At 45.5% G+C, this 57,671-nt stretch carries 47 protein-coding genes and 3 tRNA genes (1 of these 50 running past the window's edge); 36 read left to right on the forward strand and 14 right to left on the reverse strand.

The features are described 5' to 3' along the window. Positions 1-132: 132 nt before the first annotated feature. From JAO78_RS09880 to JAO78_RS09895, 4 genes are read left to right on the forward strand one after another with little or no spacing between them, the layout of a single operon-like run. Positions 133-522 (forward strand): response regulator, encoded by a 390-nt coding sequence (locus JAO78_RS09880; RefSeq protein ID WP_226751181.1) that lies wholly within the window; start codon positions 133-135, stop codon positions 520-522. 54 nt (positions 523-576) lie between these two features. Beyond that, positions 577-2,994 (forward strand): PAS domain-containing sensor histidine kinase, encoded by a 2,418-nt coding sequence (locus JAO78_RS09885; protein ID WP_226751182.1) that lies wholly within the window; start codon positions 577-579, stop codon positions 2,992-2,994. Between the two features lie 17 nt (positions 2,995-3,011). Then, positions 3,012-5,798: a PAS domain-containing protein gene (locus JAO78_RS09890; protein ID WP_226751183.1), complete on the forward strand. Its 2,787-nt coding sequence runs from the start codon at positions 3,012-3,014 to the stop codon at positions 5,796-5,798. Continuing rightward, positions 5,791-7,431: a diguanylate cyclase gene (locus JAO78_RS09895; RefSeq protein WP_226751184.1), complete on the forward strand. Its 1,641-nt coding sequence runs from the start codon at positions 5,791-5,793 to the stop codon at positions 7,429-7,431. The genes JAO78_RS09890 and JAO78_RS09895 overlap by 8 nt, the downstream gene beginning before the upstream one ends. Before the next feature lie 94 nt (positions 7,432-7,525). Here JAO78_RS09895 and luxS read toward each other — a convergent pair whose 3' ends face one another. After that, positions 7,526-8,035: an S-ribosylhomocysteine lyase gene (gene luxS, locus JAO78_RS09900; RefSeq protein WP_226751185.1), complete on the reverse strand. Its 510-nt coding sequence runs from the start codon at positions 8,033-8,035 to the stop codon at positions 7,526-7,528. 212 nt (positions 8,036-8,247) lie between these two features. Between luxS and dnaK the strand changes: the two genes are divergently transcribed. From dnaK to JAO78_RS09935, 7 genes are all read left to right on the forward strand, one after another. Beyond that, positions 8,248-10,155, forward strand: a complete 1,908-nt coding sequence (gene dnaK, locus JAO78_RS09905) for a molecular chaperone DnaK (RefSeq protein ID WP_226751186.1) — start codon at positions 8,248-8,250, stop codon at positions 10,153-10,155. Positions 10,156-10,219: 64 nt separating this feature from the next. Next, entirely contained in the window at positions 10,220-11,350 is a 1,131-nt protein-coding gene (dnaJ, locus tag JAO78_RS09910) for a molecular chaperone DnaJ (protein ID WP_226751187.1), read from the forward strand. 102 nt (positions 11,351-11,452) lie between these two features. Next, on the forward strand, positions 11,453-12,265 hold the full coding sequence (locus tag JAO78_RS09915) for a M48 family metallopeptidase (RefSeq protein ID WP_226751188.1): 813 nt from the start codon (positions 11,453-11,455) through the stop codon (positions 12,263-12,265). 166 nt (positions 12,266-12,431) lie between these two features. Continuing rightward, on the forward strand, positions 12,432-13,016 hold the full coding sequence (locus JAO78_RS09920) for a hypothetical protein (RefSeq protein ID WP_226751189.1): 585 nt from the start codon (positions 12,432-12,434) through the stop codon (positions 13,014-13,016). 15 nt (positions 13,017-13,031) lie between these two features. Next, a complete protein-coding gene (locus tag JAO78_RS09925; RefSeq protein ID WP_226751190.1) occupies positions 13,032-13,259 on the forward strand; it encodes a hypothetical protein in 228 nt (75 codons plus the stop codon). Further along, positions 13,256-14,113 carry an HprK-related kinase A gene (locus tag JAO78_RS09930; RefSeq protein ID WP_226751191.1) on the forward strand — a complete coding sequence of 286 codons (858 nt, stop codon included), beginning with the start codon at positions 13,256-13,258 and terminating at the stop codon, positions 14,111-14,113. The genes JAO78_RS09925 and JAO78_RS09930 overlap by 4 nt, the downstream gene beginning before the upstream one ends. A 1-nt stretch (position 14,114) precedes the next feature. Then, positions 14,115-15,218 carry a nucleotidyltransferase family protein gene (locus JAO78_RS09935; RefSeq protein WP_226751192.1) on the forward strand — a complete coding sequence of 368 codons (1,104 nt, stop codon included), beginning with the start codon at positions 14,115-14,117 and terminating at the stop codon, positions 15,216-15,218. Here the strand turns inward: JAO78_RS09935 and JAO78_RS09940 are convergent. Further along, positions 15,215-16,531, reverse strand: a complete 1,317-nt coding sequence (locus JAO78_RS09940) for a Na+/H+ antiporter NhaC family protein (protein WP_226751193.1) — start codon at positions 16,529-16,531, stop codon at positions 15,215-15,217. The two genes, JAO78_RS09935 and JAO78_RS09940, sit on opposite strands and share 4 nt — an antisense overlap. 212 nt (positions 16,532-16,743) lie before the next feature. On the opposite strand from JAO78_RS09940, the gene JAO78_RS09945 reads away from it, so the two are divergent. The 6 genes from JAO78_RS09945 (at position 16,744) to greA (ending at position 25,929) form a co-directional block, all read left to right on the forward strand. Beyond that, positions 16,744-18,615 carry an MFS transporter gene (locus tag JAO78_RS09945; protein ID WP_226751194.1) on the forward strand — a complete coding sequence of 624 codons (1,872 nt, stop codon included), beginning with the start codon at positions 16,744-16,746 and terminating at the stop codon, positions 18,613-18,615. Positions 18,616-18,747: 132 nt separating this feature from the next. After that, a complete protein-coding gene (locus JAO78_RS09950) occupies positions 18,748-19,902 on the forward strand; it encodes an iron-containing alcohol dehydrogenase (RefSeq protein ID WP_226751195.1) in 1,155 nt (384 codons plus the stop codon). A 111-nt stretch (positions 19,903-20,013) separates the two neighbouring features. Then, on the forward strand, positions 20,014-20,823 hold the full coding sequence (gene dapB / locus JAO78_RS09955; RefSeq protein ID WP_226751196.1) for a 4-hydroxy-tetrahydrodipicolinate reductase: 810 nt from the start codon (positions 20,014-20,016) through the stop codon (positions 20,821-20,823). Between the two features lie 250 nt (positions 20,824-21,073). Then, positions 21,074-22,204: a glutamine-hydrolyzing carbamoyl-phosphate synthase small subunit gene (gene carA, locus JAO78_RS09960; RefSeq protein ID WP_226751197.1), complete on the forward strand. Its 1,131-nt coding sequence runs from the start codon at positions 21,074-21,076 to the stop codon at positions 22,202-22,204. Between the two features lie 30 nt (positions 22,205-22,234). Next, positions 22,235-25,456 (forward strand): carbamoyl-phosphate synthase large subunit, encoded by a 3,222-nt coding sequence (gene carB, locus JAO78_RS09965; RefSeq protein ID WP_226751198.1) that lies wholly within the window; start codon positions 22,235-22,237, stop codon positions 25,454-25,456. Beyond that, positions 25,453-25,929: a transcription elongation factor GreA gene (gene greA / locus JAO78_RS09970; RefSeq protein WP_226751199.1), complete on the forward strand. Its 477-nt coding sequence runs from the start codon at positions 25,453-25,455 to the stop codon at positions 25,927-25,929. Before carB ends, greA begins: the two co-directional genes overlap by 4 nt. 101 nt (positions 25,930-26,030) lie before the next feature. On the opposite strand, the gene JAO78_RS09975 is transcribed toward greA, so the two are convergent. From JAO78_RS09975 to JAO78_RS09995, 5 genes are all read right to left on the reverse strand, one after another. Further along, a complete protein-coding gene (locus JAO78_RS09975; protein ID WP_226751200.1) occupies positions 26,031-27,185 on the reverse strand; it encodes an RNA polymerase sigma factor in 1,155 nt (384 codons plus the stop codon). Between the two features lie 4 nt (positions 27,186-27,189). Further along, a complete protein-coding gene (locus JAO78_RS09980; RefSeq protein WP_226751201.1) occupies positions 27,190-28,149 on the reverse strand; it encodes an alpha/beta fold hydrolase in 960 nt (319 codons plus the stop codon). A gap of 131 nt (positions 28,150-28,280) precedes the next feature. Further along, entirely contained in the window at positions 28,281-29,438 is a 1,158-nt protein-coding gene (locus JAO78_RS09985) for a metalloprotease (RefSeq protein WP_226751202.1), read from the reverse strand. A gap of 100 nt (positions 29,439-29,538) precedes the next feature. Beyond that, positions 29,539-29,612, reverse strand: a tRNA-Gly gene (locus JAO78_RS09990). Between the two features lie 184 nt (positions 29,613-29,796). Beyond that, positions 29,797-31,014 (reverse strand): FIST signal transduction protein, encoded by a 1,218-nt coding sequence (locus JAO78_RS09995; protein WP_226751203.1) that lies wholly within the window; start codon positions 31,012-31,014, stop codon positions 29,797-29,799. Between the two features lie 169 nt (positions 31,015-31,183). Between JAO78_RS09995 and JAO78_RS10000 the strand changes: the two genes are divergently transcribed. Continuing rightward, entirely contained in the window at positions 31,184-33,862 is a 2,679-nt protein-coding gene (locus JAO78_RS10000; protein WP_226751204.1) for a DUF2339 domain-containing protein, read from the forward strand. Between the two features lie 11 nt (positions 33,863-33,873). Here the strand turns inward: JAO78_RS10000 and radD are convergent, their stop codons facing one another. Next, positions 33,874-35,604 (reverse strand): DNA repair helicase RadD, encoded by a 1,731-nt coding sequence (radD, locus tag JAO78_RS10005; protein WP_226751205.1) that lies wholly within the window; start codon positions 35,602-35,604, stop codon positions 33,874-33,876. 99 nt (positions 35,605-35,703) lie between these two features. On the opposite strand from radD, the gene JAO78_RS10010 reads away from it, so the two are divergent. Continuing rightward, positions 35,704-36,099 carry a hypothetical protein gene (locus JAO78_RS10010; RefSeq protein ID WP_226751206.1) on the forward strand — a complete coding sequence of 132 codons (396 nt, stop codon included), beginning with the start codon at positions 35,704-35,706 and terminating at the stop codon, positions 36,097-36,099. Positions 36,100-36,102: 3 nt separating this feature from the next. Here the strand turns inward: JAO78_RS10010 and yhbY are convergent, their stop codons facing one another. Beyond that, a complete protein-coding gene (gene yhbY, locus JAO78_RS10015) occupies positions 36,103-36,399 on the reverse strand; it encodes a ribosome assembly RNA-binding protein YhbY (RefSeq protein ID WP_226751207.1) in 297 nt (98 codons plus the stop codon). 82 nt (positions 36,400-36,481) lie between these two features. Between yhbY and rlmE the strand changes: the two genes are divergently transcribed. The 17 genes from rlmE (at position 36,482) to JAO78_RS10100 (ending at position 53,952) form a co-directional block, all read left to right on the forward strand. Further along, complete coding sequence (gene rlmE, locus JAO78_RS10020) at positions 36,482-37,111, forward strand: 23S rRNA (uridine(2552)-2'-O)-methyltransferase RlmE (RefSeq protein ID WP_226751208.1); 630 nt, start codon at positions 36,482-36,484, stop codon at positions 37,109-37,111. 59 nt (positions 37,112-37,170) lie between these two features. Beyond that, entirely contained in the window at positions 37,171-39,087 is a 1,917-nt protein-coding gene (gene ftsH, locus JAO78_RS10025) for an ATP-dependent zinc metalloprotease FtsH (protein ID WP_226751209.1), read from the forward strand. An 80-nt stretch (positions 39,088-39,167) separates the two neighbouring features. After that, positions 39,168-40,004: a dihydropteroate synthase gene (gene folP / locus JAO78_RS10030; protein WP_226751210.1), complete on the forward strand. Its 837-nt coding sequence runs from the start codon at positions 39,168-39,170 to the stop codon at positions 40,002-40,004. Continuing rightward, on the forward strand, positions 40,001-41,338 hold the full coding sequence (gene glmM, locus JAO78_RS10035; protein WP_226751278.1) for a phosphoglucosamine mutase: 1,338 nt from the start codon (positions 40,001-40,003) through the stop codon (positions 41,336-41,338). The genes folP and glmM overlap by 4 nt, the downstream gene beginning before the upstream one ends. 104 nt (positions 41,339-41,442) lie before the next feature. Next, positions 41,443-42,180, forward strand: coding sequence for a triose-phosphate isomerase (tpiA, locus tag JAO78_RS10040; protein WP_226751211.1), 738 nt, complete (start codon positions 41,443-41,445; stop codon positions 42,178-42,180). A gap of 2 nt (positions 42,181-42,182) precedes the next feature. Continuing rightward, positions 42,183-42,518, forward strand: a complete 336-nt coding sequence (secG, locus tag JAO78_RS10045) for a preprotein translocase subunit SecG (RefSeq protein WP_226751212.1) — start codon at positions 42,183-42,185, stop codon at positions 42,516-42,518. A gap of 9 nt (positions 42,519-42,527) precedes the next feature. Beyond that, positions 42,528-42,612, forward strand: a tRNA-Leu gene (locus JAO78_RS10050). Positions 42,613-42,676: 64 nt separating this feature from the next. Then, positions 42,677-42,753 (forward strand) — tRNA-Met (locus JAO78_RS10055). 285 nt (positions 42,754-43,038) lie between these two features. After that, on the forward strand, positions 43,039-43,494 hold the full coding sequence (gene rimP / locus JAO78_RS10060) for a ribosome maturation factor RimP (RefSeq protein ID WP_226751213.1): 456 nt from the start codon (positions 43,039-43,041) through the stop codon (positions 43,492-43,494). 33 nt (positions 43,495-43,527) lie between these two features. Then, positions 43,528-45,024: a transcription termination factor NusA gene (gene nusA, locus JAO78_RS10065; protein WP_226751214.1), complete on the forward strand. Its 1,497-nt coding sequence runs from the start codon at positions 43,528-43,530 to the stop codon at positions 45,022-45,024. Between the two features lie 25 nt (positions 45,025-45,049). Next, positions 45,050-47,734 carry a translation initiation factor IF-2 gene (gene infB, locus JAO78_RS10070; RefSeq protein ID WP_226751215.1) on the forward strand — a complete coding sequence of 895 codons (2,685 nt, stop codon included), beginning with the start codon at positions 45,050-45,052 and terminating at the stop codon, positions 47,732-47,734. A gap of 106 nt (positions 47,735-47,840) precedes the next feature. Continuing rightward, entirely contained in the window at positions 47,841-48,275 is a 435-nt protein-coding gene (gene rbfA / locus JAO78_RS10075; protein WP_226751216.1) for a 30S ribosome-binding factor RbfA, read from the forward strand. Then, on the forward strand, positions 48,275-49,195 hold the full coding sequence (truB, locus tag JAO78_RS10080; protein ID WP_226751217.1) for a tRNA pseudouridine(55) synthase TruB: 921 nt from the start codon (positions 48,275-48,277) through the stop codon (positions 49,193-49,195). The genes rbfA and truB overlap by 1 nt, the downstream gene beginning before the upstream one ends. Positions 49,196-49,307: 112 nt before the next feature. Next, positions 49,308-49,577, forward strand: coding sequence for a 30S ribosomal protein S15 (gene rpsO, locus JAO78_RS10085; RefSeq protein WP_226751218.1), 270 nt, complete (start codon positions 49,308-49,310; stop codon positions 49,575-49,577). 173 nt (positions 49,578-49,750) lie between these two features. Continuing rightward, complete coding sequence (gene pnp, locus JAO78_RS10090; protein WP_226751219.1) at positions 49,751-51,871, forward strand: polyribonucleotide nucleotidyltransferase; 2,121 nt, start codon at positions 49,751-49,753, stop codon at positions 51,869-51,871. A gap of 1 nt (position 51,872) precedes the next feature. After that, entirely contained in the window at positions 51,873-52,769 is an 897-nt protein-coding gene (nlpI, locus tag JAO78_RS10095) for a lipoprotein NlpI (RefSeq protein WP_226751220.1), read from the forward strand. Continuing rightward, positions 52,747-53,952, forward strand: coding sequence for a hypothetical protein (locus JAO78_RS10100; RefSeq protein WP_226751221.1), 1,206 nt, complete (start codon positions 52,747-52,749; stop codon positions 53,950-53,952). The genes nlpI and JAO78_RS10100 overlap by 23 nt, the downstream gene beginning before the upstream one ends. Here the strand turns inward: JAO78_RS10100 and JAO78_RS10105 are convergent. The 5 genes from JAO78_RS10105 to JAO78_RS10125 all read right to left on the reverse strand — a co-directional run. Further along, positions 53,949-54,308, reverse strand: a complete 360-nt coding sequence (locus JAO78_RS10105; RefSeq protein WP_226751222.1) for a PilZ domain-containing protein — start codon at positions 54,306-54,308, stop codon at positions 53,949-53,951. The genes JAO78_RS10100 and JAO78_RS10105 overlap by 4 nt on opposite strands. Before the next feature lie 208 nt (positions 54,309-54,516). Then, entirely contained in the window at positions 54,517-55,494 is a 978-nt protein-coding gene (gene lipA, locus JAO78_RS10110) for a lipoyl synthase (RefSeq protein ID WP_226751223.1), read from the reverse strand. A gap of 1 nt (position 55,495) precedes the next feature. Further along, positions 55,496-56,149, reverse strand: coding sequence for a lipoyl(octanoyl) transferase LipB (lipB, locus tag JAO78_RS10115; RefSeq protein ID WP_226751224.1), 654 nt, complete (start codon positions 56,147-56,149; stop codon positions 55,496-55,498). A 77-nt stretch (positions 56,150-56,226) separates the two neighbouring features. After that, a complete protein-coding gene (gene ybeD / locus JAO78_RS10120; RefSeq protein WP_226751225.1) occupies positions 56,227-56,508 on the reverse strand; it encodes a DUF493 family protein YbeD in 282 nt (93 codons plus the stop codon). 84 nt (positions 56,509-56,592) lie between these two features. After that, positions 56,593-57,671, reverse strand: partial view of a serine hydrolase gene (locus JAO78_RS10125; protein WP_226751226.1) — the 3' portion only. Its footprint extends 85 nt past the window's final position; the window shows 1,079 of its 1,164 coding nt (coding positions 86-1,164); its start codon lies beyond the right edge, outside the window; the stop codon is at positions 56,593-56,595.

The raw sequence follows: 57,671 nt of genomic DNA on the forward strand, positions 1-57,671 counted from the left end.
CGAAATCATGCTGAGCACGGCAAGATCAAAAAGCGATATACAGGCGCTATTGTTAGAGTATGCTAGGATTGATTTGTATTTAATCTAATTACCAAACAAGTTAAATCGTCAGGTAAATTAAGTGAGGCTCTTATGGCATTAAAACGGATAATGCATGTAGAAGATGATGAGTCGATTCGAGCGGTAGCTGAAATCGCTTTGGTTGATGTTGCTGGTTTCGAACTGCTTAGTTGTGACAGCGGTGCAAGTGCAGTGGCTCAAGCAAGTGGTTTTAATCCAGAATTAATATTATTGGATGTCATGATGCCACAAATGGATGGCATGCAAACGCTAGCCGCACTGCGAGCCATACCAGAACTTGCTAGTGTGCCTGTGGTTTTTATGACAGCAAAAATTCAGCAAGCTGAGAAGCAGCATTATCTTGATGCAGGAGCTATTGCAGTGATAGACAAACCGTTTGAACCAATGGCTCTGGGCGACAGATTGCAGCAGTTGTTTGAGCAAGCACAGATCACTAACTAAGGTAATAAACACGTTGTTATGAAATTTGAACATCACGCCCGAGGGTGGTTGAGGTTGGCAACATTACCCCAATTGTTGCTGATACTGCTTTTATCGCTGTTGGGCTTTGGTTTTAATTTTTTACGATTGCCGCTTTTTTTTGACATAGACTTTATTTTTGGCTCTGTTTTTGCTGTTTTGGCACTGGTACTGCTTGGAACAAAAGCGGCTATTGTCGTCGGTATTATTGCTGCAAGTGCAACTGTGCTGATCTGGCAGCATCCCTTTGCTTGGTTTATTTTCAGTAGTGAAATACTCTGGTTAAATTTTCGCTATGGTAAAAATAATCAGACGAATTTAGTTCTGTTAGATTTGCAGTTTTGGCTATTAGCGTTGCCTGTAATAATAGGTTGTTATGCGCTTGTGCTTAACGCTCCCTCAAACACCGCTGTGCTGATTGCATTAAAGCAGATTAGTAATGGTATTTTTAATACTTTGGTTGTGGCTGTACTGGTTGCAATGATGCAACTAAACAAAACACTCAGTAAAAAACTTGCCTTACCCGCAATCAGTTTAGGGCAGTTGGTTTTTCTAACCCTGCTCAGTTCAACCCTGCTCGCTGGAAGTTTACCCGTCATTTTCGATGCTAAAAAATCAAAAGCGTTATACGAGCTAGCGGTGGTGGAACGCATGGCAGAGATCTCGGCCGTCATTGCATTGCAGCTAGAACATATACCAAAACCCAGCTCAACTTTGTTGCCGAGTGAGCTGCAACAACTTACCACGAGTTTACCTGTTGATCGAGGTTACGCGCTGGCACTCTTAGATAGTAAAAAGCAGCTTACTCAGTTGATGGGGCAAAACCAGACGATTACCGCCAATGCAGCGAACGCACTATCTACTGGTTTTCAACACTGGCAACCCAGTTCAGAACTCATCCCCATTCAAAACTGGCGCAAAAGTCGGTATGTTTTTACTTATCCTTTGCGTTGGCAGAACGAACAATTTTGGTTAGTGATAGAGCAGCCCGCAAAGAGTGTTGTTGCGCAATTAGAGCAAGACAGTGCGCAGCAGATGGTTCGTTTTGTGTTGTTTTTGGGACTAACAATAGGTATTAGTACCTTGCTAAGCAAAGCAATCAGCTTATCTTTGAAACGAATTGATGTGGCAAGTCAGCGCATACAGGCTGATATTACTCAGCAACAAAAAACCGTTATGCCGCAAAGTCGTGTGTTGGAGTACAGCAATTTGTCGCTAACCTTGGCACAGATGAGTGCTCATTTAAACGATGCCTTTCAACGCAGCCGTATAACGCAATGTGAGTTAGAGCAACAAGTAACTCAACGAACGGAGGCGTTACAACACAGTAATAGCCAGCAAAATGCTATTTTATCGGCAGCATCCGATTTTTCGATTATTGCAACTGATCCCAACGGTGTTATTCAGTTTTTCAGTGTTGGAGCAGAGAAAATGCTCGGCTACCAAGCTGAGGAATTAGTAGGAAAGCAAACGCCAGAAATTTTGCATCAATCTTCAGAAGTGATGAACCGCGTTAAAGAACTTAATGCAGAGCTGGCTGAACCGGTACAAGGTTTTCGTGCTTTTGTAATTAAAGCCGAACAAGAAGGAACGGAAACGCATGAATGGACTTATCTACACAAATCTGGCCGGCCTATCCCAGTATCACTAACCGTAACGGTGATCCGTGATCATTCAGGTAAGATTAGCGGCTATCTTGGCATTGCGCGTGATGTGTCAGAACGTCATCGGACAGAACGTTTGAAGAACGAGTTTATTGCTACGGTAAGTCATGAACTTCGCACCCCTTTAACCGCCATTTATGCTTCTTTGCGTTTGGTTAACTCTGGGAAAATTTGCGAATTAAATAGCAAAACCACAAAGCTGCTAACGGTAGCGGAGCAGAATTGCGAACGACTGACAATATTGATTGATGATTTGCTGGATATCGAGAAGTTAATCTCGGGTAAGTTTGTTATGCCATTACAGATACAGCTATTACAACCACTATTAGAGAAAGCAGTCGAAGGAGTGATGAGTTTTGCTAACGAATATCAAATTCGTTTTCGTATCGAGGTTCTGTCACCAGCGGTTTATGCTAATGTTAATGCAGAGCGGTTGATTCAAATTATTGTTAACCTGTTATCCAATGCTATTAAATTCTCACCGCACGGTGGTGAAATTAAATTAGTGTTGAGCGCTGAGCATAATCAAGCTCGGCTTGAAGTGATAGATCGTGGACAAGGTATTAAGGATGATTTTAAATCACGTATTTTTGAGAAGTTTGCCCAAGGCGATGCCTCGAGTAATCGAAATAAAGGTGGGACAGGTTTAGGGTTAGCCATCACAAAAGAACTCACAGAAAAGATGGGTGGGCAGGTGGGTTTTGATTCTCAATATGGTCTTGGTAGTACTTTCTGGTTGGCCTTTGCGCTGGCTAAGCCAGGATCCTGTTTAAATGATGAAACTAGCTAAGGCTGTAACGAGGCATTATGCAAAAACCAGAAATTCCTTTATCTGAAGAGCGTCGATTACAGATATTACAGCAAACACAGCTGCTAGATACCGATCCCGAGGCTAGGTTTGATCGCATTACGCGTTTAGTGCAGCAATGTTTCAATGTGAAAATTGTGCTCATTTCATTGGTTGATCGAGAACGTCAGTTTCTGAAATCACGCCAAGGTTTAAATGTGTGTGAAACACATCGGGATATTTCATTTTGTGGCCATGCCATCTTAGCTGATGATGTTTTCGAAGTGTACGATGCGCAGCAAGATGCACGGTTTGATGATAATCCGTTAGTGACAACGTCACCTTTTATTCGTTTTTATGCTGGCGCGCCATTAACCTTAGCGAATGAACGTATTGGCACCTTGTGTTTAATTGATGAGGTACCGCGTCGTTTATCAAAACGAGAGCGTCAAAGCCTCAAACAGTTTGCGGAGCTTATAGAACAAGAAATTAATGATCGACTGCAAGAGCATGCGCATGAACAGCTTGCGGCAAGAGAATTAATGTATCGTTCGGTATTAGAAGGTACGCGCATAGGGACTTGGCAGTGGAATGTTCAAACCGGCGAAACCACGTTTAACGAACGCTGGGCTGAAATGGCGGGATACACTTTAGCTGAGTTAGCGCCTATTTCCATTTCTACCTGGTTTGATCTTGCACACCCTGGGGATGTTGAACAGTCTAACAGACTGTTAGAACAGCATTTTCGCGGCGAGTCAGCCTTTTATGATTGTAAATGTCGAATTCGACACCGAACCGGCGATTGGATTTGGGTGCATGACCGTGGTCGGGTAATCTCTTGGACTGATGATGGCAAGCCATTAATGATGTATGGTACCCATGCTGATATTACTGCCCAAAAACAGGCAGAATTAGAAATAAAAGCCAGCCGAGATCAGTTTCAAGCGTTGGTATCGAATATTCCCGGTATTACTTATCGATGTATGGTAGATAAAAACTGGACCATGCTGTTCATGAGCGGCAGTATTGATCCGGTTTCGGGTTATCCAGCCAGTGACTTTATTAACAACAAGGTACGTACTTATGCCAGTGTAATCCATCCTGAAGATCGTGCCTGGTTAGAAAAGGCCGTGGACCAAGCAGTGGCAGAGCAGCAAAGCTGGCAATTGCAGTACCGTGTTATACACAAAAACGGTGAGATCCATTGGGTGGAAGAGCGTGGCAAAGCCGATTACGCCGAAGATGGCAATGTGCGTTTTCTCGATGGTTTTATTTTGGATATCTCTGAAGAAAAGCTCGCTAAGCACAAGTTGTCCGCTTTAGCATCACAATTACCCGGCGCGGTATACCAGTATCAGCAGTGGCCAGATGGTCGTGTGGCGTTTCCTTATGCAAGTAATGCGATGGAGCGAGTCTATGGTATTTCTTTGGAGCAGTTAAAAAAAGATGCATCAATGGCGTTTGCTAAAATTCATCCAGAGGATTTAACCGGTTTAGTAGAGAGTATTGAACAATCGAGGCTAACTCTAGCTGAATGGTATCATGAGTATCGCGTGATCAATGAAGATAAGTCCATAATTTGGTTATCCGGTTCGTCTCAGCCAGAAGCCATGCCCGATGGCAGTACGTTGTGGCATGGCTATATTCAAGATATTACCACTATTAAACAATACTATTTGCAGTTAGAACGGGTGAATCGTGAATTAAAAATGGCTCAGCAACGGCTTGATAGTGCCAGTAAAAATGCCGCCATCGGTTTTTGGCAGGCATCATTGGTGACAGGAGAGTTATGGTGGTCACCGATGATTTATCAATTATTTGGTTTTGATGAGCAAGATATCAAGCCGAGCATAGCCTTGTTTAAAAGTATTGTGCATCCGGATGATCGTCAGTTAGTGGAACAAAGTGAGCTAATGGCGCAAGAAACGGGCGTGCATGATGTTATCCATCGCATTATTCGCCCAGACGGCACCATTTGCTGGGTGCATGGAGTGGCTAAATTGTTGCCACTGACCGAAAACCCCGAAAAATTGTTGGTAGGTTCGGTGCAAGATGTTACTGAACGAATGATATTACAACAACTTAAAGATGAATTTATATCGACGGTAAGCCATGAATTACGCACCCCTCTGACGGCGATTAAAGGGGCGTTAAGTTTATTAAATGCGGGCGCCAGGGATCAAATTTCCGATAAGATGCAAAAGATGTTGCAAATTGCGTCCAGTAATACCGGGCGTTTATCTAACTTAATTAATGACTTACTTGACATTGAAAAGTTAACTGCGGGTAAGGTACAGCTTAATATTCAACCTCTGCATGTTGCAACAGAACTGCAGCAGGCACTGGAAAATTTATTACTTTACGCTGAGCAATATAAAATCACCTTAAATATTGAGCAATGTGATGACCGTCTGTGTGTGTTAGCCGATGCCATGCGTTTACAACAAGTACTGACTAATTTGATCTCTAATGCCGTTAAATTTTCACACCCTGAGGGTACAGTGGCCATTAACGCTGAGCATTTGGGTGACAAAGTGCAAATCTCGATCACGGATAACGGTATTGGAATAGACCCTGAATTTACACATCGCGTGTTTGAACGTTTTGCTCAAGCGGATGGTTCCAATAATCGACAAACCGGCGGAACCGGCTTAGGTTTAGCCATTTGCAAAGAATTAATTGAGCAAATGCAGGGAACCATTAGCTTTGACTCTGTTCTTGCAGAGGGCAGCACCTTCCGTTTTGTGTTACCATATTGTCAAAAACCTGATTTTATCTCTGTTGTACAGGAAGATCCTGATGAATAGTACCCCTGCTAAACGATCGCCGTCTGAAGCGTTTGCGCAGTTGCGACAGCGTTTTGAGCACGGTTTGCCAGAACGATTAGCGCGTATGGCAAAGCTTGCAAAAGCCGATGTCAGCAAAGAGCCTTTAACACAGCTCATGTCCGAAGCACATAAATTGGCAGGTGCTTGCGGTACCTTTGGATACGCCAGTTTAGGTATACAAGCCCGGCAAATTGAGCAATTAACCTTAATTATTATTAACAAAACGGATGTTGATCAACAGCAAGCCATACCCTCGTTAAAGCGCGCGGTATTAGAGTTCGGAATTGCTGTAGACAAAGCTTTACGCAATAAATACAGTGAATTAGGCATTCCTGATCCAATAATATTGCAACCGAACACCATTTGGTTAATTCTCGATTCTAAAACCATTATTGATGAATTTAGCCAGCAGTTGACCGCATTTGGGATGCAAGTTGAGTTATTTAGTGGCTTTGATGATTGCTTGCAGCGACTGCAAAACACCGCACCGACTATTTTGTTCTCAGCCATTTCTTTAGCTGACGGCAGCCTGTTGTTTGAGCAGACGCTACTTTTAGACCAGTTAGTTAAAAAGCATGCGCGTTTGCTGGTTTTATCTGCTAAGGATAATTTTGATTTACGTATTAAAGCAGCACAACAGCGTGCCGATGCCTTTTTTGTCGCACCTTTAGATATCCCTAGCTGTATTTCTACCATTACTGAGTTACTTGAAACTCACAGTGGCAGTTTTGGCCGGGTATTTATTGTTGATGATGATACCTTATTGGCTGAGCATTACGCTTTAGTTTTGCAAAATGTCGGTATTGAAACAGCGATTGTCAATAATGTCCGCGATATTGTGAACGAGTTAATGCGCTTTCAGCCCGATCTGATTTTAATGGATATTTATATGCCAGAAATTTCAGGTGCTGAGCTAGCAGGGCTGATTCGGCAATATCCCTCTTTGAAGCGTATACCTATTGTTTATCTCTCTTCAGAGGTTAACAAATCCCTGCAGTTGCGCGCCATGGCACATGGGGCAGATGATTTTTTAACCAAGCCAATTGACGATACGCAGTTAACACAAGCAATAAAAGTGCGGTTAGCACGCAGTATTCAGATTAAAAACTTAATTGAAAAAGATGGTTTAACAGGCTTAATTAAACACAGCTCGATTAAAAGTGCTGTGGATATAGAATTAGATCGTACCCGGCGTGAACAGCAACCGCTGAGCGTGGTGATGTTGGATATCGATTTGTTTAAATCGGTAAATGATAATTATGGTCATGCCATTGGTGATATGGTTATTTCGGCCTTGGCAACATTATTACGCAAACGTATCCGTAAAACGGATCGCGCCGGTCGCTATGGTGGTGAAGAGTTTTTACTGGTGTTACCCGATTGCGGTGCCGAAGAAGCCAAAAAAATAACTGAAAGTATTCTCGATGCGTTTAGACAGTTAAAGTTTACGGCTGAGGATAACACCTTTAGCTGTACTTTCTCTGCGGGCGTGGTTTCAACCAGTAACCAGCCTTTTACTGATGCGGCAAAGATGCTCGTTGCGGCGGATGACGCGCTATATCACGCAAAAGAAACGGGCCGAAATCGCATTTGTGTTGCTGAGGATGATTAACATTAAAAACTCTACAATAGGGCAGCCAGCAGTCATGCTAAACACGTTAACTGTTCTGTATGACAGCAAGCTGACCTTTTTGTGAGCGATACAATTATAATTTGCTGAGTACTTCAGCGGGGAGTGCTAATTCATCATTACGGTTAACACCCACACCGCGCGTTAAAATGTTTTGCGCAATCTGTTTGGCTTCGTCTAATGAATGCATCTGCGCAGTGCCACATTGATAGATATTTAATTCTGGAATATCTTTTTGGCTGGCAACATGTAACACATCCGTCATCGCGGCTTGCCAAGCTTGACCAACACGTTGCTCATCAGGCGTACCAATTAAGCTCATGTAAAAACCGGTGCGGCAGCCCATTGGTGAGATATCAATAATTTCAACGTCTGCACTGTTTAAGTGATCCCGCATAAAACCGGCAAATAAGTGTTCTAAAGTGTGAATACCTTTCTCAGATAAGATTTCTTCGTTTGGTACACAAAAACGTAAATCATATACGGTGATTGCATCCCCTTTAGGCGTGTTCATCTTCTTCGCGACCCGAACAGCAGGTGCTCGCATAATGGTATGGTCTACGGTAAAGCTATCAAGTAATGGCATAGCGGATCCTATTTAAAAAAAACGTGTTGGTCGATTATAGCCCTGAGCGGTGGCTTAAGTTAACCGCTTTTCAACAAAAGCCGCGTTAAAGTCATTTAACTGAGACAAAATCAAAAAAAATCACTTTGATAACCTTGAATAGAACAGGGCTAATCCCCACTAATTTACCATCGCAACGATACATTGTTCAGAATATTAGGTGGAGAGAAATTATGGGTAGAATTATTGGTATTGACTTGGGTACAACCAACTCTTGTGTGGCTATTTTAGATGGCGATAAGCCAAGAGTATTAGAGAATGCTGAAGGCGCTCGTACTACGCCATCCATCATTGCTTATGCAGAAGATGGTGAAGTTTTAGTGGGGCAACCAGCAAAACGTCAAGCGGTGACCAACCCTAAAAATACTCTATATGCAATCAAGCGTTTAATCGGTCGTCGTTTTGAAGACGAAGAAGTGCAACGCGACATCAAAATCATGCCGTTCAAAATTGTTAAAGCAGACAATGGTGACGCTTGGGTTGAAGTAAAAGACCGAAAATTAGCTGCGCCACAAATTTCAGCTGAAATCTTGAAAAAAATGAAGAAAACCGCTGAAGATTATCTTGGTGAAGCGGTTACTGCCGCCGTTATTACGGTTCCAGCCTATTTCAACGACGCGCAGCGTCAAGCCACGAAAGATGCTGGCCGTATCGCAGGTTTAGACGTTAAACGTATTATCAACGAACCGACAGCTGCGGCATTAGCCTACGGTATGGATAAAAAGAAAGGCGACACCAAAGTTGCAGTTTATGACTTAGGTGGCGGTACTTTCGATATCTCTATTATTGAAATTGATGATGTTGATGGCGAGCAAACGTTTGAAGTATTAGCGACTAACGGTGATACTCACTTAGGTGGTGAAGACTTTGATAACCGCGTAATCAACTACTTAGTTGAAGAGTTTAAGAAAGAGCAAGGCATGGATTTACGTAATGATCCTTTAGCAATGCAACGTTTAAAAGAAGCAGCAGAAAAAGCTAAGATTGAGCTGTCATCTGCTTCACAAACTGAAGTTAACTTACCGTACATCACCGCAGATGCCTCAGGTCCAAAACACCTGAACATCAAAGTGACTCGCGCTAAATTAGAATCTTTGGTTGAAGATTTAGTACAACGCACCCTAGAACCATTGAAAAAGGCGCTTGCTGATGCCGATTTAAGCGTCAGCGAAATCAACGAGATTATTCTGGTTGGTGGTCAAACGCGTATGCCGAAAGTACAAGAAGCCGTTACCGCTTTCTTCGGTAAAGAGCCTCGTAAAGATGTCAACCCTGATGAAGCCGTTGCAGTAGGTGCCGCTATTCAAGGTGCAGTATTGTCAGGTGATGTTAAAGACGTCTTATTACTGGATGTCACCCCGTTATCACTGGGTATCGAGACCATGGGTAGCGTGATGACAGCACTGATTGAGAAGAACACCACTATCCCGACCAAAAAGTCGCAAGTGTTCTCAACGGCTGATGATAACCAATCTGCCGTAACGATTCATGTGATTCAAGGTGAGCGTAAGCGCGCTTCAGATAACAAATCTCTGGGCCAATTTAACTTAGAAGGTATTCGCCCAGGCCGTCGTGGCGAGCCACAAATTGAAGTAACTTTCGATTTAGATGCGGACGGTATTTTACACGTGTCGGCGAAAGACAAAGACACTGGTAAAGAGCAAAAGATCACCATCAAAGCTTCTTCAGGTTTAAGTGAGGAAGAAATCGATAAAATGGTGCGTGATGCTGAAGCGAATGCTGAAGAAGATAAAAAGTTCGAAGAAATGGTGCAGGCACGTAACCAAGCCGATGCTATGGTACACTCTACCCGCAAACAGCTGGAAGAAGCCGGTTCTGCGTTAGCTGCCAATGATAAAGAAGCTATCGAGAACGCGATTACCGATCTGGAAAAAGCGATGAAAGGCAGCGATAAAGCTGACATCGAAGCGAAAACCCAGGCCTTGTTACAAGCTTCGCAAAAACTGATGGAAGCAGCACAAGCTAAAGGTCAGCAGGGTGGTGAAGAAACCGCTCAGCAGTCTGGTGGCGATGATGTTGTTGACGCTGAGTTTGAAGAAGTTAAAGACGACAAGAAGTAATTATCACCCATATCGGGCTGCAGCATAATCTGTAGCCCTTTTACTGAGAATTAAGCACAGATCTATGTCCAAGCGTGACTATTATGAAGTATTAGGTGTCGCTAAAGGCGCCGATGATAAAGAGATCAAAAAGGCTTATAAACGCCTCGCCATGAAATTCCACCCCGATCGCACACAGGGTGATAAAGCCATGGAAGAGAAGTTTAAAGAAGTGCAAGAAGCCTATGAGATTTTGTCTGACGACCAGAAAAAAGCCGCCTATGATCGCTTCGGCCATGCCGGGGTAGATCCGAATCGTGGTGCGGGTGGTGGCGGTAATGCTGACTTTGGTGATATTTTTGGCGACGTGTTCGGCGATATCTTTGGAGGCGGTGGCCGTCGCGGCCAATCACGGGCTCAGCGCGGCTCAGATCTTCGTTATAACTTAGAACTGACATTAGAAGAAGCCGTTAAAGGTAAATCAGTCGACATTAAAGTGCCGACGATGGTCGGTTGTGATAGCTGTGATGGTTCAGGTGCCAAAAAAGGTACTTCAGCCAAGAGCTGCCCAACCTGTCATGGTGCTGGCCAAGTGACGATGCGCCAAGGCTTTTTCGCGGTACAACAAACCTGTCCTACTTGTAGTGGTCGTGGCAAGATTATTCCTGATCCGTGCAATAAGTGTCATGGTGAAGGCCGCATTGAAAAAACCAAAACGCTGGCAGTTAAAATCCCTGCGGGTGTAGATACCGGTGACCGTATTCGTTTAACCGGCGAAGGCGAAGCAGGCATGCATGGCGCTCCGGCGGGTGATTTGTATGTGCAGGTTAGCGTTAAGCAACATGCTATTTTCCAGCGTGATGGCAACAACCTGTATTGCGATGTGCCGTTAAGCTTTGCAACCGCAGCTTTAGGTGGTGAAATTGATGTGCCGACCTTAGATGGCCGGGTTAAATTGAAGATCCCATCCGAAACACAAACTGAGAAAATGTTCCGCCTACGTGGCAAGGGCGTGCAATCAGTGCGTGGTGGGGGTGTCGGTGATTTAGTGTGTAAAGTGGTAATCGAAACGCCAGTGAATTTATCTGAGCGGCAAAAAGAGCTACTAAGACAACTAGACGATAGCATGGCTGGCGACAGTGAAGCCAAACATCGGCCGAAGTCAAAAGGCTTCTTCGATGGTGTGAAGAAGTTTTTTGATGATTTAACTAATTAATTTCTTTAGTAAAAAAATAAACCACCCACAATCGGGTGGTTTTTTTATGCCAGCAGAGTAAACTGGTCAAATGTGTTCGATGTGTTTGCAAAAGGATTTAAGATGATAAAGAAATTATGGGTGTCAGCCATTTGTACCGTGTTATTGGTGGCCTGTGCTGAGTCACCGACCGGACGTCGTCAAGTGATGCTGTATGATAGCCAACAATTAAGCACCATGGGCGCACAAACCTTCGAAGAAATGAAAGCGGCAGAAAAAATCAGTAACGATGCTGAAATTAATCGCTACGTGTTATGTGTCAGCAATGCCTTACTGAAAGTGACTCCTGATGAGTATCAGCAACAGAGCTGGGAAATTGTGGTATTTGATAGCGAACAAGTAAATGCCTTTGCGTTACCCGGTGGTAAGATTGGTGTTTATACCGGTTTGTTAAAAGTGGCAGAAACGCCCGCACAATTAGCTGCCGTAGTCGGGCATGAGATTGCGCACGTGATGGCGGGCCACAGCAATGAGCGGCTTTCTACCAATCAATTTTTACAAATGGCCCTAGCCCTAGGCGATGCCGGCTCTAAAGCCTATGGCGTGCAATATCAGCAAGAATTAATGGCGGCCTTAGGTGTTGGTGCGCAATTAGGCGTTGCCTTACCGTTTAGCCGAGCGCATGAAACAGAATCTGATATCATTGGCCTTGAATTAATGGCCAAAGCGGGTTTTGACCCAAGTGAAGCGGTTAACTTATGGCGCAATATGGCGAAGGCCAGTGGCCCTGCTGGCCCACAATTTTTGTCGAGCCACCCTGTACCCGAAACCAGGATTACAACCTTACAAGACATGATGCCTGAGGCGAATGGTTTTTATACACAGCGAAAAGCAGCAGGCAATTTGCCAAGTTGCCGGAAACCGGCTAAATTATAGGTAAGCTATTGTAATTAAATAACGTCAGCTTTTTTTACACTAACCTAATAGCACTCATATGGTATTTATAATAATCCCATAAAAATCAGGGAACTGTATTTTTGGTGTGTAAATTGCATGTTTAATTGTAAGCTCACAGAATTCAACTTGTTGTAGGAAGGTTTATATGCAAGGAAATCACCCGAAAGACCAACACGATGCTAAAGTCAGTCGTCGTAAGTTTCTCACCCGTACCGGTGCCGGTTTGGTTATTGCATCTATACCTGGTAAGTCGGTTTGGGCAAGAACTCCAGGTGTGACAGGTTCAATTGTTGTTTCTAGCAATGGCTCTGATATGGGAGACACCGTTAATTTTGCGTTACGTTCACCGGGCTATTTTAAGAATTCTGCTAAAAATTATAATAGTGCTAAATTTAGAGACATATTTGGTGGTAATCCTGTTTCTCCTGCAACAAAGAAAACAACTATTTGGACATTACAAGACGTATTAAACAACCCAGGTGAAAGCCCTAAGAAAGGTTTGGGTGGTCCATCTAACGTGAATTATTTTTTAGTTTGTATTTATTTAAATGCTTGTTACTGCTACAACTCGAGAAGTACGGCTCACGGAATATCCTTTCCAGTCGTTGGATTTGACAAACAATTCAAGACGTTACAAAGCTTTGCAAGTTATTTATATCAGCAGGCTTTAATGAATCCATCTGGCACTGGGATGGCGCTATCAAAAATGGTTGATGACTATCACGTTTAATGATGAGTAGCTAAGTTGTTGTTAAAAGTTAAGAAAAATTTTATTTTTCACAGTTTTTCCGATGGTTCTGGTACCGTTTTTTTTAATAACAACACCGGTGAAACATTAGGTTTAGCTTTTGACGCTGCAGATATGGTCCGAATTCTGGCTAATGAGCACGCACTTTTATCCGATGTCTTAGCTGTTAAAGAGCTAAAAAAAGTTATTGAATTTCCAATTAGCTGTAATAAGCCTGATGAATGAAAACTACTAAGCGATTACTGTTACCTCCGTTTTGCTTTAATATTGAAACTGACCTGCCACTTGTTCTCGACAATCTAAAACATATTTATCAGCATGCGGTGTTTAATACTGAACAATTACCAGATTATCAATTAAGAGTGCGCCATTCATCTGGTATTAGGCGTTTTTTAAAACCTCAGGCTCGTTTTTTTTCTGATCAGCTAGAACCCTTTCAACCTTTGCAATCACAACAGGCTTTCGCCATGCTGGAATGGGGAATGAACTGGACTGTTGCCTGTAATGAAATGCAATATGTTGTTATACACTCAGCGGTGTTAGCAAAAAACAATAAAGCGATTTTGTTCCCAGCCCCACCTGGCTCTGGTAAAAGTACGTTAACTGCGTATTTAGCTTTTAATGGTTGGCGGTTGTTATCCGATGAGATGGCGCTGATATTACCTCGCACGCGAACTGTTCAACCCTTTGTTCGGCCAATCTGTCTGAAAAATCGTTCTATAACATTAGCGCAAAGCTGGTTTCCTAATGCAGTGTTTTCTAGCGTTGCAAAGGGAACACATAAGGGCGATGTGATTCATTTATCTCCACCAGTTGAAAGCTGGCAGGCTGCAACGATTCCTGCGGAAATTGTTGGCGTTGTTTTTCCCTGTTATACCGATGACACAGAATTAGATATTTATAAGCTTAATCAAACACAAGGCTTTATGCAGCTTGCAACCAATGCGTTTAATTATGGTGTTATTGGTACAGAGGGTTTTGATACCTTGTCGGCTATTATGGAGCAAGTTCCTGTATTTGAAGTTCGTTATAACGATGTATCAGAGGTAGCAAAATTTTTAGAGCAGGAGTTGTTATAAATTGTCGCTTAATCAGTTATTGTGCCAGTTGTTTATCAACCCCGAACCGGCATTGCAGCTAAGCACTGAACAATGGGTAAACGTTGTTTTGGTGCTGCGCCATCAGCAATTACTTGCACGTTATAGCTATCGCTTCAAAAGCGCTGGGATGTTTACAAATTTATCCCAATACGCGCAGCACCATTTACGCAATGCCGAGATCCTTGCAGATAAACAGTACCGCCAAATTGATACTGAGGCAGCAGAGCTCACGGCTTTGTTGGCACCATTAAATGTCACCCCCGTATTCTTAAAAGGTGCTGCTTATGCGCTGCAGCCTAATCTAAAACCTGGTCTTGGCAGGACGTTTAGCGATATTGATCTGCTCGTACCTAAGCAAAATATTATGGCGATTGAACAACGTTTAGCATTATTTGGTTATTTGGGAGAGCCTATTTCCGCTTATGATGAGCATTATTATCGAAATTGGACGCATGAGATCCCACCTGTGCGGCATCATGCACGTGGCACCGTATTAGATATCCATCACAACCTAGTTCCTTTAGTGTCGGGGCGCGCCCCAAACATCGCTGCTTTCGAACGGCATGTTATCACGACTGATCAAGGCTATGCGGTGTTGGATTTGCCTGCGATAACTTTGCATAGTTTGATTCACCTGTTTTTTAATGAAACCTTTAAAAACGCTTTTCGTGACCTGACCGATTTGCATCTGTTGTTTAGTGATTTTAGTGAAGAAGATTGGACCGAAATCCTCAAACTTAGCGCTGAAACGGGTTTCCAGTTCGAGCTTATGCTCGCAGTGCGTTATTGTCAGCAGTTGTTGCAAACAGCGGTTCCTTGCTGGGTCTGTCAGCAACTGGAAAATGGCCAACCTGCGGCTTGGCGCATGCGCTTGCTCGATTTTATTTTCGGTTACACATTATTACCCAAACATCCGTTAACGACCTCTAAGAAACAAAAGCTTGCGGTATTTTTTGCCTTTGTCCGCGGCCACTTTTTAAAAATGCCATTGCACATTTTGCTCGGGCATTTAACGATGAAAAGTTTCTTCGGGCTAAGAGATGCCATTTTTGGCAAGCATCAGTTTAGCCCGAAAAAGCATTAGCTGCTTTGAGAGGGGCGGCGCAACACGATTACACCCAGTGCCACGATGAAAAGTAACATACAGTAGTAATTATAAGTAATGACCTGCCACGGTGAAATGCCAAAGCTCGCACCTAACAGCAACGCCTGCGCACCATAGGGTACCAAGCCCTGACTGATACAAGCAAAGATATCCAATAAGCTCGCGCTGCGTTTCGGGGTGATCTGGTGCTGCTTTGCTAAATTGCGGCTCACATCACCCGTTAATACGATCGCCACCGTGTTGTTAGCAATACACAAGTTACTGATAAAGGCTAAAGCGGCAATCGCCAATTGCTGGGCTTTGTTGCCGGCCAGTTTAATACTTGAGGTTAGCTTCTGTATTTGTGATGAAATCCACTGTAAGCCACCTTGTTGTTTGATGAACTCACTCAGCGCACTAACTAACATCGCCAGTAAGAAAATCTCCTGCACGTTGGCAAAGCCGGTAGCAATATCGGTACCTAAACCGCTAATAGCGTAATCTGCAAAAATACTCCCTTGCAAAGCAGCCAGTAAAATACCCAGCAGTAGCACCACAAACACATTCAGCCCCATCACGGCTAAAAATAAGATGGCGGCATAGGGCAGCACGCCAGTCCAATTAACCGTTTCGCTGACAATGGCTGTGGGTTCGGTGGTCATTATACTAAAAGCGATGAGGGTGAAAAACGCGGCTGGTAGGGCAATTTTAATGTTCTCTTTAAATTTGTCCGCCATCTTGGCACCTTGCGTGCGAGTTGCGGCAATGGTGGTGTCTGAGATAATTGACAGGTTATCGCCAAACATGGCGCCGCTCAGTAACACACCGGCTACCAAAGCCGGTTCTAAATCCGCTTGATTGGCTAAGCCGACGGCAATCGGCGCTAAAGCGCCTATTGTGCCCATCGACGTGCCCATCGCGGTGGAAACCAGTGCTGCAATAATAAATAAACCGGGTAATAAAAATTGGGCAGGGATCACACTGAGACCGGCATTAACCACCGCATCAACCCCGCCAGTGGCTGTTGCCACACTAGCAAAAGCACCGGCAAGCAGATAGATTAAGCACATGGTAATAATATTATGATTACCCGCCCCCTTAACCATCACCTCAATTGATTGGGTTAACGGCGCGCGATGCAACCAAATAGCTAAAATTAACGCGGGAATAATGGCAACATGCCCAGGCAATTGATAGAACGCATAATCGACGTTTTGGCTTTGGAAATACAAGCCGCTTCCGAGAAACAGCAGAATAAAAAACAGTAATGGCAGCAGCGAACGGCGCGCGCCAACAGTGGCAACAGTATTCAATTTAGCGTCCTCATAAAATGGCTGCGCAATATATAGATGGCCAGACGTCTTGTCAATGCAGCCGCGTTGGCTGCAGGCTATGAAGGTTGCAGCTGTGTGCATTTGAGTTTACACCGCTAAGGTAAAGTATTCTTGATAATAAAACCAAGTATTTACCGCAAGCGATGCAGAATAAAAAACTATAAGGCTAGATGTTCTAGCAAGGAGCAGTGATGGATCCGCAGCAAAAGCTATCATCTAAACGATTTATCCCCTTTTTCTTTACTCAAGCCTTGGGCGCGTTTAACGATAATGTATTTAAAAACGCCTTGATGCTGCTTCTCACTTTCGGCGCTGCCAATGCCATGCCTTGGAGTGTTGATGTCAGTATGAACTTGGCTGCAGGCTTATTTATCTTACCTTTTTTATTGTTTTCTGCGACAGCCGGTACTTTGGCTGACAGTTTATGTAAAACACGGCTGATCCAGCGCTTAAAGCTACTAGAGGTGGGGTTGATGTGTTTGGCGGCACTGGCCTTTATGTTTGAGCAATATGTGTATTTATTGGGTGTGCTGTTTTTAATGGGCGCGCAATCGGCATTTTTTGGGCCGGTGAAATACGCCATATTGCCACAGCTGTTAACGGACAAACAGTTACTAGGGGGGAATGCTTGGGTAGAAATGGGCACGTTTATTGCCATTTTACTCGGTACTGTCGTCGGTGGTTTATTGGTGGGTATTAACAATGCGAATACCTGGATTGGCTTAATGGTGATTTTCTTTGCGCTGGCGGGTTACCTGGTGAGTTTGCAAATCCCTAAAGTGGGGGTGGTAGAAAATGCGCCTCACTTTCATTTTGCGCCGTGGCAGCAAACCTTAGCAACGGTGCGAATTAGCTATCAAAATCGCACTTTATATTTGGCGATTATGGCCATTAGTTGGTTTTGGTTTTTAGGTGCCAGCTATTTAACGCAATTTCCAAATTTTACCAAAACCGTTTTAAGAGGCGATAACACCGTCGTTACTGCATTACTGGTGGCGTTTTCTGTCGGTGTGGGTATAGGTTCTTTGTTGTGTGAGCGCTTGTCGGGTAAGCGTGTCGAACTGGGTATCGTGCCCATTGGCTCTATCGGTTTAACGTGTTTTGGTATCAGTTTATATTTTAGTACGCCGGCAACAGTGTCTTCTGAGTTATTAAGCTTACCGGCGTTTTTAAGCAGCAGTTTTGGCTGGTGGGTGTTACTCGATTTGAGTTTAATCGGCATGTTTGGTGGGCTATTTATTGTGCCTTTGTATGCGTTATTACAGCAACGAGCTAATCCTACCGAACGCGCCCGCATGATTGCCGCTAATAACATCTTTAATGCACTGTTTATGGTGGTAAGTGCTATCGCCGGCATTGTGTTCTTAACTGTATTTGAGCTGAGTATTCCGCAGTATTTTTTAATTCTAGCGCTGATGAACGCCGTGGTTGCCGCTTATGTCTACAGCCAAGTGCCGGAGTTTGCGCTGCGTTTTGTTATTTACTTATTAAGCCACACGCTGTATCGCGTTAAAGCAAGCGGTTTAGAGCATATCCCAACTGAGGGCCCTGTCGTCTTAGTCGCTAATCATGTGAGTTATGTTGATGCTCTTTTAATTGCGGGTGCGGTGCGCCGCCCCGTTCGCTTTGTTATGGATCAGGGTATTTTTAAGATCCCTGTGGCCAATTTACTGTTTCGAGCAGCAAAAACCATTCCGATTTGCAGTAAGCATAAAGATGAAGCTGTGTATGAAGCTGCCTTTTCGGCGATTGCGCGCGAGTTAGCGGAGGGAAATGTTATTTGCATCTTCCCGGAAGGGCACCTAACCAAAGACGGTGAAATTGATCGGTTTCGCCCGGGTATTGAGCGAATTATTGCTGAGTCGGCTGTACCTGTGGTGCCGATGGCGCTGCAAGGATTATGGGGGTCGTTTTTTAGTCACCATGGCAAAGGCGCATTTAAAATTAAAGGTCGTTTTTGGTCAAGGGTAAAGCTGCATGTCGGCCCCAGTGTCGCAGCTGAACAGGTCAGTGCTGCTGGGTTAGAGCAGCACGTCAGGCAGTTGCGAGGCGAGCATCGCTAATGACATTAAGGCTGAGTTTTAAGAGCTTAATCATGCGAAAATAACGCTCTTTTTTGTACTAAACCTTGAATCTGTGCCGAAACGTTCGCATTAAGTTTACTGCACATCATCTTGGTATTAGCGGAGTTCAACATGTTTAATTTTTCTTATCAAAATAGTACTCGTATTCTTTTTGGCCAAGATCAGATAAAGCAACTGGCAGAATTAATTACACCAGAGCAAAAAGTGTTGCTGTTGTATGGTGGTGGATCGATCAAAACCAATAGTGTCTATCAACAGGTGACTGCTGCTTTGCAGGCCGCCGAGGTTATCGAGTTCTCAGGTGTTGAGCCTAATCCTAATTTTGAAACGTTAATGCGCGCCACCGATATTGCGCGTCGTGAGAAAATAGACATCATTCTAGCGGTGGGCGGGGGTAGCGTAATTGATGGCGCTAAATTTGTTGCAGCCGCCGCTTTATTTGAAGGTGATGCTTGGGATATTTTGGCAAAAGGCGCTAACGTTCAGCAAGCGCTGCCGATTGGTTGTGTTTTAACGTTACCGGCCACCGGTTCTGAAAGTAATGGTAATTCGGTTGTCACGCGTTATGAAACCAAACAAAAATTGGCGTTTTCCAGCCCTTGGGTTTACCCACAGTTTGCCATTCTTGATCCTACCGTGACGTACAGTTTACCGCCGAAACAAGTGGCAAACGGTGTGGTCGATGCCTTTGTACATGTGATGGAGCAATATTTAACGTATCCGGTGAATGCTCCGGTGCAAGATCGTTTTGCAGAAGGGTTATTATTAACTTTAATTGCTGAAGGGCCCAAAGCACTGTCTGATCCACAAAACTATGCTGTGCGCGCCAATGTCATGTGGGCCGCAACGATGGCGTTAAATGGTTTAATTGGCCAAGGTGTACCGCAAGACTGGGCAACGCATATGATAGGCCATGAAATTACTGCTTTGTTCGGCCTGGATCATGCACAAACCTTAGCCATAGTGTTACCGGCTTTAATGCAACAGCAACGCAGTCAAAAGCGCGAAAAGCTGTTGCAGTATGCAACGCGGGTCTGGCAGTTACAGCATCAAGATGAAGAGCGTTTAATTGATGAAGCCATTAGTCATACGCGGTATTTCTTTGAGCGCATGGGGATACCGACGCGTTTAGCCGATTATGGCATACAAGCTGAAGCGATAGAGCAGTTAGTGAGCAAGTTAGTGCAGCACAACATGCTGGCCTTAGGCGAACATCAAGATATTACACCCGAGGTGTCTCGCCGTATTCTGCAACTGGCGCTGTAAGCCATTTCAAATAAAAGCCGTCTTTCATTTCAGGCGGCTACACTTCTTTCTTCTATCTGACGCTGTTTTTTGGTCTAATAGTCAATATTCAGATGAACAGCAGAGTAAGTGATGAGTACAATCGGTATTTTTGGCGCTAATGGCCGTATGGGGCGGGCGCTGGTCAGTGTCGCAAAAGAACAACAATTGTCTTTAACGGCAGCAACGGTACGCAGTGGCTCAGCGGTCTTAGGCCTGGACGCTGGCGAATTAAGCGGTTGTGGTGCTGTGGGGGTGCCAATAGAAGCGACTTCTGCAAACGCTGTAGCAAAAGCTGATGTATGGATCGACTTTACTATGCCTGAACCCATGTTAGCGCACTTACAACTCGCTGTGGCTGCAGGTAAAGCCATGGTCATTGGCGTGACCGGCTTAACGGATCAGCAGTATGCGCAAATCCAACAAGCCAGCCAGCATATCGCCATTGTTTGGGCCCCTAATATGAGTGTCGGCGTGAATTTAATGCTGCATTTAGCGCAAACTGCCGCCAAGGTGATGGGGAATACGGCCGATATTGAAATTATTGAAGCACATCATCGCTTTAAAAAAGATTCGCCTTCGGGTACGGCAATGGCCATTGGCGCGAGCATTGCGCGTAGCTTAGACCGCGATCTTGCCGAGGTTGCGGTGTATGGTCGCGAAGGTATGATTGGTGAGCGCTCACAGCAAACTATTGGTTTTGCTACGGTAAGAGGCGGTGACATTATTGGCGATCATACTGCACTATTCGCTGATATTGGTGAAAGACTGGAAATAAGCCACAAAGCTTCCAGCCGAAACACCTTTGCGCAAGGCGCACTGCGAGCTGCTTTGTGGTTGCAAAATAAACAGCCAGGACTTTATACCATGCAACAAGTGCTCGGATTGCCGCAGTTAGATTAAACTTTTGCGGCATTTAGCTGAAAATAATGTTAAAGGCTGTGTTTTTGTAAAATAACAAAAAAATCATGGCTAATTTCGCGCTGATAGCCTAAAATATCGAGGTTTGCCTGTAAGCAAAGAAATTATCTAGCTCGCGACTGATTCTTTGAAATCATTAGGCGAAGGCAAATACGGGTATCAGAATTTTAGGTCAAAACGGGTTGTAAAACGTTTGTGGTTTTCACCCGTTTTTTGCTGTTTGGAGGTTATTTTGACTAAGTCCGCCCTGCTCGTACTGGAAGACGGCACCGTATTTCACGGTACAGCCATTGGCGCCGAAGGAGTTTCTGTTGGTGAGGTAGTGTTTAATACCTCGATGACCGGGTATCAGGAAATATTAACTGATCCCTCTTACGCAGAACAAATTGTAACACTAACTTATCCTCATATAGGAAACACCGGAACGAATGAGGAAGATGAGGAATCCGGACAGGTATGGGCCAAAGGCCTTATTATCCGTGACCTCCCGCTGTTAGCCAGTAATTTCCGTAATCAACTCTCGCTTAGTCAATACCTTAAAAATCACAACATTCTCGGCATCGCCGACATCGATACTCGCAAACTGACTCGCATCCTTCGTGAAAAAGGCGCTCAAAATGGCAGCATCATGGCAGGTGATAATCTGGATGCCGCGGTTGCCTTGCAACAAGCAAAGGCTTTCCCAGGTTTAGCGGGGATGGACTTAGCCAAAGAAGTGACCGTTAAAGCCCCTTATCAATGGACTGAAGGCAGTTGGACGTTAGGTGAAGGCCACAAAACCATTACTGAACATCCGTTTCATGTGGTTGCTTACGATTTCGGTGTTAAACGCAACATTTTACGTATGTTAGCGGATCGTGGTTGTAAACTCACCGTTGTACCGGCACAAACACCGGCTGCTGAGGTGTTAGCGCTGAACCCAGATGGTATTTTTCTCTCGAATGGGCCAGGCGATCCAGCACCTTGCACTTACGCCATTGAGGCGATTAAAACCTTTTTAGAAACAGACATTCCGGTGTTTGGTATCTGTTTAGGTCATCAACTGTTGGCGTTAGCCAGTGGTGCGAAAACGGTCAAAATGGGCCATGGTCACCACGGTGCTAACCACCCAGTGCAAAACTTAGACACTCAGCGCGTGTTAATCACTGCGCAAAACCATGGTTTTGCGGTTGAAGAAGCCACCTTGCCGGCTAATTTACGCGCTACCCATAAATCGCTGTTCGACGGCACCCTGCAAGGGATCCACCGTACTGATAAAGCGGCATTTAGTTTTCAAGGTCATCCCGAGGCCAGCCCAGGCCCGCATGAAGCCTCTGAACTGTTTGACCATTTTATCAAGCTGATGCAACAACATCAGGCTTAAGCCGACACGAATTACGGAGACTGAGACGCAATGCCAAAACGTACCGATATAAAAAGTATTCTGATTTTAGGCGCTGGCCCGATCGTCATTGGCCAAGCCTGTGAATTTGACTATTCAGGCGCACAAGCCTGTAAAGCCTTAAAAGAAGAAGGTTATCGAGTTATTTTAGTTAACTCTAACCCCGCGACGATCATGACTGATCCAGAAATGGCTGATGCGACCTACATCGAGCCTATTCATTGGCAAGTGGTAGAAAAAATCATTGAAAAAGAACGCCCTTGTGCGGTACTGCCTACGATGGGCGGTCAAACTGCATTGAACTGTGCGTTAGAGTTAGAACGCCAAGGTGTTCTGGCCAAATATAACGTGGAAATGATTGGTGCTACCGCTGACGCCATCGATAAAGCGGAAGATAGAAATCGCTTTGATAAAGCGATGCGCTCAATTGGTTTAGCCTGCCCACGTGCCGGTTTTGCTCATTCCATGGAAGAAGCGTATCAGGTACTCGATGATATCGGTTTCCCTTGTATTATTCGCCCTTCGTTCACAATGGGTGGCTCGGGCGGTGGTATTGCTTATAACCGCGAAGAGTTTGAAGAGATTTGTACCCGTGGTTTAGATCTGTCTCCGACCAAAGAGCTGTTAATCGACGAATCGTTGATTGGTTGGAAAGAATACGAAATGGAAGTGGTACGCGACAAAAACGATAACTGTATTATTGTTTGTGCCATCGAAAACTTTGATCCTATGGGTGTGCATACCGGTGATTCGATCACGGTGGCGCCAGCGCAAACACTGACCGACAAAGAATACCAAATTATGCGTAATGCATCGTTAGCGGTATTGCGTGAAATTGGCGTAGAAACGGGTGGTTCTAACGTACAATTTGGTATCAATCCGGCAGATGGCCGTATGGTCATTATTGAAATGAACCCACGGGTATCGCGCTCGTCGGCATTAGCTTCAAAAGCAACCGGTTTCCCTATTGCTAAAGTTGCCGCCAAGTTGGCTATAGGTTACACCTTAGATGAATTGGCTAACGACATTACGGGCGGGATTACGCCAGCTTCATTCGAGCCAAGTATCGACTATGTTGTAACTAAAATTCCACGTTTTAACTTTGAAAAATTCGCTGGTGCTAACGATCGCTTAACGACCCAAATGAAATCGGTTGGTGAAGTCATGGCGATTGGTCGCAACCAACAAGAGTCGTTACAAAAAGCGCTACGAGGTTTAGAGATTGGTGTATCGGGCTTAGATCCGATCATTGATATCAGTGCACCAGAAGCGAAAGAAAAAATCATTCGCGAATTACGTGAGCCTGGTGCACATCGTATTTGGTATATTGCCGATGCGTTCCGTTTTGGTATGACCTTAGATGACATTTACAATCTAACCAAAATTGACCACTGGTTCTTAGTGCAAATTGAAGACTTAGTGAAAGAAGAACTGGCTCTAGGTACTGATGGCTATGCCGCCTTAGACGAAGCCCGTTTATCTCGCTTAAAACGCAAAGGTTTTGCTGACGCTCGTATTGCTGAAGTTTTAGGTGTGAGTGAAACCGAAGTGCGCAAAAAACGTTATAGCTACGGTTTACACCCAGTGTACAAGCGGGTAGATACCTGTGCCGCGGAATTTGCCTCTAACACCGCTTATATGTACAGCACCTATGATGAAGAGTGTGAAGCGGCACCTACCGATCGTGAGAAAATCATGATTATCGGTGGTGGGCCAAACCGTATCGGCCAAGGTATCGAATTTGATTACTGTTGTGTGCATGCGGCTTTAGCGTTACGCGAAGACGGTTACGAAACCATTATGGTCAACTGTAACCCAGAAACCGTTTCAACCGATTATGACACCTCGGATCGTTTGTATTTTGAATCTATCACCTTGGAAGACGTACTGGAAATCGTTCGCAAAGAACAGCCAAAAGGGGTGATTGTGCAATACGGTGGCCAAACGCCATTGAAATTAGCCCGTGCCTTAGAAGCCAACGGTGTGCCAATTATTGGTACTTCGCCAGACGCGATAGACCGTGCTGAAGACCGTGAGCGCTTCCAACAAGCTGTTACTCGTTTAGGCTTGAAACAGCCTAAAAACGTCACGGTAACGAGCTTTGATGAAGCGATCGCTAAAGCACCAGAAATCGGTTATCCGATGGTGGTTCGCCCGTCTTATGTTTTAGGTGGCCGCGCCATGGAAATCGTTTATGACGAGCAGGATTTACGCCGTTATATGAACGAAGCTGTAAGCGTATCAAATGACTCGCCAGTCTTATTAGATAACTTCTTAGATGATGCGATTGAAGTCGACATTGATGCCATTTGTGATGGTAGCGAAGTGATTATCGGCGGCATTATGGAACACATCGAGCAAGCCGGTGTGCATTCGGGCGATTCTGCCTGTACCTTACCACCACACAGCTTATCGCAAGCCATTCAAGATGTGATGCGCGAGCAAGTGAAAAAGCTGGCGTTAGAGTTAGGCGTAGTCGGCTTAATGAATACCCAGTTTGCGGTTAAAGATAACGAAGTTTACTTAATTGAAGTGAACCCACGAGCTGCACGTACCGTACCTTTCGTTTCTAAAGCAACGGGTGTCGCCATTGCTAAAGTGGGTGCACGCTGTATGGCGGGTAAGTCGTTAGCCGAGCAGGGTATCACCAAAGAAATTATTCCACCGTTTTTCTCAGTGAAAGAAGTGGTGATCCCGTTTAACAAATTCCCAGGTGTCGATCCTATTCTTGGCCCTGAGATGCGTTCAACAGGTGAAGTGATGGGCATTGGCGATACGTTCGCCGAAGCCTTTGCTAAAGCTGAGTTAGGCTGTGGCACGCTGATTCCAACGGGTGGCCGTGCCTTGCTTTCTGTACGTGACAGCGATAAAGTGCGCATCGTTGAACTGGCTAAACTAATGGTTGAATCGGGTTTCGAGTTAGATGCCAGTGGTGGTACAGCTAAAGCATTAGCGGATGCGGGTATTCCATGTCGAGTTGTTAACAAAGTATTTGAAGGTCGGCCGCATATGCTTGACCGTATCAAAAACGGCGAGTATAGCTATATTGTTAACACCACTGAAGGTCGTCAGGCGATTGAAGACTCTAAAGTACTGCGTCGCGGTGCCTTACAGCACAAAGCGAACTACACTACGACCTTGAATGCCGCCTTTGCTACTGTTAAAGCGAATGCTGCCAGTGCCTTTGCTAACGTAAATTCTATTCAGGAATTGCATAAGAGAGTAAACGGATGAGCTTAATTCCAATGACAGTGCAAGGCGCAGAAGCGCTGCGCATTGAACTGAATGAGTTAAAAAGTGTAAAACGGCCTGCGGTAATTCAAGCTATCGCTGAAGCACGTGCGCACGGCGATTTAAAAGAAAACGCCGAATATCACGCGGCTCGCGAACAGCAAGGTTTTATTGAAGGGCGTATTCAGGATATTGAAGGCAAATTATCCAATGTGCAGATCATCGATGTCACTAAGTTGCCTAACACGGGTAAAGTGATTTTCGGTTCAACGGTAACCATTCTTAATCTGGAAACAGAAGAAGAGATGACTTACCGTATTGTGGGTGATGATGAAGCGGATATAAAAAATAATCTGATTTCAGTTAACTCACCGATTGCACGTGGTTTAATTGGCAAAGTAGCCGATGACGTAGCGAATATCACTACGCCTAAAGGCGTGGTTGAATTTGAAATTGTTGACGTGAAATACCTGTAATAACGCGACAACTCACTTGAGACAACCCTGTTGTCTCAAACGTAAAAACGCCAGCATCTTCGCTGGCGTTTTTGTTTCTAACGGCTAACTGACTGCCATGTTTAACCGAAAAACCAGCGGCCATTTTTGATCAGGCCAGCAATCAAGCCGGCAAAACCAGCAGTTGTTCCACCAAGCATCCCAAACCAGCACCAGAACAGATTGTTGCGATACTGCCGTTTTGCTTGTTTACTCTGCGCTGCTTTAGCCAACAAGCGTGGTTTAATCGTTTGCCATACTCGAACTTGTAAATACGCCACGCCGGTCATAAAAAGGCCAAAGGCCAGCAGCAGTGCTATGGCGCCGGTGGTAAATTCGTATGCTGCAGCCAGTAATAAGCCTGAGAGGCCAACCCAAACCAAAGCCTGATTGCGATAACGTAATAAGCGATTACGCTCGTTATCGCTGGCGGCGTTTTTTAGTGGCGCGCGCATGCCCAGCACCACACCAAGCATGCCGCCGAACGCGCCAAGTAGTGCTCCACTCAACAGCCAGCCAAACTTTGCTAAGCCGCTGCTGTGTGCTGTCATGGCACTTGCGGTCGCGGCAGCTGCAGGTGGGCTACCGATCAGTAAAGCACTGATGATGGCGCTAGTTAAGCCGATGTTTGGCGCCGTGCTTAAAATCAGCTTACCGTAACGGTTTAGTAGCTGTGTTTTTAACAACTCACGTACCCGTTGCAGCTTTTTACGTACGCTATTTTCGGTTATGCCTAGTAACGCCGCGACCTGCTGGCTATTTTGCTCTTCCCGATAAAACAACAGTACAATTTCACGACTTTCACTCGGTAGTTCGGCTAAAAACTCGCGGATAATATCGGCTTGCTCGTCGCGAAGTAACTCTTCATCGGGAAAGGTGTCACTAGCAAAAGCGGCGAGCAAGGTTTCGGCTTTTTCACCACGTTCTATACGATGATCTTGCCGTTCGCGCAAATAGCTATAAGCACGGTAGCGCGTAATTTGACGAAGCCAAGGCAAAAAACTGGTGGTGTTTTGTAAGCTACGCAGCTGCTGCCAAGCTGCAATAAACACTTGCTGGCAAATATCCTCACTTGCATCCAAGTCTTGCACAATGGCTAGGGCAATGCTGCTGACACTGTTTTGGCAGCGCTGAATTAATCGACCAAAAGCCTGCATATCACCTGCGATTGCGGCCATCACATCAGGCTGTAATTGTTGTTCTAGAGTGTTTTGTGGGCTCAATTGTGCATGGTGCATGCCATTACTCCTTTAATGCCACACGAAGCTGAGCGATAAACCAATCGGGTTCATCCAGCATGATAAAATGGCGACTGTCAGTATTCATCAGTAGTTTTGCATTAGCAATAGACTCAATTTGTTGTTGGTACAGTGCAGCTGCCAGCACTTGCTGATCCGGTGTTAGCGCTCCACTGGCGCCAAGTAAGTAGACTTGGCTTGTTATTGCTGTCACTTGCGGTCGTAAATCGGTGGTTAATAGTTCATACATAGCTTGGCCGACTGTCTGGCTATCCGAGGCCGCGGCCATGTCCAGCACTAATTTTTGATGTTCTGCAGACCTCGCCTGAATAGCGATGCCTTGTGTTGCAACGGCTTTTAATTGTGCGCTAGAAAGTTGTTGATAGTAGGCTTTTAATTGCAGTGCTTGTGCTTGCATGTCGGCCACTTGCGTTGCTGAGTTGCGGCTAAAAATCGGCGCGATATAAGGCAAACCATCTACCGCGATAACTGTGCCAATCTGCTTCGGAGCAGAACTTGCCAGTGAAAAAGCGAGAAAAGCGCCTAGGCTATGGCCAATCACTGCTGGCTGTTGCAGTTGCTGCTCGGTCACATAACCCAACAGCTCTTGCTGCACTTTGGGTAAAAACTTACCATCCAAAGTGCTAGGCGTACCAGCAAAACCGGCTAAGCTAATCAGATGTAATTGAAAATCGGCTTGCAAGGCGCTAACTGTGCTCTGCCAAACACGGCGGTCCGACATTAAACCGGGAATGATTAAAACCGGTTTACCTTGTCCTACCACCTCAACGGTAAAACTTACCCTCGGTTGCGGTTGCTCAATCGCTTTGATTTGCGGTGCTATCGCACCACCTAAAATGGTTATGACAATGGCAAAGTAGGTCCAAAAGCTTGGTTTGTTTTGCTGAGTTTTTTTGGCAATGCTGTCGGTAGCGTTTTGGTTTGTGTGCTGTGGTGCGTTCATGATAAATCCTTAGTTAGTGGTGATGACCTAACTAAGTCGCATCAACCTCAGCAGCTGTGACAAATTAATTTAATTATTTTTTAATAAACGCGATAACGTGTCTTACCGCGTTCCAGATGGGGTTGTGGTATTTAGCTGGAAATAAAAATCAGGGGTAAATTTGTTCCTGGGATCCCGCTATCTGCCATGATGGTTGATAGCCACAGTAACACAGCTAATAAACATAGATAACTGACAATGGTTATTAATATGCCTGTATTACTCATAGGTAAAACGTTTTTTGCTTGTTCATCTGCTTCAAACCATAAATCCAGCGTACCGAGTAGGCCAAACAGCATTAAAAGATAAAAACCAAAGTACCATGCGGCGAATGACAAACTGCCAGTAAAAAATAATAACGCTAGTTTGGCTGCTTTTCCGTTACGGCTATAGACAGCCGCCTGGATGACGCGCCCCCCATCTAATGGCACCATGGGCAATAAGTTAAATAGGTTAAGTAATAAACTGATGGTAGCAAATGATGCTAAGGCGGTATGTTGCGTTTCAAGCCAAAGCCCGTAAGCGATGACGGCACCTAAGGTACCAAAAGCCGGGCCGGCAATGGCAATCTTAAAGTCTTGCCAACGACTGGTCGAGCGTTCACTGATCGCAACGCCGCCAACAAACGGCAGTAAATAGACCCCTTTAACCTTAAGGCCTGAGCGCTTCATCGCATAAACATGGCCATACTCGTGAATAATTAATGCGGCAATTAAGCCTACAGCAACTTCGAGATTAAATAGCCAAGCCCAGCCAGCAAGAGATGTACCGGCTAGCGCAGCCTTTATCGCTCCCGCACTTTTTGACAGCTTAACTAACACTAAACCGATAACGAAAAAGGGTTTAAACCCTTTTTTTAGCAAAGAAGGGGTGGTTGATTGTTTCACTTCAATCTGCTCATTAAGCGCTGACGTTTGCTCAGCTTGTGCGGATACTTTTTCAGCGGATGAAAGTTTGCTTTCTAACTTGTGCAGCCATGCAGGTGGCCTAGCGACCGTTTCACCTTCGCACAATAATGTTTCAGGTGTTTTTAGCCAGTAATGCACCTGGTTATTTCGTATGACTAGCTTGAAGTGCAAGCGCACTGGGCCATGTTTAGGGCACAAAAAACGGTGATCGTAGCTATGACTTAATAACGCTCGCCCTTCAGAGACAAGAACACCATTGCGCCAGACTTGCTCTTTACCAAAGTTATTTCCTTTGATCAGATAATGGTCTTGGTCATGGCAGAATTCAAATAGCGTTTGCATATTTAATGTTAAAAAATGGTAATTAATATGCGCAGTTTAGCAGCGAGGGGTAGAAAAGTCAGGCTGGCTTGGTTAAAAATATCGTTCAGTGAGCAAGGCGTGGAGCGGGTGGCGGGAATCGAACCCGTGTCTAAACCTTGGGAAGGTCTCATTCTACCATTGAACTACACCCGCGCTCTGTTGTTAAATTATAACTGCTAAGACCTGAAGTCAACTGCTATAAAGAGTGTTTTACCTCGTCGGCTGCTGCATCGATGGCCGTTGCAACCCACCAAAAAAGACGTACTTTAGGTGCGAAAAGACGCTTAAATTAAGTGCTTAGCCTGCTCCATCTAAGTGACTCACCTGTCTACCCGCCTTAATTCGGCGTGGTTAAAATCACGAGCACACCACTCCAATCTAGGCTACGGCTTTTATTACCGATAGGCGCGATTTCAACGCCGGTGTAAATACCCAGTAAAGGGATCTTTGCTGCGGTTAACTGTTGCTGCAGTTCGCGCGCTTCTTGAGGGGTGGCTATGCGCCCAGCGCAATCAAAATACAGGGCTACAATAGGAGTGTGTTGGTCTTGTTTGATTTGCTTGAGCAAGGCACGAGTTTGTTTAGCGGTTTGCGCAACAATATGCTGTGGATCGCGCTGCATAATCTGAATTTGCATGCCTTCACGAAAATCTGGTTCAAATAATATTATCCCTTCATCATTTGGCAGTATGCCATTGATGAGGCGTGTAACATAAGAAGAACTGTCATCTGGCTTGCAAGAAGTTGCGCCATTAAAGCCTAAGGCTAGTTCGGTCACCGGTGTTTGCTTACGCCAATGTGAGCTACCGGTTACCCGATCGATAACTTGGGTAACGGGCTCATCGTTTAATTGATAAAGAAATTGTTCAAAAATCTTGGTAATGGTAAAACGCTCAGCACTGAGCGGTGAACACCCATGCATATTGCTGATATAGGGTTTAACATGGCCGCTGATCAGTAAAGCGGTCGCGAGCTGGCTTTGCACTTGTGCATCGTAAAACAATTTAGTGGGGCTAAATTCTTGATCGGCGAGTAAGCCGGCGCCTGCAATAGGGACCTTTATGGGTAAAGTGTTATAGAGGCCTTTAAGTATTGGCCGTGAAGCATTTAATATGGCTGGGTTTTGCAAATTACCGGCGTAACGCACTGAATCAAAAAATAACAGGAGGAGAGCAGGTGATACAACTTGTTGCAGTTTCGCCCCTAACTGTTGCCCCGCTAAAAACGGGTTCTGGGCGATCAGCTCTGAGCAAGCACGGCTAAATGTAATATTGTCGTTATCCGATACTATTGCTAATGCAGCAGCGGGAGCTCCTTCAATCATAATCTGATCGTGGCTGATAATACCTGCAGCTGAACCTCCCAAGATGATGGTATCTGTGCCGCAGACTAATCGGGCGCCATCTAATAAGCGTTGATAATCAGTTTTTGCTGTGCAGAACAGCAGTAGAAGCTGTGCAGAAGAACGGCCAGTTTGAGCAATAGCTTGACGAGCAAGTTGTTGACCTGCGGCAAAAGCCGCATTGGTCTGAGAGAACGCAATCCCTGCGAACATAGTCTAATCCTTTTGTTACAAAACCTTCATTATTACGTAAGCGATGAAAAGCTAGCTCACTGTTCAGTATAGAATATTTCTGTAAATAGATTGTATCATTAGTAATGATATATTGGTAATTCGGCGAAATTCCCTTATGCTAAGTAAAAATGTGTTGATGGTCTGAGCTATGTTTGAATTGTTGGCGGTAATATTGGTGCTTTCCGTAATTGTTGGCACCTTTTGTGGCTTTATCGCTTTAGTTCGGCTTAGCGGCTTAGAAGCTCAAATGAGAGTGCTGCAACAGCGTATGCAGCAATTGCAAGCAGAGTCAAAACACCTACATACCCGCTCAGAGGGGGCTGCTGTTAATGCTAATGCCTCTCAGGTCGACGCTTCACTGCCATCTTCTGCTGCCCCAGCAAACCCCCTAACAGATACCGTCATCGCAGCACAAATGGTAGAGCCTAACACGGCAACAACAACTGTTTCTCCGGCAGCGTTCGTTGCTATCAGTAAGCAACATGCAGAGCCGACAGAGCCGGTTAAACCCAAAGCAGAGGCAAGCCAATGGCTAAGTTGGTTAGAGCGGCAGTTTATTGATCGCGGCATGGTTTGGTTGGGTGGGGTGGCTTTAGCATTTGGCGGTATTTTTTTAGTTCGGCATTCGTTAGACGCGGGTTGGTTTTCTCCAGAGTTACGCGTGTTTAGTGGTATTAGTTTAGGCCTGTTACTCTTAGTGGTAAGTGAGTGGCTGCATCAGAAAAAACAGTTAAGTCAGGTTTTAGAAAACTACATTCCTGCGGCATTAGCTAGCGCAGGCTTTGTAACCTTGTATGCGGTGCTATTGATGGCTCAGCATTTTTATCAGTTGATCAGCCCAACACTGGCGTTTGCTTTACTGGCTTTAGTCGCGCTTTGCGCGTCTTGGTTTTCTTTACGACAAGGGCCTATCTTAGCAGTGATCGGCATTGTTGGGGGATACGCAGTACCGATTTTAGTGTCACCGGGTAGCAATAATTGGTTAGCACTGTTGTTATACATTGCCTTAATTACAACGTCGTCGTTATTGGTTGAACGCAGGGTACAACGTTTTTGGTTATGGTTAATAACGGTTGTGGCACATTGTGGCTGGTTATTGTTGGCAATTACACAAGCTGGCGCAAACAACATCACCGTGCTGTGGGCTGCCTTATTACTTAGCTTTATTGGTATGGTTGCCTTACCTCGCTTAGGCTGGCCGTTACGCTGGCAAAACGCGGTGTTACCGATGCGGCAATGGTGGCCGCTATTGCGCGAACACTATCTTGGCGTCGTGTTACTAGCCTTTGCAGTGATGCTGCAACTGCAGTTTAGTAGTTACAGCCATCTGTGGTCTTGTGTGTTGTTAGTCAGTGTTTTATATGCGGCAGCCTTGAGTGAAAATCGCTCTGAGCTGTGGTTATGGGCGGCGGCGCTGCTGGCATTGGTTTGGCTATTACTGGGGCCTGCACTTAATGCTGACAACTTTAGCTGGACGGACGGCATACTCTTTAATTGGCAGTCATGGGTGTTGCTGCTGACAATACCTGCGGCCTTTGTTAGCGTGCTACTGCCAGCAAGACAACATTGGGCGGCTTTTTTAGCGGTCGCACCGATACTATTTCTGGCTGTATCTTATCAATTAGTGCCGAGTACACTGCAACCGTTAATTCAATTAGGTTGGATGCTATACGGCGCATTGTTAGTGATCCTTCAAAGTATTCTAGCGAAACAGGCAGCAAGTAAAGCGTTGGCTTTTATTCATGCGGCTGGCGCTAACCTCGCGTTAAGTTGGTGTTTTAGCTTATACCTGTCGGCAGCCGCTTTCACGGTAGCTATGGCGTTACAGTTAGTTTTCATTACACAATTAAGCGTTAAACAACGTTTTCCTGTCCCGTCTTGGCTGATCAAGGGGATGGTCGCCTTTGTCTTATTACGTCTTACTTCAGCCCCATTGTTGGGCAGTTATGAAGGCATCAGTATTCTGGGCTTGCACTGGTCATTGATCGTCTATCCGCTGGTGTTAGCGAGTTTTGGCCTTGCAACTTGGTTATGGCGGCATAGCAGCTTGCGTGGTTGGCTCGAAGGGGCTTGCTTGCAGTTAACGGCGTTATTCGTCACGGTGCAAACGCAATTAGGGTTGCATCCGGGGGCGCTTGATTTTTCTGTTATAGATTTTTACAGTCTAGCGTTACACAGCGCTAATTGGTCTATTTTAGCTTGGGTCTATCAGTGGCGCAGTTATCGGGCCGCGAGCATGCAAACTTTATATCGTTTTGCCGCAGGCTGTTTAGTGGTGCTGGTGTTATTTACGCAACTGACCTTAAACGTAAATTATAACCCCTTGCTAAGTGCACAAGACGTAGGGCAGTGGCCGCTACTGAATTGGCTATTCATATTGTGGGCCGTGCCTGCCTTGTGTGCAGCGGGTTTAGCTAACATGCCGCTGCCGCAGCGTTATCGACCTACTGGCTATTATGTGGCTGCGGCCGGTTTGCTGTTGTACCTTCTGAGTTCGGTACGGCAGTTTTGGCAAGGGTCACAAATTACCTTAGGTTTAGCCACCAGTAACGCAGAGCATTATAGTTATTCTTTAGTGTTGTTGTTAACGGCGGCGGGGCTAATTGTGCTGGCGCAATGGCGTGTTTGGGGCATGCTGCGTAAAGTGGGGTTCTTATTGCTCAGTGCAGTGGTCATTAAAGTATTTGTGTTTGATTTAAATGAGCTGCAAGGTTTATTCCGTGCGGCATCATTTATGGGGTTAGGGTTAAGTTTAGTGTTGTTAAGTGCTATGTTTCAGCGCTTGCAGCAAAAAATGCTTGATCGGCAAGCCCATGCCACAGAATAAGAAAAAGAGCGTTACTGTTCAGTGAACTGCTGATAGCGCCCCTGGTAATCAAAATAGCTTTCGACATGCTGCCAGCTGTGTTTCTGTTTTTGTAATAATATCAGCTGCGGCGGCCGAAACCGCTCAGCTAAAGCCACCAGTTGCGCGGCTGTTTTAATGGTGGGTAAAGGTGTTCCGGGCACTTTGCTGTGCGGTTTAATAAACAAGGCGTAAAGCGCACGGCGCTGAGCCGGGCTTTGTAACTTAAACCAACGATAAAACGGGTTACCTTCGATATCGTAATAACTTACCTTTAAATCGCCGTTATCATCGGATAGCTGCATGTTATGGCAGCGAAAAAGGTGATGATGCTGCTGGTTTAACACTTCGCGTAATCGTTTATCGGGATCAACTAACACCGACTCACATTGCTGACAGCTGCGTGCGGCGATGTCATTCTCGGCGCCACACTCTGGGCAATTGCGGCTCCGATAACGAAACTGACATTGTTGAGCCGTATCCTCGATTAAGCCCTGACAACGCCTGCCGTAATGCTCAATAATGTCGCCATCTTGGTCGGTTAACCCCCAGAAAATATTAGCAAAGCCACATTCAGGGCAGAGTACTTGCACCGGTACCGATTTACTGTTTGGTTTTGCTTGCCCCACTTCAGGGCTAAATAAATCATAACCATTTGCGGCATAATCAATAATTAAACATTCTGTTTTGCCTGCGGCGATGCGTAAACCTCGGCCCACCATTTGTTGAAATAAACTGACTGAGGCGGTTGGGCGTAAAATAGCTATTAAATCAACATGGGGGGCGTCAAAGCCTGTTGTTAATACCGCCACATTTACCAGAAACTTGATTTGTCGATCCTTAAAGGCGTCAATCAATTGATCGCGTTCAACTGTGGGTGTTTCCGCGTTCAGGATGGCAGCGTTTTGCTGACTGAGTAACTGCATAATTTCGTTGGCATGTTTTACCGTAGCCGCAAAAACAATGATGCCTTGGCGTTGCGTCGCCAAAGTGATTAATTGTTGCATGATCAGTGCGGTTGCCCGACCACTTTTTCCTAAGATAGAGTTCACTTCTGTTTCAGTGTAATCGCCTTCAGCTTTGGGTTTTAGCGAGCTAAAATCGTATTGTGCACTTAAGCCATCATATAAACGTGGCGTTGTTAGGTAACCTTGTTTAATTAAGGGCCTTAGCGGCAAGTCAAAAATACAATATTCAAACGTGGGGTTAAGTGTATTCCCCACCCGGCCATGATAATGTTGCCGATAGATCCAGCCACTGCCCAACCGAAATGGGGTTGCGGTAAGTCCCAACAACTTTATCTCGGGATTGTGTTGTTTCAGTTGGCTTAATAGTTGTTGGTATTGGCTGTCGGTGCTCAAGCTAACGCGATGGCACTCATCAATAATCACTAATGAAAAAGCGCTTGCAAAGGCATCTAAATTACGTACGGCAGACTGTACACTAGCAACCACCGTTTTCGCGCTAGCATCTTTTTGTTGCAGGCCTGCTGCATAAATACTGGCTTTTGCGGTTAAAACGGCCACTTTTTCTGCATTTTGTGCTACCAATTCTTTAACATGCGTTAAAATAAGAACACGTCCTTTGGCACGACGAGCAAGCTCGGCAATAACAATGCTTTTACCTGCCCCAGTTGGTAATACTAATACCGCTGAGGCCGATTTTTGTTGGAAATGGCTAATAGCGGCATTAACGGCATGTTGTTGGTAATCTCTGAGTTGCACGGTAGGTTCGTTGCTTAACTAAATTGTCGATAGGTTAGCATAGCCATGGCCATTCGTAGCAAGTTTCCGCCAGATTAGTACAGTAGTAGGAGCCTTATCATGGCAAAACATACCGCCTTTTCCTTACGTTTAGAGCAGCGAGTCTTGTGGGTAACCGCCAACGGTTTTTGGACTAAAGCGATCGCGCAACAGTACGTTCGTGAAATGCGTTCATTAGTTTTACCAATTAGCGCAAAACCTTGGGCAGTAGTATTGGATATTCGGCAGTGGGAAATATCTCCAGCCGAAGTTTTTTCGTTACTAAATGAAAACACGGCTTGGTGCTTTGACAATAATCTAAAGCATGTCGAAACTATTGGCGCTGATAATACAATGGTGATGTGGCAGTTTACCAAGGCGACACAAGCGGTAAAGCCGGCCGATGTTGTAAGTACATTAAAAGATGATGAACTCGCAGCCCGGCAGTCATTGCGAGCTGCCGGGTATCTATTTTGATATTTAACCGCGTGGTAAATGGATCTTTTTTTCTTGCGACTGGCGGAATAAAACCAAGATTTTGCCGATAACCTGAACTTTTTCAGCGTTGGTTTCTCTGACTATCGCGTCCATAATCAACACTTTTTGTTCTCTATCTTCGCCTGGCACTTTAATTTTAATTAATTCATGAAAGTTTAAAGCGTTATCAATTTCAGCAACCACACCCTCTGTTAAACCGTTACCGCCTAGTAAAATAACGGGTTTTAAATCATGGGCTTTGGTTTTTAAAAATTGTTTTTGTTTATTGGTTAAACTCATAAGGTTAGAATGTCCGTAGAAAAGCTTGAATTATGCCTATTGTAGCGCCATCTACAGCATAAGACTATTTAAGAGTAGTAACATGACTAAGAAAAAACGCTCAGCCAGTTCATCGCGTTGGCTAAAAGAGCATTTTGATGATCAATTTGTACAGAAAGCGCAAAAGCTGGGCTTACGTTCGCGCGCTGCGTTTAAATTAGAAGAGATCCAGCAACAAGACAAACTGGTTAAACCGGGTATGACAGTGGTAGATTTAGGCTCAGCCCCTGGTAGTTGGTCTCAGTTTGTGGTGGGATTAGTGGGTAAAGAGGGTACGGTCATTGCCTGTGATATTTTACCCATGGATCCGCTGGCCGGGGTCGCTTTTTTACAGGGTGATTTTCGAGAGGAAGCTGTTTTAGAGGCATTACTGAGCCGGATCGGTGGTAAAACCGTAGATGTGGTATTATCTGATATGGCACCGAACATGAGTGGCAATGACACTACCGATCAAGCCCGTTCTGTTTATTTAGTTGAGTTGGCATTAGACATGTGCCAAAAAGTTTTGAAGCAAAATGGCAGTTTTGTAGTCAAAGTGTTTCAGGGAGAGGGTTTTGAGCAATTCCTGAAAGATGTACGCGCCGCCTTTAGTAATGTGAAAATTCGTAAGCCTGATTCGTCGCGTGCCCGTTCACGCGAGACATATATCGTGGCCACCGGCTTTAAACTTTAGTAAAGTAGTCCGGTATTAATGATTTTTAGAGTAAAGATGAGGTTATAACCTTGAGTGACATGGCAAAAAATCTGATTGTCTGGTTAGTAATCGCTGTTGTACTGATGTCAGTATTCAATAGCTTTGGGCCGAGTGAAAACACCGACCGCCAGACTAGCTACACCCAGTTTGTAAAAGAAGTTAATCAGGGGCTGATCCGCGAAGTGAAGATTGAGCGTTCAGGCGTGATTACGGGCGTTAAGCGCAGCGGTGAGCGTTTTGAAACCGTGTTGCCAGTGAATGACCCTGACCTGATCAAAGACCTTTATAACAATGACGTTCGGGTACTGGGTGCGAAACCCGAAGAAAGTAGCTGGTTAGCTACCATCTTTATCTCTTGGTTCCCAATGCTGTTGTTGATCGGTGTCTGGATTTTCTTTATGCGTCAGATGCAAGGCGGCGGTGGCAAAGGCGCCATGTCGTTTGGCAAAAGTAAAGCGCGCTTAATGGGTGAAGACCAAATTAAGACTACGTTTGCTGATGTTGCCGGTTGTGATGAAGCGAAAGAAGAAGTTTCAGAGCTGGTTGAATATCTACGCGACCCTTCACGTTTCCAGAAGCTCGGCGGTAAGATCCCTAAGGGTATCTTAATGGTGGGCCCACCAGGTACAGGTAAAACGCTGTTAGCGAAAGCGATTGCTGGCGAAGCGAAAGTGCCTTTCTTTACCATTTCTGGTTCTGATTTCGTTGAAATGTTCGTGGGTGTCGGTGCTTCTCGGGTACGGGATATGTTCGACCAAGCCAAAAAAGCCGCACCTTGCATTATCTTCATTGATGAAATTGATGCCGTAGGCCGTCAGCGTGGTGCCGGTTTAGGTGGTGGTCACGATGAACGCGAGCAAACGCTTAACCAGATGCTGGTTGAAATGGATGGTTTTGATGGCAACGAAGGCGTGATTATTATTGCTGCAACGAACCGTCCAGATGTGCTTGATGCAGCGTTGCTGCGTCCTGGCCGTTTCGATCGTCAAGTCGTGGTGGGTTTACCTGATGTGCGCGGTCGTGAGCAAATTTTAAAAGTACATATGCGTAAAGTACCTATTGCAGATGATGTGAAAGCCAGTGTTATTGCTCGAGGTACACCAGGTTTTTCGGGTGCTGACTTGGCAAACTTGGTTAACGAAGCAGCGCTATTTGCCGCTCGTGGTAATCGCCGAGTCGTTAGCATGGAAGAGTTTGAGCGTGCTAAAGACAAGATCATGATGGGTGCAGAACGCCGTTCTATGGTGATGACCGATGCTGAGAAAGAAATGACGGCATACCATGAAGCAGGCCATGCCATTATTGGTTGTTTAGTACCAGAGCACGATCCAGTGCACAAAGTGACCATTATTCCGCGTGGTCGCGCCTTAGGTGTCACCTTTTTCTTACCAGAGCAAGATGCGATCAGTGTCAGTCGCCGTAAGCTCGAAAGTAAGATTTCTGTTGCTTATGGTGGGCGCCTAGCCGAAGAAGTGATTTACGGCTTAGATGCTGTGTCGACCGGTGCTTCGCAAGATATTAAATACGCGACCTCGATTGCTCGTAACATGGTGACGCAATGGGGTTTCTCTGAGAAGTTAGGGCCGTTGTTATATGCTGAGGAAGAAGGTGAAGTATTCTTAGGCCGTAGCATGGGCAAATCGAACAATATGTCAGATGAGACCGCCTCGATTATCGATTCTGAAATCAAAGCCATTATCGATCGTAACTATAATCGGGCAAAACAGCTGCTAGATGAAAACATGGACATTTTACATGCCATGAAAGATGCGCTGATGTTGTATGAAACCATTGATGCACGTCAGATTAAAGAGTTGATGGAGCGTAAAGCAGTTAGCCAGCCTGAAAACTGGGAACCGCGTGATAAGGACAGTAAAGGCGGCGATGATGATAAGTCAGCGTCATCTGCTGCGCCTACCGCAACGGATAAACCCTCTGAAGGCAACGTGCACTAAGTCACTTACATGCCTTTGCAAAGCAGTTATAATAACAACCCCGGCTTGTCCGGGGTTTTGTTTTTAGCGGAGTAAGCCACATGCAGTTACAGTTACCTCGGCAACGTTCTCTTAGTTTAGATCGACCACAAATCATGGGAATATTAAATATTACCCCTGATTCATTTTCAGATGGTGGTAAACACCAAGTACTGGATCAAGCCTTATTTAGTGCGGAGCAAATGTTGCTTGACGGCGCAACCATTCTCGATGTCGGTGGTGAGTCCACACGACCTGGCGCTGCAGCCGTTAGCTTAACTGAAGAATTAGCACGAGTTATCCCTGTAATCAGCGCTTTACGCCAACGTTTTGATTGTGCCATTTCGATTGATACCAGTAAAGCTGAGGTGATGTCAGCGGCCGTTCAGGCTGGCGCCGATATGATTAATGATGTCTGTGCTTTGCAAGCACCTGCGGCGCTAGAAACTGCCGCTGCGTTGCAAGTTCCCGTTTGCATTATGCATATGCAAGGGGCGCCTCGTACCATGCAACATGATCCACAATATCAGCAACTGGTACCTGAAGTACTGGCGTTTTTATTGGCCAGAGCAGAGGCATGTCAGCAAGCAGGCATTCCTGCGAGTCAAATTGTGCTCGATCCTGGTTTTGGTTTTGGTAAAACCTTAGCGCATAATTATCAGTTGTTAGCCGCATTAGATCAATTTGTGGCAAGCGGTTATGCGGTGCTTGCCGGTATGTCACGTAAAAGTATGATTGGCCAGTTACTAGCGTTACCAACGTCAGAAAGGCTTGCTGGCAGTCTTGCATGTGCCAGCTTAGCGGCTTATGCTGGCGCACAAATTATTCGTGTGCATGATGTTAAAGAAAGTGTGCAAGCAGTACGCGTTGCTGCTGCGGCCCGTTATGGAGTTAAATAATGACAAGAAAATATTTTGGAACTGATGGTGTACGCGGTCGCGTTGGTGAATTTCCTATTACCCCTGAATTTGCCATGAAATTGGGTTGGGCCGCGGGTCGAGTATTATCTCAGCGCGGTACACGCAAAGTATTGATCGGTAAAGATACGCGTATTTCAGGTTATTTATTAGAAACGGCATTAGAAGCAGGCTTAATTGCCGCCGGTATTGATGTGCGCTTATTGGGCCCAATGCCCACACCTGCCGTCGCCTATTTAACGCGTACTTTCCGAGCCGAAGCCGGTATTGTGATTAGTGCTTCACACAATCCTTATTATGATAATGGCATTAAGTTTTTCTCCGCTGATGGTATGAAACTGGCGGATGAGATTGAATTGGCGATTGAGCACGAGCTTGAACAACCAATGATTTGTGAATCGTCAGAAAAGCTCGGTAAAGCAGAGCGTATCAATGATGCGGCGGGTCGTTATATCGAATTCTGTAAAAGCCACCTTAACAACAACTTGTCGCTCAGTGGGTTAAAAATCGTCATCGATTGTGCTCATGGAGCAACTTACCATATTGCGCCTGCGGTTTTTAAAGAACTGGGTGCTGAAGTTATCGCGATCGGCTGTAAGCCAGATGGTTTAAATATTAATGAAAAGTGCGGCGCAACACATACTGAGTTGTTACGCGCAACCGTGTTAGAAAAACAAGCTGATCTGGGTATTGCCTATGATGGCGATGGTGATCGCGTGATGATGGTCGATCAACATGGTCGCGTGCTTGATGGTGATGAGATTGTTTATATCATTGCGCGTGCTGCGAAAGAAGCCGGTACATTAAAAGGCGGCGTAGTCGGGACCTTAATGAGCAATATGGGTTTAGAGCTGGCTTTAGCTAAATTAGATATCCCGTTTGCGCGCAGTGCAGTAGGTGATCGTTACGTTATGGAATTACTCCGAGAAAAGAACTGGCGCATTGGCGGTGAAAATTCTGGCCATGTGTTAAATCTTGATTACACCTGCACCGGCGATGGTATTATTGCCTCACTTCAAGTCCTCACTGCTATGCTCTCTAGCGGCAAAAGCTTGGCGCAATTAATGAGCGATATGCGTAAGTTACCGCAGGTACTGGTCAACGTGAAATTTGCTAAAGGTTCTACGCCATTAGAAAAAGTTAACGTAAAAGAATGTATTGCTGCAGTAGAGCGCGATCTGGCAGGAAAGGGCCGCGTGCTGATCCGTAAATCAGGTACCGAGCCATTGATCCGAGTGATGGTTGAAGGTGAAGATGCCGACACCGTTCGTCAATATGCTGAAAAAATTGCTGATGCAGTAAAAATTGCTAGTTAGGATGAGATAATAAATAGACAATTAGCCGCGCTGCCGCGGCTAAAGCTTGTTCTAAAGCAGAAGCTTAGTTACTATCAACAGGTGTAAGCTAAGGATACTGCCTAATGTCACGTAAAAAGCTTGTTGCCGCCAATTGGAAAATGAATGGCTCATCAGCGCTGGTCAATATGATCAGCACAACATTGCAATCAATAGCACCGCAAGTGGATATTTTAATCTGCCCTCCCGCTACGTTGTTAAGTGCTTTTCCAACAGCGCATGCTTTTCAGCTGGGCGGTCAAGATATCAGTGCGCATGTAGCGGGTGCCTATACCGGCCAAATAAGTGCTGAATTGTTGTTAGCGGCTGGCGCTCGTTATGCACTAGTAGGGCACTCTGAACGTCGTGAATATCAATTTGAAACTGATCAGCTAATTGCTGCAAAAGTAGCCACTGCAGTCGCTGCAGGCTTAACACCCCTTTTATGTATTGGCGAAACGTTAGCAGAACGGCAGCAAGAAAAAACCGAGCAGGTTATTGCGAAACAGTTAGCGGCAGTGTATGCTTCGCACCCCGAATTGCTGCAGAAATCGGTGCTAGCATATGAACCGATTTGGGCGATAGGTACTGGTGAGTCAGCAACACCGGAGCAGGCACAACAGATACATGCCTTTATCCGTGCTGAGTTAGCTAAGTATGATGCCGACGCGGCGCAACAGGTAAAAATTTTATATGGTGGCAGTGTTAATGCAGAAAATTGTGCTGCATTATTTACTCAACCAGACATAGACGGTGCTTTAGTTGGCGGTGCTAGCTTAAAACCCGAAGAATTTGCGCAAATTTGCCTTAGTGCAAAGGAATAAGCATGTACGATTTATTTGTAATTTGTTATTTGTTAGTTTCGTTAGCCCTTATTTTATTAGTGTTAATTCAACACGGTAAAGGCGCTAGCATGGGCGCAGCATTTGGTGCTGGTGCTTCTGGTACAGTATTTGGTTCAAGCGGTACAGGTAATTTCTTAACGAAAACCACTACCTTTTTGGCAATTTTATTTTTTATGTTGAGCTTAGTATTAGGTAACCTAACCGCTAAGCAAAGCAAGCCAGATGATGGCTCAGAATTTTTCCAATCTGTCCCGGTAACAACCGAACAGGCTCCTGCCAAGAAAGATGACGTTAACGACATCCCGGTAGGTAATTAAGTTTTATACGCCGAGGTGGTGAAATTGGTAGACACGCTATCTTGAGGGGGTAGTGTCTTCGGACGTGCGGGTTCAAGTCCCGCTCTCGGCACCAAATTAACGTAAGCAGTAGCTTGCGCTATCAGTACAGGCACTATATAATGTGCACCAGTTACGGACGCGGGATGGAGCAGCCTGGTAGCTCGTCGGGCTCATAACCCGAAGGTCGTCGGTTCAAATCCGGCTCCCGCAACCAACTTTCAGTTTAAACTTATTACTAACATTTGTTTCAACAAGTCTTAACTCAACAGGTTAAACTCATTGCTACAAGCTTAATAAGTTTTTGAAAGGGGTTTCGTAACAGCGGTCGTAGAAGTTGATACAACTCCCGCCCCATTAAATATTCATTGCGCATTGGCGATATGCGTAATGATTGGATGTGAATTCGCCCCGCTTGTTCGGGGCTTTTTCGTATCTGGAGTTAGTGTTTATGCAGTAATGGGCGCTTTGCCCATTTTTTATTTGTGTTTCGGAGGTTTTTTTGGCTAAACAAGAACAGCAACTAACAGAGCTGCTGACGCCGACTGTGGAGACAGCCGGTTATCTATTGTGGGGTATCGAACTGGTGCGAGCCGGTCGTCATACCACACTGAGAGTGTTTATCGATAAAGCAGATGGCATTACAGTCGAAGACTGTGCCCTGATCAGTCGAGAAATCAGCGCTTTGCTGGATGTTGAGGATCCAATCCCAACAGAGTATACCCTTGAAGTATCTTCACCAGGCTTGGATCGGCCGTTGTTCACCGAAGCACAATTCTCCCAATATGTTGGCCATAAACTTGAGGTTAAATTAACGATACCTCAAGATAGTCGACGTAAATTCAAAGGGTTACTAACAAGCTTCGATGGCGACATGTTAGTAATAGAAGTGGATGGCAAACCCTATAGTTTGCTTTTCGATAATATTGATAAAGCAAACGTGGTACCGGTTTTTTAAGCGTCCCGGGTTAGCGTCAAAGCGAGGCATATAATGGCAAAAGAGATATTATTAGTTGTTGATGCGGTTTCAAATGAAAAATCAGTGCCACGGGAAAAGATTTTCCAAGCACTGGAGTTTGCATTAGCCGCCGCCACTAAAAAGAAAAATGAAGGCGATATTGAAGTTCGGGTTAGCATCGATCGCAAAACCGGTAGTTATGATACTTTCCGCCGTTGGGAAGTGATCGCAGATGATGCCGTCATGGAACACCCATACCGTGAAATGACTTTATCAGCAGCACAGTATGACGAGCCAAACATTAAGTTAGGTGATTTTGTTGAAGAGCAAATCGACTCTGTCGAATTTGACCGTATCACCACGCAAATGGCGAAACAAGTTATCGTACAAAAAGTACGTGAAGCTGAACGTTCACAAGTTGTTGAAGCGTATATTGACCAAGTGGGTGAGTTAGTCACCGGCGTGGTTAAAAAAGTGAATCGTGAAAGTATTATCGTCGATTTAGGTAACAATGCTGAAGCTATGTTACCACGCGAAGAAATGTTACCGCGTGAAACCTATCGCCCAGGTGACCGTATTCGTACATTATTATTTGATGTAAAACCAGAAGCTCGTGGTGCACAGCTGTTTTTAAGCCGTGCCAAGCCAGAAATGTTGTTAGAGTTGTTCCGCATTGAAGTGCCAGAAATTGGCGAAGAAATGATTGAACTTCGCGGAGCAGCGCGCGATCCAGGTTCACGTGCCAAGATTGCGGTTAAAAGCAATGACCGTCGCATTGATCCTGTAGGTGCTTGTGTTGGTATGCGTGGTTCACGTGTGCAAGCAGTGTCAAACGAGCTAGGTGGTGAGCGGGTTGATATCGTGTTGTATGACGATAACGATGCTCAATTTGTAATTAACGCTATGGCGCCGGCTGAAGTTGCTTCTATCATTGTTGATGAAGATGCCCACTCTATGGATATCGCTGTTGAAGAGTCAAATCTGGCGATGGCGATTGGTCGTAATGGTCAAAACGTGCGTTTAGCAAGCCAATTAACAGGTTGGGAACTGAACGTTATGTCAGTTGCTGCCATGAAAGCAAAGCATCAAGAAGAAACGGCTAAAGTTCGTCAGGTATTTATGGACGCACTTGAAATCGATGAAGACTTTGCTGATGTGCTGGTTGACGAAGGTTTCTCTACGCTAGAAGAAGTAGCTTACGTGCCTATTAGCGAATTGTTGTCAATCGATGGTTTAGATGAAGAAACGGTTGAGTTACTGCGTAACCGCGCCAAAGATATTCTGACCACACGCGCACTGGCCAGTGAAGAATCACTGGAAGATGCCAAGCCAACAGAACAATTGTTGGCCTTAGAATGTTTAGATACGCATACCGCTTATGTTATCGCCAGCAAAGGGGTGACCACCCTTGATGATTTGGCTGAACTGGGTGTGGATGATTTATTAGAATTAGTTGAAATGACAGAAGATAAAGCTGCAGAGTTAATAATGGCTGCTCGTAATATTGTCTGGTTTAATGAAAGTAACTGAGTAGTCAACGGAGGTAACAACACAAATGGCAGAAGTCACCATAGAAAAGCTGGCCAGTGATGTCGGTACAACTGTTGATCGGTTAGTCCAACAATTTGCTGATGCAGGTATTACCAAGGCCAAAGGCCAATCGGTAACTGAAGAAGAGAAAAAACAATTACTAGAGCACTTGAGCAAAGCCCATGGCGGAAAAGCGCCAGAGCCAGCTAAGTTAACGCTGAAACGCAAAGAAAAGAGCACCTTGAGTGTAGCTGGCGGCGCAGGCCGTAACCGTGAGATCCAGGTTGAAGTGCGTAAGCAAAAAACCTTTATCAAAAAACCGGTAGTTGATGCTGAAACATTGAAAGCGCAAGAAGAAGCGCGTTTAGCTGAAGAAAAAGCCATTGCTGAAGCCAACCGTGCTCGTCAAGAAGCGGAACAAAAAGCCCGTGAAATAGAAATGGCTAAAGCGAAAGAAGAAGCGGAACGCAAAGCCGCTGAAGCAAAAAAACGCGAAGAAGCCAAGCAAGCACAATTATTAAAAGACGATCCGGAAGAAGCGGCTCGTCGTGCAGCGAAAGAAGAAGCGCGCAAAGAAGCTGAACATATTCGTCAGCAACAAGAAGCTGAATCACTGCGTAAGCTAGAAGAAGAAGCCAAGAAGCAAGCTGAAGCCGCACGTAAATTAGCCGAAGAAAACAGCGAGCGTTGGGCGCAGGAAGAAAAGGCTAAATCGACTGAAAAAGACGATTATCACTTAACCAGTAATGAATTTGCCAAGCAAGCTGAAGACGAAGTGGACGCCAAAGAAGAGCGTGCCGGTCGTCGTGGTGTGGGTAAAAAAGCCCCACCAGCTAAAGGTAAAAAGAAAGACGATGGTAACGATAAAGAAGCCTTTAATCGTGCTAATCGCCACACCAAGAAAAAGAAAACGCCTACGAGTATGCAGCATGGCTTTAATAAGCCGGCACAACCTGTTGAGCGTGATGTGAAAATTGGTGAGACCATTACGGTTGCTGAACTGGCCTCTAAAATGGCCGTTAAAGCTTCAGAAGTGATCAAGACCATGATGAAGATGGGCGCTATGGCGACTATCAACCAAGTTATCGACCAAGAAACTGCTGCGATCGTTTGTGAAGAGATGGGTCATAAGTTTACCCTGACTAAAGAAAACGAGTTAGAAGAAGCGGTCATGTCTGATCGTGAAGGTCAGGGCGAATTAGAATCACGAGCGCCGGTTGTGACTGTTATGGGTCACGTTGACCATGGTAAAACTTCACTACTGGACTACATCCGTAAAGCGAAAGTGGCCGCAGGCGAAGCCGGTGGTATTACTCAGCATATCGGTGCTTATCACGTAGAAACTGAACGTGGCATGGTGACTTTCCTTGATACACCTGGTCACGCGGCCTTTACTTCAATGCGGGCTCGTGGAGCGAAAGCAACCGATATCGTTATTTTAGTTGTTGCGGCGGACGATGGCGTAATGCCACAAACTCGCGAAGCTATCCAACATGCTAAAGCCGGTAACGTGCCTTTAGTGGTTGCGGTGAACAAGATTGATAAGCCTTCAGCGGATCCAGATCGGGTACGTAATGAATTATCACAGTTCGATGTTATTTCAGAAGATTGGGGTGGCGATACACAGTTCGTTCCAGTATCTGCGAAAACAGGTGAAGGTATTGATGATCTGTTAGAAGCGATCTTGAACCAAGCCGAATTGCTTGAACTAAAAGCCGTACATAAAGGTTTAGGTCGTGGTGTGGTTATTGAATCACGCTTAGACAAAGGCCGTGGTCCTGTGGCGTCTATCCTGGTTCAGGAAGGCACCTTAAAGCAAGGCGATGTGGTGCTGTGTGGTTTTGAATATGGCCGTGTGCGGGCAATGCGTGACGAAAACGGTAAAGAAATCAAAACTGCTGGGCCGTCAATTCCTGTTGAGATCTTAGGTTTATCTGGCGTACCGGAAGCCGGTGACGAAGTCACCGTGGTGAAAGACGAGCGTAAAGCCCGTGAAGTGGCCTTGTATCGTCAAGGCAAATTCCGCGATGTAAAACTGGCTCGTCAGCAGAAATCTAAACTGGAAAACATGTTTGCTAACATGACTGAAGGTGACGTTTCTGAACTGAATATCGTTCTGAAAGGTGACGTACAAGGTTCGGTGCAAGCGATCACTGAATCCTTGATGAAGTTGTCTACAGACGAAGTGAAGGTTCGGATTGTTGGCTCAGGCGTCGGTGGTATTACTGAAACTGACGTGACCTTGGCTGCTGCATCATCAGCAATCGTTATTGGTTTCAACGTACGTGCCGATGGTACTGCGCGCAAACTGGTTGAAGAAGAAGGCCTAGATTTACGTTATTACAGCATCATTTATGAACTGTTAGACGAAGTCAAAGCGGCGATGACGGGTATGTTAGCACCAGAGTTTAAACAGCAAATCATTGGTTTAGCACAGGTTCGTGACGTATTCCGTTCGCCGAAGTTTGGCGCTGTTGCAGGCTGTATGGTTACCGAAGGCTTAATCAAGCGAAATGCTCCAATCCGCGTACTGCGTGATAACGTGGTCATTTTCGAAGGTGAGCTAGAATCACTACGCCGCTTTAAAGACGACGTGAATGAAGTTAGAAATGGCTTTGAATGTGGTATCGGTGTGAAGAACTACAACGACGTGCGCGAAGGCGACCAGATCGAAGTGTTCGAGACTATTCAGGTCGAACGTACTCTATAATAGATGACGTGACACGTTAATACAGGGGCACGTGTTGCCCCTGTTGTGTTTATGCCAATATGACTCAGTAGCAAAAATGCTGAGCAGGGCAACAAGGAAATAAGGTATGGCCAAAGAATTTTCCCGGGTAGACCGGCTTTCACAGCAAGTGAAAAAAGAAATGGCGGTGATCCTGCAACGTGAGATTAAAGATCCGCGCTTGCACAGCATGATCACCGTTTCTGATGTTGAAGTGTCTCGCGATTTATCGCATGCCAAGGTATTTGTCACCTTTTTAGGTATGGATAACGAGAAAGTCGAAGACAACTTAAAGATTTTGAATGATGCCGCCGGTTATGTGCGCAGTTTAATTGGTAAACGTATTGAGACGCGCATCGTGCCACACATTCGTTTTGCTTTTGATCAGTCGCTAAACGAAGGTATCCGGATGGCCACCTTGGTGGCATCGGTACGGCAAGAAGATCAACGTAAACGCCAAGAAATCGGTCACAACGACGATGAGCCAGCGGAAGAGCAGCGTAAAGGCGGCGAGGAAGCGTAATGCGGGCGCGGAAAAACGCTCGGCAAGTGCATGGTATCTTGTTGTTAGACAAGCCTTTAGAAGTGAGCAGTAATGGTATTTTGCAGCGAGTACGCTGGTTATATCAAGCGGCTAAAGCCGGTCATACTGGCGCCTTAGATCCGATGGCGTCTGGCTTACTGCCCATTTGTTTTGGTGAAGCCACTAAGTTTAGTCAGTTTTTACTGGATACCGATAAAACTTATCAAGTGACTGCCCTGTTTGGTGTTCGTACTAGCACTAGCGATGCTGAAGGGGAAGTGATCAGTGAAAAGCCGGTACAGTTTACTGACAGCGATCTCGAACAGGCTATGCAAGCGTTGCGAGGTGATATTTTACAAGTGCCGACCATGTTTTCAGCGCTTAAATACCAAGGCCAACCCTTATACAAATATGCACGCCAAGGTATTGAAGTTCCGCGCGCGGCACGGCCTATCAGTATTTTTCGTTTCGAGTTAGTCCAGCGTACAGCTGATCGTGCCGATTTTATTGTGCATTGCTCTAAAGGGACTTACATTCGCACGTTAATTGATGATTTAGGTGAAGCTTTGGGCTGTGGTGCGCATGTGGCTGCGTTACATCGGATCCAAGTAGGTCCTTTTACGGCAGCGCAAATGCTCGCGCCAAGCGCACTGGAACCACTCAACACCGCTGCTGATTGGGCCGCGCTGGACAACTTATTATTGCCGATGGACGCGGGTTTGGTTGCTATGCCAGCGTTGACCTTGGATGCTCAGCAAGAGCACGCACTTATGCATGGCCAAACCTGTCAGCTAAGCCATGCCGATATTGACAGTATAAAACTGTATAATCAGGTGGCACAGTTTATTGGCATTGGCACGATTGAGAGCGGAGAGCTTCGTAGTCGTCGTTTAGTCAATTTATCGTTACTGAGCGCTTAACTTACCTTGTAAAGCTCATCAAGGGCGGGTAAAATGCACAACAGTTTTGCTGCCGCTGGATGAGTGATCGGCGGTGAGCGTATCTTAGTTCACTCACATTTGGAGACATACCATGTCATTAAGCGCTGCCGTTAAGGCACAAATCGTTGCTGATTACGCTGTTAAAGCCGGCGATACTGGTTCACCAGAAGTACAGGTTGCCCTGTTAACTGCGTCAATCACTCACCTGCAAGGTCACTTTGCTGAGCACAAACACGATTTCCACTCTCGTCGTGGTTTGTTACGTATGGTTAGCCAGCGTCGTAAACTTTTAGATTACTTAAAAGGCAAAGACCAGGAGCGTTATGCTACTCTGATCGGCCGTTTAGGCTTACGTCGTTAATTATTAACGCTGTAATAAAAAGAGGCTTTTTAGCCTCTTTTTTTATGCCTTTTAAAATAAGTTAGTCCAAGTGTTGAACTATCTTTTGTAACAGGTTACAGAGTATACTGTGTAGGTAAAAAACACAGAGAAAAACATCGCAATTCGGCGATTAAGATTAAGGAAATACACACGTGACTCCCATCGTAAAATCATTTCAGTTTGGCCAACATACTTTCACTTTAGAAACCGGCGTAATTGCCCGTCAGGCAGATGCCGCAGTACTGGCCAGCCTGGGAGATACTTCTGTTTTAGTAACTGTCGTTGGTAAGAAAGAACCTAAACCTGGTCAGGATTTCTTTCCTTTAACCGTAAACTACCAGGAAAAAATGTATGCAGCTGGCCGGATCCCGGGTGGCTTTTTCAAACGTGAAGGTCGGCCAAGTGAAGGCGAAACTTTAACCAGTCGTTTAATCGACCGTCCGATCCGTCCCTTGTTCCCAGAAGGCTTCACTAACGAAGTGCAAGTTATCGCCACGGTTGTGTCGGTACAGCCTGAAATTCAACCGGATATCGTAGCGTTAATTGGTACTTCTGCTGCGTTAGCTTTATCAGGTATTCCATTTGCAGGCCCAATCGGTGCTGCCCGTGTTGGTTATATCAATAATCAATATGTGTTAAACCCATCTGAAGAAGAGCTAAAAAGCTCGAAATTAGATTTGGTTGTTGCCGGTACGCACAACGCAGTATTAATGGTTGAATCTGAAGCGGGCATCCTGTCAGAAGACGTGATGTTAGGCGCAGTCATGTATGGTCATGAGCAATTTCAAACTGCCATTACTGCCATCAATGAATTAGCGGCTGAAGCGGCAAAAACACCTTGGAACTGGCAAGCTCCAGCGAAAAACTTACCGTTGATCGCTAAAGTTGCTGAACTGGCAACGGCTGATCTGGGTGAAGCTTACCAAATTACAGAAAAAGCCAAACGTTACGAGCGTATAGCTGAAATTAAGAATGCCTTACTAGCGAAGTTAACAGAAGAGTTAGCGGAAGGCGAAGAGCTGAATAAAAACGAATTTGGCGATATCTTCCACGACTTGGAAAGTAAAGTAGTGCGCAGCCGTATCACTAAAGGCGAGCCGCGTATCGATGGCCGTGATCCAGAGATGATCCGTGGTTTAAGCGTAATGACGGGTGTCTTACCACGTACGCACGGTTCTTCTTTATTTACTCGCGGTGAAACGCAAGCGTTAGTCACCTGTACCTTAGGTACTGCGCGCGATGCGCAAAACATCGACGACTTGTTAAGTGCGAAAACTGATACCTTTATGTTGCACTACAACTTCCCGCCGTACTGTGTGGGTGAAACCGGTATGGTTGGTTCACCGAAGCGCCGTGAAATCGGTCATGGCCGTTTAGCGAAGCGTGGTGTGTTAGCCGTAATGCCTGACTTCGAAGACTTCCCGTACACGGTACGCATCGTGTCTGAAATCACTGAATCAAACGGCTCAAGCTCCATGGCTTCAGTTTGTGGTTCATCATTAGCCTTAATGGATGCCGGTGTACCTATCAAAGCGTCTGTAGCCGGTATCGCGATGGGCTTGGTAAAAGAAGGCGACGATTTCGTAGTCTTATCTGACATCTTAGGTGATGAAGATCACTTAGGTGACATGGACTTTAAAGTGGCCGGTACTACGGAAGGTATTACTGCTTTGCAAATGGACATCAAAATCGACGGTATTACCAAAGAGATCATGCAAACGGCGTTAAAACAGGCGAAAGCTGCGCGTTTACATATCCTGAACGTAATGGATCAAGCCATTAGTGGTCACCGTGAAGAGATGTCTGAATATGCACCACGTATTTACACCATGAAGATTAATCCGGAGAAAATCCGTGAAGTTATCGGTAAAGGTGGCGCAGTTATTCGTCAAATCACTGAAGAGTCAGGTACAACGATTGAGCTGGAAGACGACGGTAGCATCAAAATTGCTGCAACCACGGCTAAAGCGGCACAAATCGCTATCGACAAAATCAATGCGATTACTGCTGAGATCGAAGTGGGTACCATTTACCAAGGTGAAGTGGTGCGTATCGTTGATTTCGGTGCTTTCGTTAACGTGTTACCTGGTAAAGATGGCTTAGTGCACATTTCACAAATCTCGGATGAGCGCGTGCAAAATGTGGCTGACCACTTACAAGTAGGCCAAAAAGTTGACGTTAAAGTGTTAGAAGTTGACAAGCAAGGTCGCGTACGTTTAAGCATCAAAGAAGCGGCGGCTAAGCCTGCTGCTGAAGCGCCAACAGAAGCTTAACGTGAAAAGAGTGCTCTTACCGCTAGCCCTGATCACGGGGCTAATGAGCTTAGCAGGTTGCGCTCAGCAACCTGCAGTCACTATGCAACAAGCTTGGCTAACACCAGAGCCTTTGCCAGTGCCTTATCGTAATGAACTGGCCATTGCCCGTTTAACGGAAATTCTACAACGGGCTGAGCTGACTGATGAGCAAAGTGCCCAGTTGTTTTATGACCGTGGCGTGATGTACGACAGCGTTGGTTTGCGTTCGTTGGCGCGTTTAGACTTTATGCGCGCGTTGCGTTTTAAGCCTGACATGGCCGATGCCTATAATTTTATGGGTATTCATTACACGCTTAGCGGTAATTTTGATCAGGCGTATGAAGCTTTTGATTCTACGCTTGAGTTAGCGCCGGATTATGATTTTGCTTATCTTAATCGCGCTATCGCCTTTTATTACGCAGGCCGTAATGACCTTGCGCAAGCTGATTTTCAACAGTTTTTGCAAGCGAAGCCTGACGACCCTTACCGGATCTTATGGCGCTATATTGGCTTTGCCGAAACCGATGCAACTGCTGCACTAGCCAGTTTAACGACACAACTTGCTCGCTTAGAACCCACAGATTGGAGTACCAATTTGGTACGCTTTTATGCGGGCCAACTCAGTGAAGAAGCGTTATTGCAAAGCATGTTGCAAGATGTCAGCGATCGTAAACAGTTAGCGGAACGCCTATGCGAAAGCTACTTTTACTTAGCGAAATGGCATCAAGCCCAGGGTAATAATGCACAAGCGATGATTTACTACCATCAAGCCTTGGCAACCAATGTTTATGAGTTTGTTGAACATCGTTATGCACGATTAGAAATGGCGCGCCTTCGTGGTGAAGCACTCAGTGATGCCCAAGTTGATCTTAACTAAGTTAAGTCAGTTCTTGAAAAAAAGCCGGCTTGCTGGCTTTTTTGTTTTTCTATGCCTGTTGGGTTGTCAGCCGTCGTCGTCGACAACCGAGCAAAAATTACTGGCCAAAGCGCAAACCGATGCCGTAGCGGCTCGCACCGTGGCACAGCAGCGCTTGGCAAGCAACGAGTTAGAAGCCTCGCTGCAGTGGTGGCGCCATGCTGCTAAGCTGGGCGCGAGCGATGCCTTTTTACATGCTATTCAATTGCAGCAGCGGCTTGAAGGGCCTTTAGCAACCGCGCATTGGTTGCAACAGCAGTTAGTAGAGCAACCACAGCTAACCGCAGACTTACCGAACAGTATCTTGTCGGAGTTAGGCTTATGGCCAGAAAGCTCGGGTAATATGTCTGTTGCTTGGCAAAGCCCAACAGGTTGTCGTTTAACGCTGCAACCGGTTGTGACGCAAGCCGAGGGCGAACGTAGTTGGCACAGCCTGCAGCAAGCTTGGCAGGCTGATCCGCAATTGGCGAGTTTGCCGGTATGTTTTAAGCCGTTGCTGCGTATTACCAGCACCGTCTTAAATTGCTCAGAAGCGTTGGCTTCTCGAATACACTGTGATTATCAAGCGTTAAGCGACGCCGTGTTAGCGGGTGATTTTCAGCAGTTACTGGTGGTGGCTGGGCGCGGTATCGCCAGTTATAACAATGGTATTGTGCAGTTACCCGCACAGGCGAATTTAGCCTTACTGCGCCATGAGTTTTTACATATTGCTGGGTTTTTAGATGAATATGCGCTGTCAGCAATCAGTGCGCGCGAGGTATGTCGGGCGGGTCGTATAGCGCCGAATTTGTTGATCGGAAATAGCCCTGAGCTGGTTACCCGTTATCAACAGCAATATGCCATTAACAACCTTACTGATTTAACGCTTACGCCGGTAGACACTTGTCGCGCGGTGAATATGCAGGCTTATCGACCGATCGCGGCGCTTAACCCAATGCGCCATCTTGAGGCAGCATTACCGCCGTTATATTGGCAGCTGTTACAGCAGCAATTAGCACAGTCGGAGCAATTAATGCCCGTACAATATTATTTTGCTTTTTTAGCGCGGCAACAACAGGCGTGGCAGCACTGGCAACGCTATATGCAAGCGGCGGCCGCCTTTGGTTATCCTGCCGCGATTGCGGCGTTACAGGTGGAAGGTTAGTCCAGATTACTCAGCTCAGCTAATTCACGGCTTAATAACTCAGGATCACCAAGATTCAATTCTAATAAACGCCGCAGATGGCTGATGCTATCAATATCAATCTTTGTGCAATGTAGCCCTATGTAATCGGCATGCTCGTGTGCAATGGTGACTTGCATGGTCAGTACTTCGGTCGAGCCACTTAATTGCAATTGCAGTAACATAGGCTCAGTCGTGTTTGGCAAGGGCTCGCTAGGTTTTTTGACCAGAGCACCTTTTAACGATAAGTCAAAAATCTCGGTAGGATAGCGTTTACCCGCAGCTGCTAAAAAGGCTTCGCTAAAAAATCTTACACGCTTGTTATGCCGTTGCTCCATCATACCCACCTTTTAATTAGTTGTTTTAAGCTTAAACCATTAGCAGCTATAACGGAAATCGCTTTGTATAATTTAATCAGGCTCTGTCGATTTTATAAGGCAGTTAATAAGCGAGAGAGCGGTTGTCGCAACAGGCTTCTGATGGTGTATAAGCTTTATAGCAAAACGCCACGATAAACGCGGCGTTTTTTACTAAGCAAAATTTTATTTAGATTTTATGGCTAAGAATATCTTCACCCGCGGCTTGGCGATCAGCATGATAGCTTGAACGAACAAAAGGACCGCAGGCGGCATGTTTAAAACCGATGCTATCGGCAAAGGTTTTGATTTCATCAAACTCGGCCGGTGGCATATAACGTTTTACCGGTAAATGGTGTTTGCTCGGTTGTAAGTACTGTCCTACGGTGAGCATATCGACCTTGTGTTCCCGCAGATCGCGCAGCACTTCCAGCAATTCTTCTGTGGTTTCGCCTAAACCCACCATTAAGCCAGATTTAGTCGCGACGTTCGGGTGCGCTTCTTTAAAGCGCTTTAACAATTGCAGTGACCATTTGTAATCGGCACCCGGGCGAGCCAATTTATAGAGGCGTGGTGCCGTTTCCAAGTTGTGGTTAAACACATCCGGTGGGCTTTTGCTTAAGATGTCTAATGCCACATCCATCCGACCACGGAAATCGGGCACCAATACTTCAATTTTGATTTCGGGGTTGTATTTCCGGATGGCGTCAATACAGTCCGCAAAATGCTGTGCACCCCCATCGCGTAAATCATCGCGATCGACTGAGGTAATCACCACATATTTTAATTTCATATCGCGAATGGTTAGGCCGAGTTTTTCTGGCTCTTCGGCGCTCGGTGGTAATGGTCGACCGTGCGCAACATCACAAAATGGGCAACGACGGGTACAGATAGCACCCAAGATCATAAAGGTTGCCGTACCATGATTAAAACACTCAGAGAGGTTAGGGCATGATGCCTCCTCACAGACCGAATGCAAACCGTGTTTGCGTAATGCCCCTTTAATTTCGTCGATACGTTCAGAGCTTTTCGGTAATTTGATTTTTAGCCAGTCAGGCTTGCGCAGCATTTCTGCACGCTCGGTGGGTAACACTTTAACAGGGATCAGCGCCATTTTTTCGGCATCGCGCAATTTAACGCCGGGTTCCATACGTGCTGTTTTGGTCATATTAATTTTCTAACCCCGTTTTGAACACTGGTACTGTAATGGCCAAGTGCTGTTGAAATAATTCTGCGATCAGTTTACTCGCTTCGGCGATGCTTTGTGGTCCACCCAGATCAGCGCTACGGATCATTTGCATGCCGGCATACCCACAAGGATTAATACGTTGAAAGGGGGTTAAGTCCATATCAACATTCAGTGCTAAGCCGTGAAAGGTGCAACCCTTGCGCACGCGTAAGCCTAATGAAGCAATTTTAGCCCCATCGACATAGACGCCAGGCGCATCCGCTTTAGCCGCGGCATTAATCTGGTAGCGCTGTAGCAGTTCGACCAATATTTGCTCTAGCATGGTCACTAGGTTTCTAACACCAAGCTGACGCCGCTTAATATCTAATAAGACATAAACCACTAACTGGCCAGGGCCATGATAAGTCACTTGACCGCCGCGATCGACTTTAACCACCGGAATATCGCCAGGAAATAACAGATGTTCTTCTTTCCCTGCTTGGCCTTGTGTGAATACCGGCTGATGTTGCAATAGCCAAATTTCATCGGGTGTATCGCTATGCCGATTATCGGTAAATTGCTGCATCTGTTGCCAGATGTGAGTGTAATCTTGTAGTCCTAACTCACGGATCACAAGTTGTTCATTGACAGACACGGCTAACTCCGTAAAAAACTGGCTGCATTATAATGAATTATCTGGCTAATACGAACTTTATGGTATGTTTAGCTGCTTTACAGGACGTAACGTACCAGTTCAATTTTGCCAAGTTCGGTGTACAGCAATTCAATATGTTCTTTACTGGTTACCGTGACTTTCACCGAGACGGAATGATAATTACCTTTGGCGCTAGGTTTAACCAATGGGCTGTAATCGGTGGCCTCAGTATGTTGCTGGATCACCATCATCACATCGTCAACCAAACGGCTTTCTGCAATCCCTAGCACTTTAAAATTAAATTGGCAGGGGAATTCCAGATACTCATCAAATTTGGTGTTTTTTACTTCAGTAACCATGTTGTTGTCTCTTTTGCATTGTCTTAGGTATTTTAACAAAAAATCCCGACAGCTGCCGGGACTCTTTTCTTGCCGCACCTAGACTTAGTTGAATTTCATTTTAACGTAGTCAACTAACCGACTGAAAAAACCACCTTGTTCAACGGTTTCCAGTGCAACCAGCGGGTAAATAGCCACATCTTGCTCTGCTACCTGCACATATAACTGACCGACTACTTGTCCCGCAGATATGGGGGCAACCAGCTGCTGATCCAAGCGCACTTCGGCTTTTAAACTTTTACGCTGCCCGCGTGGCAACGTGATGCTGTTGGTTTTAGCTAAACCCAGCGCAATGCTTTCTTTGCTGCCTTGCCATATACGTTGTTCACTGATTTTTTCACCAGCTTGATAAGGGGCAAAGGTTTCAAAAAAGCGAAAGCCATAAGTTAACAGTTTTTTGTTTTCTGCGGCACGAGCGCGCTCGTTGGCCGTACCCATCACCACAGAGACTAAGCGCATATCTTCACGCACCGCTGAGGTGATCAGGCTATAACCGGCTTCTTTGGTATAACCGGTTTTAATACCGTCGACTTCTAAACTGCGATCCCACAACAAGGAGTTACGGTTTGATTGACGGATATTGTTGTAACTAAATTCTTTTTCAGAATACAGCGCGTATAAATCAGGTACATCACGAATTAACGCTTGTGATAACAAAGACATATCACGAGGCGTGGTGTATTGGTCTTCTAAATGCAGGCCGTGGCTGTTACTAAAACGGCTGTTGTTCATACCCAAACGTTCAGCATGGGCATTCATTAAATCAACAAAAGCGCTTTCGGTACCGGCAATATGCTCAGCCATCGCCACACAAGCATCATTACCAGATTGGATCATGATACCGCGGCTTAAATCAGCAACGGAGACCTGAGTGCCCACTTCAATAAACATTAATGATGAACCCGGAAAGTTTTTCGACCAGGCGCGCTCGCTGATGGTGACCATATCATCAAGGCTGATATTGCCTTGTTTTAATTCCATGCCGATAACGTATATCGTCATCATTTTGGTCAGGCTGGCAGGGGCTAAAGACATATCGGCGTTTTCTTCCGACAGAACAGTACCCGTATTATAGTCAATAAGAATATGGCCTTTGGCAGCAACCGTTGGCGCTTGTGGCGTCA

It is taken from the genome of Alishewanella maricola (assembly GCF_016343785.1).
Lineage (GTDB): Bacteria > Pseudomonadota > Gammaproteobacteria > Enterobacterales > Alteromonadaceae > Alishewanella > Alishewanella maricola.

What these genes read in the sequence shown, in the direction of transcription:
- JAO78_RS09880 (WP_226751181.1), top strand. Translation starts at nt 133, where the DNA reads ATGGCATTAAAACGGATAATGCATGTAGAAGATGATGAGTCGATTCGA.
- JAO78_RS09890 (WP_226751183.1), top strand. Translation starts at nt 3,012, where the DNA reads ATGCAAAAACCAGAAATTCCTTTATCTGAAGAGCGTCGATTACAGATA.
- JAO78_RS09895 (WP_226751184.1), top strand. Translation starts at nt 5,791, where the DNA reads ATGAATAGTACCCCTGCTAAACGATCGCCGTCTGAAGCGTTTGCGCAG.
- luxS (WP_226751185.1), bottom strand. Translation starts at nt 8,035, where the DNA reads ATGCCATTACTTGATAGCTTTACCGTAGACCATACCATTATGCGAGCA.
- dnaK (WP_226751186.1), top strand. Translation starts at nt 8,248, where the DNA reads ATGGGTAGAATTATTGGTATTGACTTGGGTACAACCAACTCTTGTGTG.
- dnaJ (WP_226751187.1), top strand. Translation starts at nt 10,220, where the DNA reads ATGTCCAAGCGTGACTATTATGAAGTATTAGGTGTCGCTAAAGGCGCC.
- JAO78_RS09915 (WP_226751188.1), top strand. Translation starts at nt 11,453, where the DNA reads ATGATAAAGAAATTATGGGTGTCAGCCATTTGTACCGTGTTATTGGTG.
- JAO78_RS09920 (WP_226751189.1), top strand. Translation starts at nt 12,432, where the DNA reads ATGCAAGGAAATCACCCGAAAGACCAACACGATGCTAAAGTCAGTCGT.
- JAO78_RS09930 (WP_226751191.1), top strand. Translation starts at nt 13,256, where the DNA reads ATGAAAACTACTAAGCGATTACTGTTACCTCCGTTTTGCTTTAATATT.
- JAO78_RS09945 (WP_226751194.1), top strand. Translation starts at nt 16,744, where the DNA reads ATGGATCCGCAGCAAAAGCTATCATCTAAACGATTTATCCCCTTTTTC.
- JAO78_RS09950 (WP_226751195.1), top strand. Translation starts at nt 18,748, where the DNA reads ATGTTTAATTTTTCTTATCAAAATAGTACTCGTATTCTTTTTGGCCAA.
- dapB (WP_226751196.1), top strand. Translation starts at nt 20,014, where the DNA reads ATGAGTACAATCGGTATTTTTGGCGCTAATGGCCGTATGGGGCGGGCG.
- carB (WP_226751198.1), top strand. Translation starts at nt 22,235, where the DNA reads ATGCCAAAACGTACCGATATAAAAAGTATTCTGATTTTAGGCGCTGGC.
- greA (WP_226751199.1), top strand. Translation starts at nt 25,453, where the DNA reads ATGAGCTTAATTCCAATGACAGTGCAAGGCGCAGAAGCGCTGCGCATT.
- JAO78_RS09975 (WP_226751200.1), bottom strand. Translation starts at nt 27,185, where the DNA reads ATGCACCATGCACAATTGAGCCCACAAAACACTCTAGAACAACAATTA.
- JAO78_RS09980 (WP_226751201.1), bottom strand. Translation starts at nt 28,149, where the DNA reads ATGAACGCACCACAGCACACAAACCAAAACGCTACCGACAGCATTGCC.
- JAO78_RS09985 (WP_226751202.1), bottom strand. Translation starts at nt 29,438, where the DNA reads ATGCAAACGCTATTTGAATTCTGCCATGACCAAGACCATTATCTGATC.
- JAO78_RS09995 (WP_226751203.1), bottom strand. Translation starts at nt 31,014, where the DNA reads ATGTTCGCAGGGATTGCGTTCTCTCAGACCAATGCGGCTTTTGCCGCA.
- JAO78_RS10000 (WP_226751204.1), top strand. Translation starts at nt 31,184, where the DNA reads ATGTTTGAATTGTTGGCGGTAATATTGGTGCTTTCCGTAATTGTTGGC.
- JAO78_RS10010 (WP_226751206.1), top strand. Translation starts at nt 35,704, where the DNA reads ATGGCAAAACATACCGCCTTTTCCTTACGTTTAGAGCAGCGAGTCTTG.
- yhbY (WP_226751207.1), bottom strand. Translation starts at nt 36,399, where the DNA reads ATGAGTTTAACCAATAAACAAAAACAATTTTTAAAAACCAAAGCCCAT.
- rlmE (WP_226751208.1), top strand. Translation starts at nt 36,482, where the DNA reads ATGACTAAGAAAAAACGCTCAGCCAGTTCATCGCGTTGGCTAAAAGAG.
- ftsH (WP_226751209.1), top strand. Translation starts at nt 37,171, where the DNA reads ATGGCAAAAAATCTGATTGTCTGGTTAGTAATCGCTGTTGTACTGATG.
- folP (WP_226751210.1), top strand. Translation starts at nt 39,168, where the DNA reads ATGCAGTTACAGTTACCTCGGCAACGTTCTCTTAGTTTAGATCGACCA.
- tpiA (WP_226751211.1), top strand. Translation starts at nt 41,443, where the DNA reads ATGTCACGTAAAAAGCTTGTTGCCGCCAATTGGAAAATGAATGGCTCA.
- secG (WP_226751212.1), top strand. Translation starts at nt 42,183, where the DNA reads ATGTACGATTTATTTGTAATTTGTTATTTGTTAGTTTCGTTAGCCCTT.
- nusA (WP_226751214.1), top strand. Translation starts at nt 43,528, where the DNA reads ATGGCAAAAGAGATATTATTAGTTGTTGATGCGGTTTCAAATGAAAAA.
- infB (WP_226751215.1), top strand. Translation starts at nt 45,050, where the DNA reads ATGGCAGAAGTCACCATAGAAAAGCTGGCCAGTGATGTCGGTACAACT.
- rbfA (WP_226751216.1), top strand. Translation starts at nt 47,841, where the DNA reads ATGGCCAAAGAATTTTCCCGGGTAGACCGGCTTTCACAGCAAGTGAAA.
- truB (WP_226751217.1), top strand. Translation starts at nt 48,275, where the DNA reads ATGCGGGCGCGGAAAAACGCTCGGCAAGTGCATGGTATCTTGTTGTTA.
- rpsO (WP_226751218.1), top strand. Translation starts at nt 49,308, where the DNA reads ATGTCATTAAGCGCTGCCGTTAAGGCACAAATCGTTGCTGATTACGCT.
- JAO78_RS10100 (WP_226751221.1), top strand. Translation starts at nt 52,747, where the DNA reads ATGCCCAAGTTGATCTTAACTAAGTTAAGTCAGTTCTTGAAAAAAAGC.
- JAO78_RS10105 (WP_226751222.1), bottom strand. Translation starts at nt 54,308, where the DNA reads ATGGAGCAACGGCATAACAAGCGTGTAAGATTTTTTAGCGAAGCCTTT.
- lipA (WP_226751223.1), bottom strand. Translation starts at nt 55,494, where the DNA reads ATGACCAAAACAGCACGTATGGAACCCGGCGTTAAATTGCGCGATGCC.
- ybeD (WP_226751225.1), bottom strand. Translation starts at nt 56,508, where the DNA reads ATGGTTACTGAAGTAAAAAACACCAAATTTGATGAGTATCTGGAATTC.